Here is a 52,935-nt window from a genome sequence, read left to right as displayed (position 1 = left end):
AGTAGAAGTTCCCGATTTTGCTGACACGCCCTCCGGTGGCGGGTCTGGCCACAGAATTTCTTGACGACCATAGAGCATTGGAACCACCTGATCCCATCCCGAACTCAGCAGTGAAACGATGCATCGCCGATGGTAGTGTGGGGTTTCCCCATGTGAGAGTAGGTCATCGTCAAGATTGAATTCCGAAACCCCCGTCTGCTCACGCAGACGGGGGTTTTGTTTTGGGCGTGCAAAAAATCCTCCAGACATTTCCTGAAATGAGCTAAGTTTTCATCCCATGGTGCCGACAGTATGGTGAATGATGCGTGCACCAAAGTGGAGCAGTCATAGAACGCTGCCTGCGCCCCCCAACGAGTGTTGCACCCGCACGCATCCCCATTTTCGGCATAATAAGAAGTCCATGAAATGAATCTGAAATTCAGCCATAAAATCCTTTTGGCCGCCTCTGGTGTCGTGGTTCTCGCCTTTGCGCTGTTCACGTTCTACAACGACTATCTACAGCGCAGTACCATCCGGCAGAACCTCGAGTCCTCCGTCCAGCAAGCCGGTGACCTGACCGCCAGCAGCGTGCAGAACTGGTTGGGCGGTCGGATCCTGGTACTGGAGAACCTGGCGCAGAACCTGGCCCATCAGGGCAGCAAGGCCGATTACCCGGGCCTGGTCGATCAACCGGCATTGACCTCCAACTTCCAGTTCACCTATGTCGGTCAGACCGATGGCACCTTCACCCAGCGTCCTGACGCGAAGATGCCCGACGGCTACGATCCACGTCAGCGCCCCTGGTACAAATCCGCTGTCGTGGCGGACAAGACCATGCTCACTCCGCCCTATATGGCCTCGGTTGGCGGCCTGGTGGTGACCATCGCCCTGCCGGTGAAGAGCAACGGGCAACTGCTCGGTGTGGTGGGGGGGGACCTGAGCCTGGAGACCCTGGTGAAGATCATCAACTCGGTGGACTTCGGCGGTATTGGCCAGGCCTTCCTGGTCAGTGGCGACGGGCAGGTGATCGTCAGCCCGGACAAAGACCAGGTGATGAAGAACCTCAAGGACCTCTACCCGAACTCCGGGCTGCGGATTACCAAGGGCATCCAGGAAGTCACCCTGAACAACCAGGAACGGATTATCTCGTTCACACCGGTGGTGGGCCTGCCTTCGGCGGACTGGTATATCGGCCTGTCCATCGACCGGGACAAGGCCTACGCGCCACTGAGCAAGTTCCGGACTTCGGCGTTGATCGCGATGTTGATTGCCGTGGTGGCGATCGCAGTGCTGCTGACCCTGTTGATCCAGTTCCTGATGCGTCCGTTGACCACCATGGGTCGCGCGATGCAGGACATTGCCCAGGGCGAGGGCGACCTGACCCGCCGCCTGAGCATCGAGAACCGGGACGAGTTCGGCGAGCTCGCCGGTTCCTTCAACCAGTTCGTCGAGCGCATCCACGCCTCCATCAGTGAAGTGTCCTCGGCCACGCGCCAGGTGCACGACCTGTCCCAGCGGGTGATGAACTCCTCGAATGCCTCGATCATCGGTTCCGATGAGCAGAGCGCGCGGACCAACAGCGTGGCGGCGGCCATCAACGAGCTGGGGGCGGCCACCCAGGAGATCGCCCGCAACGCCGCCGATGCTTCGCAACACGCCAGTGGCGCCAGCGAGCAGGCGGACGACGGGCGTCAGGTGGTGGAAAAAACCATCCTGGCGATGACCGAGCTGTCGCAGAAGATCAGCCTGTCCTGCACCCAGATCGAAACGCTGAACGCCAGCACCGATAACATCGGGCACATTCTTGATGTGATCAAGGGCATCTCCCAGCAGACCAACCTGCTGGCCCTCAACGCGGCGATTGAAGCGGCGCGGGCGGGCGAAGCGGGACGCGGGTTTGCCGTGGTGGCCGATGAGGTGCGTAACCTGGCCCACCGGACCCAGGAATCGGCGGAGGAAATCCACAAGATGATCACCTCGCTGCAGGTCGGTTCGCGGGAAGCGGTGACGACCATGAACGCCAGCCAGGTGTCCAGCGAAGAGAGCGTTGAAGTCGCCAACCAGGCCGGTGCCCGTCTGGTCAGCGTGACCCAGCGGATTACCGAGATCGACGGGATGAACCAGTCGGTGGCGGCCGCGACCGAGGAGCAGACCGCGGTGGTGGAAACCCTCAACGTCGATATCAACCAGATCAATCTGCTGAACCAGCAGGGTGTGGCCAACCTGAATGAAACCTTGAAGGATTGCGATGCCTTGGCGCAGCAGGCCGGACGGTTGAAGCAGTTGGTGGACAGTTTCAGGATCTGATAGCCGGGCTTGTCTACGAGGCTTTTGGCGGTCTTGAGGCCGCCTTCGCGGGCAAGCCCTGCTCCTACAGGTTTATGTCGTACACGAAATCTGTGATTGACGCTGTACTGTAGGAGCAGGGCTTGTCCGCGAAGAGTCCCTCAAGGACACCTACGCGCTATCAGAACCTATCAGGCCAACAACGTCCGCACATTGTTCATCGCATCATCGGCAAACCCCTGAACAAAACTGCGGAACCCCGGCAGCGCCTCCTCGCCACCACTGGCCGGTTCGGCAATGATGGTCCAGGTTGCGCGGCTGCGGTCCGCATCCAGCGCCTCGACCGTCATCGACGCCCACAGCTGGCCAACCCCCAGGGTGTTGTAGATCGTCGTCCAGGTCATCCGCCGTGCCTGCTCGTCCCGCGAGTTGAGCTGCTCGACCACCAGGTTACCGTCCTTGAAGAACTTCTTGCGCAGCGAGCCGACGCCTTCGCCGGTGATCTCGATGCGCTCCAGCGCCGTGATAAACGCCGCAAAGCCACCGAAATCGCCGACCACGGCCCAGACCGTAGCGGCGTCGCGGGCCACTTCCACCGATGAAATCACCGGGCTGCCTTGTGGATTGCGGATCAGGCTATCGGGTTGCAGGTTATTCATGATGTAACTCCTTGTGGGTGGGGTGAATCAGATGAATTGAATCTGTTTGAGGTAGTCGCAGCCCTTGCGCAGCAGCGCCGGGGTCTTGGCCGGGTATTGCTCGCCCATCTCGCGCACGGCTGCGGCGGCATGGGCATGGCCGATGGCCGAGATATCGCCGATGTCCTCTTCGAAACCGTTGAGGTAGAAACCGAGGACTTCGAACAGCGCATTGTTGCTGTCGACCCGGTGTAACTGGCGCTGCCAGTCGGCGACACTGACCAGCTGGAAGTCATGGCCGGCTTCACGGAACGAGGCCATGTAGTCGGCCCAGCTCAGGGGTTGCGGGTTATGCAGGTTGAACACCCCGTGGGCGCTGGTACGTCGGCCGTGCACGGCGATGAAGCGGGCGAGGAAGTCCACCGGCATCAGGTCGAAATTGAGCTCCAGGGCGGGCACCTGGCCCAACTGCAGCGAGCCCTTGAGCATCAGCATCAATCGGTTCTTGTGGGGTTGGCTGACCCCGGTGCGGCTGTTGAAGCTGATATTGCCGGGCCGGTAGAGGTTGACCCAGGCGCCTTGCTCGCGGGCCCGTTGCAGGATCCGCTCGCCGACCCACTTGCTCAGGTTGTAGCCGTTGCGGATATAGATCGGCGGTGTCTGGGCCGCCGGTTGCTCGAGCACCCGACCCTCGGCATCGGTACTGCTGGAGGCCGACAGCGTCGAGATGAAGTTGAAGATCTTCTTGCTGCGCCCCTCGCACAGGCGCAGGCATTCGAACAGCGGATCGACGTTATCGGGTGCCAGCGACTCGTAGTCGAGTACGTGGTTGACGTTGGCCGCGTTGTGCACCAGGGCGCCGAACTCGCGATCGATCCGTTCATAGACCGCCGGGGCGAGTCCCAACAGAGGACGGGTCAGGTCGGCGGCATGGACCCGCACCCGGCTCAGATCCAGGTGCTCCAGGCGGTTTTCCCGCAGGGCCCGGGCAAAGCGCTCGGCCGCCGGTTCCGCGGCGCTGTCGCGGACCAGGCAGGCGACCTCGACGGCCCCGCCGGCCAGCAGCGCTTCGACCAGATGCACGCCGACAAAACTGTTGGCGCCGGTCACCACCACCTTGTTCACATCACCGGTGCGATCAGCGGGCAATACGTTGAGTCCCAGTTCCCGCTCGACATCGATCAGGATCTGCTCGCTCAGGGCCTGGCTGGTGGCGGCGCCACCGACCAGCATCGCCAGGCGGCACAGGGTCGGTTCCTCGATAAAGCGGTTGATGGAGATACCCCGGCCATACTGCTCGCGAATACCCAGCAGCATTTTCGACAACAGGATCGAGTGGCCGCCCAGGTTGAAGAAGCTCTCGTCGGTGGAGATATCTTCGACAGGCAGTTCCAGCAGCTCGGCCCAGAGTTCCAGCAGGCGACTTTCGTCCGCCGTGGCGGGTAACCGGCGGCGGCTGTTTTCGGGCGTCTCCACCGGCAGCTTGAGCAACGCCCCGCGGTCGATCTTGCCGTTGCTGGCCGAAGGCAGGCTGGCCAGCTCGGTGTAGACGGTCGGTTGCATATAGTCCGGCAAGTAGCGCTCGGCATGCTGCCTGAGGGCGTCCTGGCCGCCGGCAGACTGCGGCTGGCTCATAAAGGCCAGCACCCGCCGCCGAGGATCGATGACCACCGCGATCTGGCGGTACAGCCGGCTGTCGCGCAGGCACTGCTCGATCTCCTCCGGCTCGACCCGGAAGCCGCGAATCTTCACCTGGTTGTCCCGGCGCCCGCACAGCTCGATGCCTTCGCCGGTCCACTTGGCCATGTCGCCGGTGCGGTAGGCACGCAGGCTTTCGCCCTGGCCCAGCGCCAGCTGCAGGTAACTGTCCGCCGTCTTGTCGGGATTGTTCAGGTAACCGAGGCCGACCCCGGGGCCGGCGATATACAACTCGCCGACGGTCTGCTCGGCGACCGGCTGACGCTGTTCGTCGAGAATCAGCACCTGGCTGTTGGCGATGGCCTGGCCCAGGCTGCGATTGCCGGAGCCGGGCTGGAAGCGCCTGGCGGTGACCAGCACGGTGGTCTCGGTAGGGCCGTAGAGATTGTAGAAATGGCACTGGGTCGAGAGCTTCTCGATGACATCCGGTTCGCACACGTCACCGCCGGTCATCACATGGCTCAGGCCCAGGGGCGTGTCCAGCGGCAGGATACTCAGCAGTGCCGGCGGCAGGAAGGCATGGCTGAGCCGTTGCCCGCGAATCAGCGCCAGCAGTTGCAAGGGATCGCGACGCTGGTCTTCAGTCGGCACCACCAGCGCCGCGCCGCTGACCAGGGTCGGGAAGATGTCGATCAGCGACGAATCGAAACTCAAGGTGGAGAACTGCAGCACCCGACTGGTTTCGCTGAGCTGCACATAGTCGGCATACCAGGCGGTGAAGTGGCTGAGGTTGTGCTGGCTGAGCAGCACGCCCTTGGGCTGTCCGGTGGTGCCCGAGGTATAGAGCGCCAGGCAGGGTGCCTGGGGGGCGTGTGCCTGGCGCACCAGGGGCTGATCAGTCGGTTTTTGCGCCAGGCCACGGACATCCAGGGCCGGCAGCTGTTCGGCCAGGGAAGATTGTCCGTCATGCAGCAGCAGGCTGGCGCCGGCATCCTTGAGAACGAACAGTTGGCGTTGCAGCGGGTGGCCCGGGTCCAGCGGCAGATACACCGCGCCGGCCCCGAGAATCGCCAGGATGCTGGCATACAGCGCGGGGCTCTTGTGCTGGCAGAGCCCGATCACCGGCGGTTCGGTGAACGGTCCCAGGGCATCGAGCCGGGCCAGCAGACTTTGCTGGATCGTCCGGCTCAGGTCGTGCAGTTCCCGGTAGGTCAGCGACACCCCGTCCAGGGTCAGCGCGGGGCGTTCGGCGAAACGCAGCAGGCTGCTTTCGATATGCTCGATGACCGACACCTGGGCCAGGGCCAGCAACTCGGGGCGGGCGGTCTGGTTGAGACGGTGTTCGAAAGCCAGCGTCTCAAGCCTGCGCAGATCCTGTTCCGGGTGCTCCGACGCCGATGGCAACGTGGCGGCCTCGGCAAAGTAATCGGCGTCACGGGAATAGCGGCTGACCTGCAAGGCCACCCGCTCCACCAATGCCTGGACTGCGGCGAGGCGTAGCGCCTGGCCGTTTCCGGAGCCGTCCTGATCAACCCCCAGGCGCTGGATCAGGCGGCTCCCGTCCTCCTCGACCAGCCGGCAAAGCAGGCTGAGTGCGGGCAGGCCCTGGGGCGCCACGGGCCCTTGTTCCAGGCGCAGGGCCAGGTGAATGCAGGCGCCGAGGTCGCGCCGCCAACTGGTGGGCAGCACCAGGCTGCCATCTTCGATCAACAGATCCGCCGCGCCCGGCGGTTGTGCTTCGATGGCCTGTGCGTGACTCAGGCGTTGAATCGAATGACCGTGCTGTTCCAGCTCGCGGAGCAATTCATCCAGCGCCTGGCTGCTACCGACGAGCAAAAGGGTGAGACGTCTCATGATGATCTCCTTGGCTAGATCAGGTAGTCGCTCAAGGCGTCCTGGACACAGGGCGAATCGAGCAGCGAGCTGTTGCGCAGAAAGCGCACGATATTGATCACCAGCGGATGGTGGCGATTGATCGGATACGCCAGCCCCAATGCCTCGCGCCTGAGTTCCTGGCGAATCGCCTCGCTCACCGGCAGGTGCTCGATCACGCGGAAGTCGAAGGCTTTCTGGATGTCGTTGGTCAGGTAATGGACGATGAACACCGGCAGTATCTGCGCGATCAGGTCGCGGTCGTCCTCACTCGCGGTCTGCCAGTAGATCCGCACCAGGCGCGTCCAGAACCCGGCATGCCGGCCTTCGTCGAGCAGGTGGTCGGCCATCAGGCCCTTGATCGAGGGTTTGATCGTCTCGTCCTTGGCAAAGGCCGCGACATCGTTGGTCACGGTGTTTTCCGAGATCGCCACGCAGATCAGCTCCATGGCCGCTTGCAGGTGCTCGGGGGCCATCCCCATGGCCGCCGGGATCGCCCGGCTCAGTTCGATTTCCTCGGGCAGCTCAAGGGGTTCGATGCCGGTCATGGCCACGGTCTGCTGCATGAAGTCCATGGCCACCAGGGCGTGATAGTCCTCGTCCACCACCACGGTCATGGCGTCATAACGACAGGCGAACGGAAAGCGGATCGGGAAGCGCCCCTTGGCAATGCTGCGGGCGGTGCGGTCGACGATATCGGTCTCGAAAATCACCACGTCATTGATGAATTTGTAGAGGCTCTGCAGCAGCACGAAATCCCGCTGCTCCGGACACAGGGTGAGGAAACTCTCGCTGCTGACCAGGGGCTGGCGGCTCAGGGGATAGATCAGCCGATCGTCGTCCTCGAGCAGGCGCCGTGGGCGGGTGCGGATGCTGGCGCGGCTTTCCCAGGCATCGGCGAAGGAGGTGTAGTCGACGGCGTTCATGAGAGGGCCACCTCGACGGCGCGTTCGCTCAGGCTCAGTTGCAAGCCGTCCCACAGCGCCAGGCGGCTGTCCACGGCGGCCAGGGCGGCGCTGTAGATCTCCGCCTCGCGTTGCGGCTGACCGCCCACCAGGCGTTCGAGCAAGTGTTCGGCCGCCGGCCCGTGGTCCTCGGAGTCGACATCGATATGCCGTTGCAGGTAGTAGCGCAACGTCGGGGCCTGGGCGTGATCGATGCCCCACTCATCGAGAATCCGCTGGAACATCTGCGGGATGACACTTTCCCGGCCGTGCAGAAAGGCCGCGGCCACCTGATGCGCCGAGGCGTGGAGGGCGATATCGAGGGTGTTTCTGACAAAGCCGATCACCATCGGCGCGGCGTTCACCGTGCGCAGCGCGGTGTCGACCGTCACGCCTTCACGCAGCAGTTCGATGAAGTGCTCGATGGCGGCCGTGCTGGCGCCCACCTCGCGCATGGCTTCCAGATACAACTCGAAGTGGCTGCAATGGCCGGGGCCTTCGCGTTGGTCCGATTCCTCGCCAAGGACAATTTCATTGATCAGGCGTGCGGCCTGGGGGTCCCTGGGCGGCAGCCAGGGCAAAGTGGTACAGGTCAGTTCCTGTTGCAAGCGCTTGGTCAACGACATGAAGTCCCAGACCGCAAAGACATGGACTTCCATGAACCGTCGAAGGAGTGAAAGTGAATGAATCTCACTGAATACAGGGTGTTGGGTCAGTTGTTCTTTACGGGCGTCGAGAAGGTGCTTTAGTGCGCTCATTAATATTCACCACGTGTCTGCGAAGTTGAAAGGGCTGTGACAGGTTGCACGGTGTTTTCTATACGGTATGGCGGTGTCGCGGTGTTGCATTGGCTAACGGGCGGACGAACAGAGTCCTCAATAAGAAATTGAAAGTATCGAGAGGAATCACGGCGTATTTAACGTACGCCAAAGTGTCATCGTGCAAGCGTTTTGAGCGTATTTTGTTTGGTGTTGCCGGGCGCCTATGTCTAGGCTGGCTAAGGCCTTGGCGACAGGGGTTGCCCGAAAGCCATTAAAAATTAATACAAATAATCAGCGCGGATCAAGTTATTTTTAGAACAATTGTAAGTGGCACTTTTTAATAGATGAGTGTCCCCGATAACACTGGCGATGCCGTGTTTTTAGGGGTGAGAGTGCCCCTTCCGAATAATAACGATCAGAATTTAAATGAATGATGGAATGCCTCATTCAACTGGCTCTCAATGGGATGGATTAATAGTTTGATAGGCGTGGCCGAGACACGGCTGATCCGTACTTCCGGCGCGTGGAAGTCCTCCTTGGTTGAGTGATGTAATCCGAAAGTTGCATGCGCAGAGCCGTACGTCGCTCGTCAATTGATTATCGGTGAGCAAGCCTGTGCCCAAACGGACAGTTCTGCTATCGCCGGAAGAGGCGAAACCTGTCCGAAGCGGTGAATAGATAGGGTCATCCCGCGTGGCAGGGCGTGCGCCCACGACCTTTTTCACAAATCATGGAAAACAGCTGATGGCAGCTTGTCGGCGGTGTTGTTATCGCTCACCGACAACCCGTCTCATCAGCCTGTGGGCTGCCATGCACATCGATAGAACAGCAGACTCCGGGCCCAACAGGCGTATCGGCTCAGGGGGTCAAGACCGGGCCTGGGCCAGATAACGCAGAATCACTTCAATGCCGCGTTGCAGGTGGTGTCGCAGATTCTCCACGCACACCTCGATCTCGCCGGCCCGAGCAGCGCTGAGAAGGGCGCGATGGTCATCCTGGGAGAGTTTGCCCAGCCCCATGGCGGACAGGTTGAAACGCAGGAAGCGTTCTTCTTCCACCAGGCCCTGCTCGATCAGCTTCAACAGTTTGTGATTGGGGGCCTTGCTGTAGAGCCCCATGTGGAACAGGCGGTTGAGCCGTCCGACCTGGGTATAGTCCTGTTCGGTTTCCAGCAGATCGATATAGGCCTCGATCTGCTTGAAGTCGTTGTCATCGAGCAGGGGCACCGACAGGCGCAGGGCCTCGGTCTCCAGGAGGATCCGCAAGTCGTAGGCTTCGATGGAATTATCGACGATCAAAGGGGCAACCACGGCCCCCTTGTGATGCACCACATTCAGGAGTTCCTGGGCTTCGAGCTGGCGCAGGGCTTCACGCACGGGCATGCGGCTGACGCCGAACAGCGTCGCCAGTTCCTGTTGGCGCAAGGCCAGGCCACAGGGAAGACGTCCGTCCAGGATGGCGTTGCGCAAGGTCTCCTCAATCACCGCCCGGGCCAGATGGGCGGGTATGGGTCCATTGACGTGAACGCTGTTCAAGGGATTCGGTTTTTCCGCCACGCGACTACTCTGTTTTGAACAAGGTTGAAGGGTGATCCGATGGCACACTAGAAGCTGCCCGGGTGCTTGTCAAACCGTCCATTCTCTGCGCCTGAGGCACGCGATAACGGATGATTGCATGGTGCCATTCTCTTTCACCAGCCCTCACTGAAACTATCAATCGATTCCCAAGTGGCTGTAGGGACTCGCCCTCTTGGCGATGCGTATTGCTTCCCGCGGCTCCAGTGTTTTGCACAAGGTTCCAGAACCCGGGTTTTCAAGGTATCCGGATGTGTCGGAGAGGTCCTCGGGGCACGTGAAAAAATCATCGCCTCTCACCGGCTCGGCGCCGGGGCGCTTATGAAAAAGGCCCTATTGATATTCCTTAATAGTATTTAAGTTATCTCTCTTATATCTATATCGTCATATTTCTGCGTGCTCACCGACCCTTGGGTGGGCCGTATGAACTGAACCCACACGCGACCCGCGTGAGTGTCTGATCACCAAGTGCACCTCTGAGCGTGCCCTGCGCAGGAGTCCTTCCATGTCCCTGGCTTCTTCCGTTTCGACCACCGCTGATGCCCCGGCACAGCACTTCGACGTCCGCCCCTTTGATGGATCGGTGGGCGCTGAAATCGTCGGCCTCGACTTGAGCCAGGCGCTCAATGCCGAGGACTTTGCGCGCATTCACCGTGCGCACCTGGATCACCCTGTGGTGGTGTTCCGCGACCAGCGCATCAGTCCCGAACAGCAGATCGCCTTCAGCCGCCGGTTTGGCGTGTTGCAGATTCATGTGCTCAAGCAATTCCTGCTGGCGGGGCACCCGGAGATCCTGATCGTTTCCAACATCGTCGAAAACGGCCAGAACATCGGCCTGGGCGATGCGGGCAAGTTCTGGCATTCCGATCTCTCCTATAAGGAGTTGCCGAGCCTCGGTTCGATGCTGCACGCCCAGGAGCTGCCATCCGAAGGCGGCGACACCCTGTTTGCCGACCAGCACAAGGCCTGGGACAGCTTGCCCGAGGCCCTGCGCAAGGCGATCGAAGGCCGTTCGGCGGCGCACTCCTACACGGCGCGTTACAGCGAGACCAAATTCGAAGGCAACTGGCGGCCGACCCTGACCCCTGAACAACTGGCCCAGGTCGCCGAGGTGGTGCATCCCATCGTGCGTACCCACCCGGAAACCGGTCGCAAGGGGTTGTTCGTCAGCGAGGGTTTCACCACGCGGATTGTCGGCCTGCCGGAAGACGAAAGCCGCCAGCTGCTGAGCGAGCTGTATGCCCACAGCGTGTTGCCGGAAAACATCTACCGCCATCAGTGGCAGCCCCACGACCTGGTGTTCTGGGATAACCGTTCGCTGGTGCACCTGGCCGCCGGTTGCCCGAGTGACCTGCGGCGCAAGCTCTACCGCACCACCATCCAGGGCGATGCCCCGTTCTGATCCGATCGCTTCAAGGAGCATCCCCATGCCTGCACCCTTTGCGCTGTGGCCGAAACTCGGCCGTCTCACCACCTCCCTCGGCCTCGGCTTGAGCCTGTTGGCCGGCAGCCTGCTGGCGCCTGCCACGGCCCAGGCCGAGGGCGAGATCCGCGTCGCCGAACAGTTCGGCATTGTCTACCTGTTGCTCAACGTGGTCCGCGACCAGCACCTGATCGAGAAATACGGCAAGGCCGAAGGCATCGATATCAAGGTCGACTGGACCCAGCTGTCCGGCGGCGCGGCGATCAATGACGCGCTGCTTTCCGGCTCGGTGGATATCGCCGGTGCGGGTGTCGGGCCCTTGCTGACCATCTGGGATCGCACCTATGGCAAGCAGAACGTCAAGGCGGTCGCTTCCCTGGGCAACTTTCCCTACTACCTGGTGAGCAACAACCCGAAGGTCAAGACCATCGCCGACTTCACCGACCAGGACCGCATCGCCTTGCCGGCGGTTGGCGTTTCCGTGCAGTCGCGCTTCCTGCAATACGCCGCGGCCAAGCAGTGGGGCGACAAGGAATTCAATCGCCTGGACAAATACACCGTCGCCGTCCCGCATCCCGACGCCACGGCGGCGCTGATCGCCGGCGGCACCGAATTGACCGGGCACTTCTCCAACCCGCCGTTCCAGGAACAGGCGCTGGAAAACCCCAACGTGCATGTGGTGCTCAACAGCTACGACCTGCTCGGGCCGAACTCGCCGACGGTGTTGTTCGCCACGGAGAAATTCCGCAACGACAACCCGAAAACCTACAAGGCTTTCGTTGACGCTCTGGCCGAAGCGGCCGAGTTCGCGCAGAAGGACAAAGGCGCGGCGGCGGACACCTACCTGCGGGTGACCAAGGCCAAGATCGACCGTGCGGCGCTGCTGAAAATCATCGACAACCCGCAGTTCGAATTCAGCGTGACGCCGAAGAACACCTACCCGCTGGCCGAGTTCCTCTATCGTGTGGGCGCCATCAAGCACAAGCCGGAATCGTGGAAGGACTACTTCTTCGAGGACGCCAAACTGTTGCAGGGGAGCTGACCGACATGAATGCCCCCTTGCAAGGCCACACGGCCAGCAATCCGAGCGTCGCCACCCCGGCGTTGCTGGCGGTCGACCAGGTCAGCCTGGAATACCGCACCCCGGCGCGGGTGGTGCGGGCGACGCATCAGGTCAGTTTTGAAGTCGACCGCGAAGATCGTTTTGTGCTGCTCGGGCCTTCGGGCTGTGGCAAGTCGACCTTGCTCAAGGCGGTGGCCGGGTTTCTCCGGCCCTGTGAAGGCGAGATCCGCCTGCAAGGCCAGGCCGTCACCGAGCCGGGCCCGGACCGTATCGTGGTGTTCCAGGAATTCGACCAGTTGCCGCCCTGGAAAACCGTCAAGCAGAACGTGATGTTTCCGCTGCTGGCGTCCGGCACCCTCAAGCGTCGGGAGGCTGAGGAGCGGGCGCTGCATTATCTGGAGAAGGTCGGGTTGTCGGCCTTTGCCGATGCTTATCCGCACACCTTGTCCGGCGGTATGAAAGCCCGGGTGGCGATTGCCCGGGCCCTGGCGATGCAACCCAAAGTCCTGCTGATGGACGAGCCCTTCGCCGCCCTCGACGCCTTGACCCGGCGCAAGATGCAGGAGGAGTTGCTGCAGCTCTGGGAGGAGGTGCGCTTCACCCTGCTGTTCGTCACCCACTCGATTGAAGAGGCGCTGGTGGTGGGCAACCGCATTCTGCTGTTGTCACCCCATCCGGGTCGGGTACGGGCGGAGATCCACAGCCATCAGTACAACCTGCACAGCCTGGGCGGCGTCGAGTTCCAGGCATCGGCGCGACGGATCCACCGGCTGCTGTTCGACGAAACCCCGCAGGCTGAAACCGAACTGGATTTCGCCGATATCCGCATCGCCGATTGAGCGGCTGGAGGAATGCCCGATGAGTTTTTCATCCCCTGTGCGTGAAGAATATGAAGTGGTCCTGGAGCCGCTGCTCGAGGTCCCGCTGGAGCGTGAACTGCCCCTGGCGCAACGGTTGTGGCAACAGGGCTGGTTGCGCAAGAGTGTGATCCTGATCTTGCTGGCGATTCTCTGGGAAGCGGCGGCGCGGTATCAGAACAACGACCTGTTGCTGCCGAGCTTTCTGCAGACGGCGAGTGCGTTGTACGACGGTCTGATCAGTGGAGAATTGCTGGATAAAGTTGGGATTTCCCTGGTGGTGCTGCTCAAGGGCTATGTGCTGGGGATTGTCCTGGCGTTCGCCTTGACCACGTTGGCGGTGTCGACCCAGTTCGGGCGGGATCTGTTGAGTACCCTGACCTCGATGTTCAACCCGTTGCCGGCGATTGCGTTGCTGCCGCTGGCGTTGCTCTGGTTCGGGCTGGGGCAGAACAGTTTGATTTTCGTGCTGGTGCACTCGGTGCTCTGGGCGCTGGCGCTGAACACCTATGCCGGGTTTCTCGGGGTGTCGGAGACCTTGCGCATGGCGGGGCGTAATTATGGTTTGAAGGGTTTGCGTTTTGTGCTGTTCATCCTGATTCCGGCGGCGTTGCCGTCGATTCTCGCCGGGTTGAAGATCGGCTGGGCGTTTGCCTGGCGCACCCTGATCGCGGCCGAATTGGTGTTCGGCGCCACCAGCGGCAAGGGCGGGTTGGGCTGGTACATCTTCCAGAACCGCAACGAGCTCTACACCGACAAGGTATTCGCTGGCCTGGCGGTGGTGATCCTGATCGGCCTGCTGGTGGAGAACCTGGTGTTCGACACCCTGGAGCGAATCACGGTGAAGCGTTGGGGGATGCAGCGCTATAGCTAATGAGAATGCTTTTGAGAACGCCTACGTCGCGGGGTCGCGACGAAGATATTACATCTGTCCTTTGGGGTTCTTTGATGCGGGTCAATAGTCCGATGATCGGATGGAGGCATATTGATATTAGTGTTTACATGACGACCTTACTACTGTCGCGCATCGATAGGGAGGGCCATTCAACCCCCCTCCGATCTCTGCAAGAGTGGGGCGGCGATCAACAAAGTCCTGAAGCACCGGGAGGGAGCCCGACACTGTGTTTGTCTTCCTTCCCGTGAGTGGGCTACCGCCATGCCTGACATTCAGGATCTTTCCCAGGTTTTCATCCAGACCCTAGAGCAGAGCATCGACAGTGTTGTGGTCATTGATAGCCAGAACAGGGTCATCCTGTTCAACGCCGCCGCGGAAAAACTGTGGGGGTACGACCAGGAGGAGGTGATTGGGCAAAACGTCAGTCTTCTGGTGCCCCAACTGATTCGTGCGGATCACGACGGCTACATCGACGCCAATCGTCGCACGGAGGTCAACAAGATCGTCGGCACCAGCCGCGATGTGCTGATCGAGCGCAAGGACGGCAGCCGACGTTGGGGGGCGATGTCCATTTCCAAGGTCAAGACCAACGATCAGGTGATGTACACCGCCTTCATCAAGGACATTACCGTCCAGCATGAAGAGCGCGAGCGCCTTTCTCTGCTGTCACTGGTGGTCGACAGCACCGAAAATGCAATCATTGTCACGGATGCCCAATGGCAGATTCGCTACGTCAACGGTGGGTTCACCGAGATGTTCGGCTATGACGAAGCCGCCGTGGTGGGACGAACGCCCATCAGCCTGATTGCCCCCTATTTCGAGGTGGAAGATATTGCTGCCATCCGTGCTCAGTTGGGGCGCGGTGAGGCGTATCACTCACAGGAGTTCGGTTATCGCCATGATGGTCGTCGTGTCTGGTGCAATGTCACTACCTATCCGGTGCTCGATAGCCTCGGTCACCTGACCCATACCGTCAGCGTGCTGATTGACGTGACTCATTCGCGAATGCCGGAAGTCCTGCGGCACAAAGTGCTCGAAGCGATGGTGCGAGAGGAATCACTGGCGGCCTTGATGATGTTGGTCTGCCGTGAAGTCGAGCGGATTGCCCCTGACGTGATTGCTTCGATTCTGCGGGTGGACGAAGGGGGCACCTTGCACCCCCTGGCCGCCCCCAGCTTGCCTGAACATTACTCCAATGCGCTGGATGGCTTGCGCATCGGGCCGCAAGTGGGGTCTTGCGGTACGGCGGCGTTCAGCGGTGAGCCGGTGGTTGTGGCGGACATTGCTCATCACCCGTTCTGGGAAGGTTTTCGCGACAAGGTGATTCCGTTGGGGCTCAAGGCCTGTTGGTCGACGCCGATCAAATCCAGTTCTGGCCGGGTGCTCGGGACCTTCGCGTTCTACTACCGGGAGAGGCGCGAGCCGAGCCCGCTGGATCAACTGCTGGTGAATGCCACGATCCACCTCTGCGCGCTGGCCCTGGAGCGCGAAGAGTCCCGCGCGCATATTCGTCAGTTGGCGTTTTACGATGACCTGACCGGGCTGCCCAATCGCAATATGCTGCACGCCAAGGCCGACCAGGCGATTGCCGATTCGGTGCGGAGCAAGAGCAGCCTGGCCGTGGTCTTCATTGACCTGGACCGCTTCAAGCAGGTCAACGACTCCCTTGGGCATGCGGCGGGCGATGAGTTCCTGTGCATGATCGCCCGGCGTTTGCAGGAGCGGCGACGCAAGCAGGATATTGTCTGTCGGCTGTCCGGCGATGAGTTTGTGCTGGTATTGCCGCAATGCTCGCTGGAGCAAGTGACCGATCTTCTCGTCAGTCTCAAAAGCTGCCTGAGCGTCCCCTGCCAGATCGCCGGGGTGACCCTCAAGCCGTCCGCCAGCATTGGCGTCAGTATGTTCCCCGAGGATGGCCGGACCATGGAGGTCCTGCTGCAACGGGCCGACATTGCCATGTACCAGGCCAAGACCAGCGCACGGGGCAGCGTCAGTTTCTTCAGTCACGGGCTGGATCAGATGGCCAAGGGGCGGCTGAGCCTGGAAACCGCTCTGCGTGAGGCGATTGATCGCAAGCAGCTGCATCTGGTGTATCAGCCGCAGGTCGATCTCAACCATCAGGACCTGTGCGGCATCGAAGCCTTGGCGCGTTGGAGTCATCCGCAATTCGGCGAGGTATCACCCTGCACATTCATTCCCATGGCCGAGGAGTGCGGCCTGATCGGCGAGTTCGGCCAATGGTCGGTGCGTGAGGCTTGTCGGCAGCTGGCGAGCTGGCGTCGTCAGCACCTGAAGGTGCCGAGCATTTCGGTGAATCTTTCGCCGACCAATTTCCACAACCGTGATCTGCCACGTTTTATCAGTCGGGCCTTGTCGCAGAACGGACTGGTGGCGGCGGACCTGACGGTGGAGATCACCGAGAGTGTGTTGATGGACAACAACCCGGATACCTTGTGCACGATCGATGAGATTCATGCCCTTGGGGTCCGTCTGGCCATGGATGACTTCGGCACGGGCTATTCGAGTTTGAGCTACCTGCGGCGCTTGCCGATCCAGGAGCTCAAGCTCGATCGCAGTTTTGTCCACGACCTGGAAACCGACGAGACCAGCCAGGCCCTGAGCGAGGCTGTGATTCGTATCGGCGAGAGCCTGGAGTTGCGGGTGGTGGCCGAGGGGGTGGAAACCCTGGCCCAGCAAAGGATTCTCCAGGCCCAGGGCTATGAGGTGGCGCAGGGGTTTCTGATTTCAAAGCCGATGCGGGCGGCCGAGCTGGGTGCCTGGCTGGAGAGTTTTCGGCTGAATGCCTGAGGTCCTGTCGTCGACATCACTCGGCAGGTGATGAACATCCGTTGATTTTGTGGCGCCTGTCCCGCCGTCTTCGCGGGCAAGCCCTGCTCCTACAGTTTCGCGTCGGTCACAGATTTTGCGTACGACACAAACCTGTAGGAGCAGGGCTTGCCCGCGAAGGCGGCGGAACAGGCGCCACAGACTTTGGATCAGCCCGCAGTCCCCATTGCCGACGTCTCATCAATCACCGAGTCCACCCACGACTGCGCCAACTCGATCAGATGCACCGTCCCCATCGCCAACTTGCGCTTCGCCCCGTCGAGTTGATCGGCGGACTCGTAAGCCGTGGCCGCCGCCGATTGCAGGATCGACAGCGCGTTGACCAACTTGTCTTCCACGCTGAGTGACGAGGGGATACGAGTGGGCGAGGGCGAGAAGGTTGGGTGAGGTCTGAGTGGGTCGTCGCTCAGCGGCAGCCCGTAGTGCGCAAAAGCGCGTTCGGCAGCGGCGTCGAAGTGATGTTTTTCAGTTTCTACACGACGTGACGCCGGGAAAATGATCGGCGGATCCGGTGTAAGTCTTTTATCCATGGTCCAGCTCCTACGTGATAAGTGGGAGCCCTCTTTCTGCCGTTTCCACACGGCGAAAAGGTGGCAGCTGTACACAGGGTGGAAAACCGGACCAGTAGGCAACCCGGCCAGACCGAAGTCTGCCTGCGCACAGCCGCCATAGAACACATTGCAGAGCAAAAAAAGCGCCGACAATGAGCTTGGTGGCGCTGACGCGCCTACTGGTAGGTTCAGGTTTCCACACCTGGATCGCTGATTTTGCAGCGATAGGACGAAGACTAGTGACCGCTTCCAGCAGGCGCAAGGCGAAAGGATTTTCTAGGAAACTTCAGGCAAGGGAAAGGGAATTGTCCGGTCGCTAAGGATTCTGGAGAAACACCACATACCCCCGAAACCACTCATTCCCCTTCAAATACCCCGGTGCCTGCCACTCGCCGCCCTGGATCAAACCGATCTTGAACGGCACGCCCAGCCGGTTCATCCGTGGCAGATACGCGGCGTAATCGGGAATGCTGTGCCGCCCCTGATACGTCTGCACCACCACCTCATCCACCACGCCCTTGAGTTGGGCGATGGCCGCCGGGTCGGCATTGCTGCTCCAGTCCATCAGCCCGGTGATGCTCAGGCGCAACTCCGCCGGCAGTCGCTGGCGCAGGTCGCGCAGAAAAGCGGCATATTCGTCGAGATAGCGGGTGCGGGCATCGAAGTCGATCTGGATGCCGACCACCGGATTGCCCGCCTGTTGCCAGCGTTTCACCTGGCCGAGCAACTGCTGATAGACCGACTCCGGCCAACGCAGGGTGTGGGCGCGATAGACTACCCAGACCTCGCCCCGGGTCAGGCGTGGAATGGCAATGCCCTGGGCGATAAAGTTGACCGTCCGCTGCGGCGAGCGCCGTGACTCGCTGACCTGGCCTTGCAGGATATACAGGCTCTTGGCCTGGCTCAGCACCGGCTGCGGGGCGACGCCGCTCCACAGCCAGAAACTGTCGTAGTCCCGCGCATCGACCGCCGCCCGGGCATCGGCCAACGCCAGCAGCCCGGCCAGCAACAGCCAGCGCCAGCGACCCACGGCCACTTACCAGTAGTACTGCAGCGACTTGCCCCACTGGGTGCTGGCATAGCTGGTTTTAAGCTGTTTGAACCAGGCCTTGCGCTGCGCCGGTGTCACTTCTTTCCCGCCGCAACTGTTGTAGCCCGAGGGCGCATAGCAGTTGATCGCCCGGAACAGTGCGTAGGCCTTATCCGTGGCCGACGCCTTGGTATCGCCGATCACGCTCTGGTAACCGTCGAGCCGCGAGAAGGTGCTGCCCTTGAACAAGGACGCGGTCCCGCCCAGCTCATCCGAGCCGCGCTGTCTGTCCAGGGGCATGCCGTCCAGGCTGTTGCGCAGGATAAATTCGCCCAGGCAGTTCAATGCCTGGGGCTGCTTCGCATCGGCTTGCAAGGTCGCCGCCGTCTCGCCAATGGTCGGGCAGGTATAACCGGACTCGGCCTTGGCGCCGCTCCAGCGGAACAGCTTGAGCGGCTGGCCGTCGCCGTAGGTGTAACCCAACGAGGTGCTCAACTTGGTATCCGATGGCTCGGCGGGCAACTGCTTGAGATCGGTGGCGAAGTCCGCGTAATGGCCCAGGCGCAGGTCCTTGTAGAGCAGCACGAACAGGGCTGTATCCCGCTCGGTGGAGGCTTCGCCTTGGGCGACCTGACGCAACAGCCCGGCATCGGCGATATGCCGCAACAGGATGGCGCGCACTTGCGCGGTCTTGATCGGCGAGTCGGCGGCAAACACCTTGGCCACCTGCTGGTTGCGCTCGTAGTGATTGGCCAGGGCCAGTTCGACCTGCTCGCGTTGCAGTGGTTGGTGGACCTGCGGCAGCAGTTGCAGCCAGAGGGCTTCGGCACCGTTCACGTCCTGTTTTGCGTCCAGGGCCAGGCCGCGCAGCATCTGCTGGCTGAAGGCGAGGTAGTCGAGTTTCGCCGGGATCTCGGTCGGCAGGCTCTTGAGCGCCAGCTCCGGGTTTTTCGCGACATACAGTTGGAACGCCGCCTGCAAATAGTCATACAGCGCCGGTTGCGCGGCGAAGATCGGTTTCTGCGCCTGGAGGATTTCCAGGGTCAGCTTGGGCGTGGCGTTCTCGCCGTATCCGGGGCGCATGCCCATCAGGTCGTCGAGGGCCTGGAACAAGGGTTGCTCGACCTTGCCGCCGCCGAGCAGCATCTTGTTGTCGATCTCTTGCACCAGCTCGTCAGGCGTCACGTTGCGCTGTTCGGCCTTGGCCTGGCCCAGTTGCCAGAGGTATTCGGTCGCCTGTTTTTCGGCATTCCCCGCCAACCAGTAGACCCGGCGCAACAGGCCACGGGCGGAGGTCGCATAGAGGCCCTCGGGCCAGGTGACGAGGTAATGCTGGAAACCTTCTTCGGCCAGTTTCAGCTGGGCCGCGTCGGCCTCTTCCTTGGTCGGCATGCCGTCGCTGTCGAAGGTGTTCTGTTGCGCCAGGTTGAGGGCGGTGCGCGCCTGCATGTACTGCGCGGTTTCCTTCAGCCAGGGTTGCGGGCTTTCGCCCAGGCTGGCGAAGGCCTGGGCGGCGTCGGCGAAGCGCCCGCTATAGAAGCTGATGGCACCGTTCAGGTAGCTGGCAAATGCCTGGCCCTGGGCCGATTGCACGGCGGGCACCAGGCTTGCTTGCTGCGCCGGCTCCCAGGCGCAGGTGCCGAGCATCTGCACGCGAGCGCGGGCCAGGGCCTGGCGCTCGGGGTCGGGCAGTTCGCTGCTGCCCAGCAACTGGTTGATAAAGGTCGTGGCGCTGTCGGCGTCGTTGCTGCGGCAGCGGCCACCCTCGCCGGAAAGCAGCGAACTGACGGCGGTGTCGGCGTTTTCGCGGGTGATACCGAGTTTTCCCAGGGCCTCATCCAGCGGGGCGGCGACGGGCTTGCCTGGTTCGGCACCGACGACCGGCTCAGGGGCGGCGTCGAGGCGGGTCGTGGCGAACGGTACCGGGCCGAAGCCCGCGCCCAGGTCGTCGTTGCTCAACGGGTTGGGCGCCAGGGGCAAAGCGCCCTGGTCGGCGAGCAACAGGCGCAGGTTGACCCGGCTGTCGTTGCCCGGGTTGAGGAAGGCGAGGTTACTGCAGCCGTCGAGGCTGTACTTGAGCATTGACCAACGCGGGTAGCAGGTGTCGTCGGAACTGGCCAAGACCTGTGAGCAGAAGCCGGCGCTCACCGCCAGGGCCAGAGATGTCAGAAGACCGATACGCATGAATTGTCCCTAATTCGTTAAACGAGCGGCAGCGAGGCCGGGAATGGCGCGAATAATACCGAAGCCGGGCCACAACACCTATGCTTGTACCCAGCACGGCGTTGCAGCCTGTGATCTGCCGCACATCGGCGACCGCCCGGTCGTTCGATAAACATAGTGGCAATTGGCTTGACGCTTGATACGGCTGCCGTAGACTCGCGATTGTCCGACAAGGAGTCCCTTAATATGTGGTGTTTGCGGTTGGGTGTGTTTGGGTTGTCCTGCATGGCGTGCCTGGCTCAGGCGCAGACGCCGGCCGAGACTGACCCGCTGTTGGATAACAATAATAATGCTGCAGCGACCCATGCCGTCGCCGCGAGCGAGGCCCGTGGCGTGTTGCGCGCCCGTGACCAGGCGATGCTCGCCAGCGAGCTGTCGGGGCGTATCGTCGAGTTACCGTTCAGTGAAGGTGAAACCTTCAAGCAGGGCGACACCCTGGCGCGGTTCGACTGCTCGGCCTATCAGGCCCAGCTCAATGCCGCCCAGGCCGCCAGCCGCGGTGCCAGTGAAGAGCTGGCCCACAATAAACAGTTGGCTTCGTTGAACTCCGTCGGCCGCTTCGAAGTGGCCCGCGCCGAGGCCAAGCTCGCCGAAACCCAGGCCCAGTCCCAGGTCTACCAGGTGCAGGTCAGGCGTTGCAGCGTGATTGCGCCCTATGACGGCCAGGTCGTGCAGCGCAAGGTCCAGCGCTATGAAAGCGTCTCGGCCGGGTCGCCGATGCTGGAGATCGTCGACAACCGTACCCTGGAAATCCACCTGCTGGTACCGTCGCGCTGGATGGGCAAGCTCAAGGCCGGCCAGACTTTCAGTTTTGTCCCGGATGAAACCGGGCAGCCACTGACTGCCACCATCAAACGCCTGGGCGCGCGGATCGATGAAGGCAGCCAGACCCTGTTGCTGGTGGCCAGCCTGCCCAAGGCCGACGGCCTGTTGGCGGGCATGAGCGGCACCGCGCGCTTCGAGGCGCTGAAATGAACGCACCGGTAGCGGGTGCCGTGGAGCGGGTGTTCGCCCAGTTCCTCGACCTTGAACGCGTGACCCGCGCTGCCCGCACCACCGAACAGCTGGCTTATAGCCTGGTCAACGACGGCCAGGCGCTGTTTGGCTTTCGCCACGCTGCCCTGCTGATCGCCGGTAAGGTGCGGGCGGTCACCGGGGTCAGCTCGGTGGAACCGAATGCGCCGTTTGTCGCCTTCGTCGAACACGCCGTGGCGCAGATTTTCAAGCTGGAACGGGCCAAGCCGGCGACCGTGGTGCCGATGGACGCCTTCACCGCTTCGGTGCGCGAGGACTGGCAGAGCCTGTCGGCGCCCCAGGTGTTCTGGCTGCCGCTGCTCGATCACAAGGGCGAGGTCTTCGGCGGCCTCTGGCTGGCCCGCGACAATCCCTGGAGCCCTTCCGAACAGGTGCTGCTGGCGCAATTGGGCGACACCTACAGCCATGCCTGGCTCGCCCTTCAGCCCCGCCGGCCGTGGCGCTTGCGTTTTACCCGCAAGCGCCAGGCGTTGTTGGTGGTGCTGGCGCTGCTGAGTTTGCTGATTCCGGTGCGCCAGTCGGTGCTGGCGCCGGCGGAAGTCGTGCCGCTGGCCGGCCGGGTGGTGGCAGCCCCGCTGGACGGGGTGATTGCCGAGTTCCTGGTCAAGCCGAACCAGACAGTGAAAACCGGCGACCTGCTGGTACGTTTCGAAAGCACCACCCTCAAGGCCCAGGCCGATGTGGCCCAACGTGCCCTGGGCGTGGCCGAAGCCGAATTGAAGGCCAATGCCCAGCGCGCCTTTGCCGATGCAGAGTCGAGTTCGAAGATCGATTTACTGGCGGCGCGGGTCGAGCAGAAGCGCGCCGAACGCGATTACGCCGCCGAATTGCTCAAACGCAGCGAAGTGCGCGCCGAGCGTGACGGTATCGCGGTGTTCGCCGACGCCGAACGCTGGACCGGCAAGCCGGTGCAGACCGGTGAGCGGCTGATGGAAATCGCCGACCCGAGCCAGGCCGAACTGCGCATTGAACTGGCGGTCGGCGACGCCATTGCCCTGACGTCCGACGCCGAAGTCGCCTTGTTCCTCGACAGCGACCCCTTGCAGCGTTACTCGGCCAAGCTGGAGCGGGTGGCCTACGAGGCGCAATCGACCCCGGCCGGGCAGTTGGCCTATCGCCTGGATGCCAGCTTCACCGATACCCCGGTACCGCGTATCGGCTTGCGCGGCACGGCGAAACTCTTCGGCCAGCGCGCACCGCTGGCCTTGTACCTGCTGCGCCGGCCCTTGGCCGGGCTGCGCCAGAGCGTCGGGCTGTAATGAACCTGCCCAGCCTGCGCGCGGATCTGCAGCTCACCGCGGCCGCCCCGGCGTTGGATGGCTCGCCGCGCTGGACCCTGGCCGACCCGGTGCGCGGGCGTTATTTCAAGCTCGGTGTCCAGGCCATGCGTTTGCTGCGGCATTGGTCGCTGGGTGATCCGACGCAGGTGCTGCAAGCGGCGAACCGCGAACCGGGCCTGCCCCTGGGCGACCCGGAGCTGGAGCAGTTGCTGGGCTTTTTGCGTTCCCATGACCTGATCGCCTCGCTGGACCCGCAACAGCGTGCCAGCTACGCCTGGAAAGCCGCCGCGTCGCGCCAGAGCCTGTGGCAGATGGCGCTGCATCAATATCTGTTTTTCCGCATTCCCCTGTGGCGCCCGGATGCCTTCCTCAATCGCGCCTGGCCCTGGCTGCAACGCTTCGGCCCGCGCCTGCTGCGCTACGGTTTGCCGGCCACCCTGGGGCTCGGGGTATTCCTGGTTTCGCGGGACTGGGAGCGTTTTCTCTCGACCTTCCCGCACCTGTTCAGCCTCGGCGGGGCCATGGCCTTTGGCATCGCGCTGTTCTTCGCCAAGCTCTGCCACGAGTTCGGCCATGCCTTCATGGCCAAGCGCGCGGGGTGTCGGGTGCAGAGCATGGGCGTGGCCTTCATGGTCATGCTGCCGCTGTTCTACACCGACGTCAGCGACGCCTGGCGGATCAACGACCGCAAGGCGCGATTATTGATCGGGGCCGGCGGGGTCATGGCCGAGATGCTGTTGGCCTGTATCGCCCTGCTGGCCTGGTCGCTGTTACCGGATGGGCCGGCGCGCACGGCGGCGTTCATGCTCGCCAGCGCCACCTGGCTGACCACCCTGGCGGTCAACCTCAACCCGTTCATGCGTTTCGATGGTTATTTTCTGCTCAGCGACTTCTGGGAAATCGACAACCTTCAGGGCCGGGCCTTTGCCCTGTGCCGCTGGCGCTTGCGCGAGGCCTTGTTCGGCTACGACGAGCCGGCCCCGGAACCCTGGCCTCCGGCCATGCGCCGACGCCTGCTGTGGTGGGGCTTCCTCTCCTGGTTGTGGCGCGCGGCGCTGTTTTTCGGGATCGCCCTGGCGGTCTATCACCTCTTCTTCAAATTGCTGGGCATCTTCCTGATGATGGTGGAACTGGGTTGGTTCATCTTCCTGCCGATTTTCAAGGAAACCCGCGAATGGTGGTCGCGACGTGAGCAGGCGCATACCCCACGGGTGTTGCTCAGCGGCCTGGGTCTGCTGGCGCTGCTGTTGCTGGTGGCGGTGCCCTGGCGCAGCAGCGTGGAAATACCGGTGATGCTGGAAGCCGGGCGGGTCACGGCTCTGCACGCGCCGGTTGCCGCGCGGGTCAAGCAGGTCAATGTGCATGATGGGCAGATGATCGAGGCGGGCACGGTGCTGGTGGAGCTGGAGTCGCCGGACGTCGACTCGCGCTTGATCATCGTGCGCCGTGAAATCGATATCCTCCAATTGCAGATGCGCCGTCAGGCCGGACGCAGCGAGACCGCGGCGGATGTCGGTATTCTCGAACAACGGCTGGCGGAGGCCGTGGCCGAATACCGGGGGTTGCAGGCCCGTCGTGAGCGTTTGTTGCTCAAGGCACCCCAGGCCGGCCAGGTGCGCGACCTGATGCCGCAATTGGCGGTCGGGCGCTGGGTTTCGACCAAGGAGCCGCTGGCGCGGGTGGTCGAGGGTGGCACCCGTATGCGTGGTTATCTGGCCGAAGAGGACTTGTGGCGAGTTGCGCCGGGGGCGAAAGGGCGTTTTGTCGCGGATGACCCGATGCGCCCGGCCTGGCCGGTGGAGTTGCTGGACGTCGACGCCAACGGTGTGGCGGCTATCGACCAGGAGGCGCTGACCTCCGATCACCATGGCCCGATTGCCGTGCGCCGCGACGAAAACCGTCGTCCGGAGCCGGTGCAGGCGCAGTACGGCGCCCGCTTGCGGTTGCTCGAGGACATGCCGACGCCCAGCCATCCACTGCGTGGTGTAGCGGTGTTGCAGGGACGCAGTGAGTCACTGTTGGGCACGGCCTGGCGGCGCATGGCCGCCCTGGGCGTGCGGGAGAGTGGTTTCTAGTCAGTACAACGGTTCAGGGAGTACAACCGATGTTGAACAATGCGTCTGCCGCCGGTTTGTCCATGCGGCCCTCACGGCCTACCGACGGGCCTTTTCTGCAGAGTCTCTATAAGTCGGCCCGGCCCGAGTTGCAGTGGATCGACGCCGATCCCGAGGTGGTCGAACAAGTGGTCGCCCAGCAATTCCAGGTGCAGGAGCATGGGATCGGCGAGCACTTCCCCGATGCGATGCACTACGTGGTGGAAAAGCTCGACATCCCCATCGGCGTGCTCAGCGCCGACTTCGGCCCCAACGAAATCCGCGTGCTGTACCTGGCGTTTATCCCGGCGGCCCGTGGCAAGGGGTTTGGTCGCAGTGTTCTGCAAGGGGTGCAGAAGGCCGCCGAGCAGGTGCGCTGCCCGGTGGCGACGGTGGTCTGGGCGAGTAATCCCCAGGCGCGCCAGCATTACCTGGCGCTGGGGTTTCGGGTCGAAGAGAGCTCGCCAGGGGCTGAACGCTTGATCTGGTACCCGGGTTTCAGTTGAAAACGATATTGAAGTAACCCAGCGCCGGATCACGGCCCAGGGGCGGCTCGCGGGACACGAAGACGGCGTCCACGCGACCCAGTTGCGGTAACTCCAGGGCGCACAGGCCGTCGACGAACTCCGTCGGTCCCAGGCTGCGCAACACCACGTTGAAGGGAATCCGGCTGCTTTCCGGCAGGCGCGATTGCGGGCGCAGCACGATCGACTCGATCTGGATCGGCAGCAGGCTGCCGTCGGGCAGGTGCAGCGGGCAGTGCTGTTTCATCAGCAACTGGAAGTGTTCACTTGAAACTTGTTGCAGCATCGATATTCTCCGTCATGCACGGCAAGAATCAGGGCATTTGGCTCAATACCGCTCAGTCAAGGCCAAACACGGTCCCTGTAGGAGTAGAGCTTGCTCGCGAAGAGGCCCGTGAGAGCACCAAAAGCTTCGCGGCGTACGGCGACCTGACAAGCCCGGCTCCTACAGGTTTTGTGGCGCCTTCAGCGCGCGTTCCTGATCAGTTACGGGAAGGGAACAGCCCTTGCAGGGCGATGCTGAAGTTCACCACCAGATACGGATTCATCGTTCCCACGGGCACGCCGCTGCCGGGTATGGCCAGGGTTCCGCCGATGGTGGTGGTGGCGCCTTTCAGGGCGACCGGCGAGGCGCCTTGCGCGTCTGAGTAGATCGCGGCCGAGGGCGGCCCGCCAGGGACGGATGCACCGATATAGGCATTGGTGGTGGTCGGTGCGGTGACCGGATTGCTGGCGACGCTCGCCAGGTTGATGGTGGTGCTGACGGTCAGGCCGGTGGTGGGGATCGCTTGCGGCGGCAGGTTGCTGCCCAGGATGGAGACGTGTTCGGTGCCGCTGGCTTCACCCATCACCCGGGTCGTCAGGCCCGGTCCGGTGCCCTGGGCAATGGGCAGGCGGCTTTGCAGGTTGGGCAGGCCGAAGGTCTGCACGCCATTGCCACCGTAGGTCGTGCCGAGCAAGGTGAACAAAGCCTGGTACTGCTGGATATTGAGCAACTGGCCGTTGCAGAGCGCCCAACCGTTAGGGGCGAAGTTGAAGCCGAACATCTGGATACTGCCGAGAAATACGTCCATAGATCCTTATCCTTCAGCTGTGTTAAGTGAAGTGCCTTGCCCGTTGGACGGGCTGCGTAGGCCGCCGATCCGGGTCTGCTGTGCACCGTCCTGAAGCGTAGACGCTGTCCTGGCCCGCGCCGGGTTTTTTGCATGCTCAAGGTCGTGATGGGAACAGTCAGGCAAGGCGGTATCGTTCTAGCCTACAATCACCGCGTCATACCCCCCCAGGCGGGTGCAGTTGTCGATTTCTAGAGGATGGTGATGGGCGTTCCGAGCAATGATGAAGTAGCAAAACGACTTTACGGTCAGCCTGTCACGCATCCGCAATCCCTTGTCCAGTTGCTTCGCGAACCCTGGCTGATAGCCCTCCTGCTATTGGCCGTGGCGTTACGTCTTTATGAACTGACGGCCTCGGCGATCTGGGGCGACGAAGGCTCCAGCCTGCTGCTGGCCCAGTTCCCGCTGGCCGGCATCTGGTCCCATGCGTCCCACGATGTCCATCCGCCGCTGTATTTCATGCTGCTGCATGTCTGGATCGGCCTGTTCGGCGACTCGATCCTGTCGATCCGCATGATGAGTGCGGTGCCCGGGGTGATTACGGTGCTGCTCGGTACCTGGCTGGCGCACCTGGTCGCCAACCGGCGGGTCACGATGCTGACCTGCCTGCTGCTGACCCTGCTGCCCACGGCCGTACGCTACAGCCAGGAAATACGCATGTATTCGCTGATGGGCGTGTGGCTGCTGGGGGCCACCATTGCCCTGGTGTATTGGGTTCGTGAGCCCGCGCGCCAGCGTTATCTGGTGATCTATGCGCTGCTGATGGCGGCCGCCTTCTATACCCACTACTTTTCGGCGTTGTGCGTGTTGTCGCACTGGCTCTATCTGCTGGTGATCCGCCCGCAGCCCGGCAGTGCACACCGTCACATCGCGCGCCGCGAGTGGTGGTTGGCCAATGTGGCGATCGTGCTGTTGTTCCTGCCCTGGCTGCCGGGGCTGATCGACCTGGTGCGGCATATGGAGGAGTTGAAGGTCGGTGGCGATGTCGGCTGGGAACCGCCGGTCACCTTGCGCTCGCTGCCGTCGATGCTCTGGCAACTGATGGCCCAGGACGACGGCGAAGGCATGCCGCTGTGGCTGTTCGTCACCTTGCCGGGCGTGATGGCGGCCGTGATGACATTCCTCGTCTGGAGTGATCGCAGCCGCTACCGCTTCGACACGCTGCTGGTGATCTACAGCGCCCTGCCATTGCTGCTGGTGTTCGCCATTTCGTTTGCCTCGCCGGTGTTTATCGAGCGTTACCTGACCGTGCCGGCGCTCGGCCTGCCGATTATCCTGGCCCTGGCCGTCGACCGCCTGGCGCGGCGCTTCAAGGTCCTGGCCGTGTTGCTGCTGCTGGCGGTCCTGGCGGTGGAGGGCGTGGGCCTGAAGAACAACTACACCGTCGACGCCGGCGATCAGTTCAACAATATGGTCGAGTACATGAACCAGCACACCGTCGCCGGCGACCAGGTGGTGCTGGGCGATATGTTCTGGCTGCTCACCTGGGGCTACTACGACAAGAGCGCCACCGCGCCACGGCTGTACACGCCGCCCACTGCCAAGGGCGTGTCGACCCGACCCAACAACTATGGTTTCGGTACGCTCGTCGATGAAAACGCTGGCGTCTACCTTGATCGCCTGGACGACCTGCCCCAGGGCAATGGCCGGGTCTGGCTGGTGATGAGCCGCGTGGCACCGGATGAATTCCCGTCGATTCCGGACAATTGGCGAAAAATTGACCAGCATGCCGGTGGCGACACCCAGGCGGTTTTATATGAGGTCTGTCACCCTTCGTGTAGTGATGACTCACCGCAATAGGCTCGATTTAGAGCCATAAAGTCATATTTTATGCCCATAAACATCTCTGTTTGTGTGTTTTTAGACTTAAAACGCAGATGGTTGATATCAAAATACTACTAGTGTGAAATATTACCTTTAGGCTACGCTTTGTCCTACAAATGGACTTCCGTCTAGGGTGAAGGGATTGCGTAGTTTTCACTTTGTCTCCGGTTTGCCGCGCTCAGGGTCAACCCTGCTGTCCGCCATTCTTCTCCAGAATCCCCGCTTTCATGCCGGCATGAGCAGCCCGGTCGGTACCCTGTTCAACAGCGTGCTGGAACAATGCAGTGCCGGCAGTGAGTTCGGCGCGGTGATCGACACCGATATGCGCCGCCGTCTGTTGCGCGGCCTGTTCGAGTCCTATTACGCCGACAAGACCGAGCAATCGGTGGTCTTCGATACCAATCGCCAGTGGTCGGCGCGCCTGCCCGCGCTGATGGACCTGTTCCCCCAGTCCAAGGTCATCGCCTGCGTGCGCAATGTCGCCTGGGTCATGGACAGTCTTGAGCGGCTGTATCGTGCCAACCCCTTTGAGAACACCAAGCTGTTTAACGACGAAGTCGAGCGCAACACCGTCTACAGCCGTTGCGAAACCCTGGCCCAGCGCAATCGCCTGGTGGGGTTCGCCTGGACCGCGCTCAAGGAAGCCTATTACGGCGAACACGCCGACTCCGTGTTGCTGGTCGACTACGACCTGCTGTCCCAGGCCCCGGAGCGGGTGTTGCGGCTGGTCTACGACTTTATTGGCGAGCCCTGGTTCGAGCACGATTTCGACCATCTGGTGTATGACGCTCCGGCATTCGACCAGGCCCTCGGGGTCGCTGGCCTGCACAAGGTCAAGCCCAAGGTGGCCATGGAGCCACGGCGCACGATCCTGCCGCCGGACCTGTTCGAAAAATATGCGCAGTTGTCGTTCTGGAACGATGGTTCAGCCAGCGCCGCCAATGTTATTCGCATGAAAACCAATACCGCGGTCAGTTGATCGCGGCTTTTTATCCCGATAAAAATCCTTTGGGCGCGCAGGCGCTCGAGTGCAGGTGAAGCATGTGGTGGAGCAAACAGAAATCGCGGGCTGAAGGTGTGAGAACCCTGGTTTCACCCATGATCATTCCGCTCGAGCCGCGCATGCTGTTCGACGGTGCCGTGGCCGCCACCGTGGCCGAGGCCGCACAGCCGGCCAATCACGCGACCGCCGATGCGGCGAAGGCGCCGGCCACCGATCATGCGACCGCGCCCGCCGATGCCCACCCGCAATCCGATGCCACGCCGACCCCGGCGCCGGCCGCCGTACCCGGCCAGTCGGTGGTCTTCGTCGACTCCCGGGTCCAGGATTTCAGTGCCCTGCTCAAGGGCGTCGCGCCCGGCACCCAGGTGGTGGTGTTGCAGGCCGGCAAGGACGGCCTGCAACAGATTGCTGATTACCTGGACACCCATCAGGGCGTGAGCACCGTGGAAATCATCGCCCACGGCAACTCGGGCGACCTGTGGCTGGGCAGCACCTACCTTTCGTCGACCAACGTCGCGGCGCGGGCCGACATATTGGCGCGTATCGGCAATGACATGAATGTCGGCGGCGATATCCTGATCTACGCCTGTAATACCGCCGAGGGTGCCACCGGCCTGGGCTTTGTCGACTCTCTGGCGCAATACACCGGGCGCGATATCGCGGCATCGACCAACCGCACTGGCCTGGGGGGCGATTGGACCCTGGAAATCGCCACCGGTACCATCGAAAGCCACAACGTACTGTCGGCCGACGCCATGGCGGCCTACCAGTACGGCCTGTCGACCATTACCGTGACCAGCAACGCTGACAGTGGCGTCGGGTCACTGCGTTCGGCCCTGAGCAGCGCGGTGGCGGGCGATATCGTTACCTTCAACGCCAGCATGACGGTCAATCTGAATTCGCAACTGATCGTGAGCAAGAACCTCACCATCGAAGGCGACCTGGATCACAACGGCACGCCCGATGTGACCCTCAGCGGGCAGTACAAGACCCAGGTGATCCAGATCAACTCCGGGATCACCGCGACCCTGGACGGGCTGGTCATTACCCAGGGGTTGGCGGTGGGCAATGGCGCGGCGGCCGGGGTCGACGGCACCGCGGCGATGGGCGGCGGTATTGTCAACGCCGGTAACCTGACCCTGAACAATGTCACGGTGACCAGCAACGCGGCCTCGGGCGGCGGCGGCGGCGGCGGGGTCACGGCGCCCTACGTCGGCGGCGCGGTTGGTGGTGGCGGCGGCGGCGGTGGTGCTCTTGGCGGACAGAATGGTGGTCATGGTGGTAGCTCGGGCTTCGGTACGGGGGTCTATGGCGGTACCTCCGGCACCGCTAACCATGGCGGTACCGGCGGCGGCTACAACCCCAACTACATGGGTGGCAAGGGGGGGAGCAGCACCGGCGGCGCGGGCGGTATAGGCGCCGCCAACTACAGTAACGGTGGGGCCGGCGGCACGGCGAACAACGGCACTATCTCGATTGGCGGTGGTGGCGGCGGTTCCGGCTGGGACAAAGCCGGCCGGGCCGGTGCCTCGGCCAGCGGCGGTATCTACAACGCCAGTACCGGTACCCTGACCATCGTCGGCACTTCGGTGATTTCCGGCAACATCGCGGCTGGCGGCGGTGGTGGTGGCGGCGGTGGCCTGGGCGGCTCCGCCGACTCCGGTGGCGCGGCCGGCAAAGGCGTCGGCGCGATCTGGAACAAAGGCACGTTGTTGATGACCGCCGCCAACTTCGCGGCGATGACCGGCAACGTCGGTGGCAGCGGCTCCGGTGGTCCGGCGCTGGGCGGCGGCAGTACCGGCGCCAGCGTGGCGGCGGTGAACAATATCTTCAACGACGGCGGTACGCTCAACACCGCCTATGCGCCGGCGCCGACCGCGACCATCGTGGTGACCAACACCGCGCAGCATATCGGCAGCACCTCGCTGGTGACCATTACCTTCAACCAGGCAGTGACCGGCTTTACCAGCGCCGACCTGACGATTAGCAACGGTACCCTGGGCACCCTGAATACCAGCGACAACATCACCTACACCGCGACCTTTACACCGAACTCGAGCGTGACCAGCGCCACCAACCATATTGTCCTCGACAATACCGGCGTCACCTCCACGTCGACGGGTACACCGGGAACCGGCACCACCTCGTCCAACAACTATGCCATCGATACCGTGCGTCCGACCGCGACCGTCTCGGTGGTCGCGCCTACGCTGAGCACCACGGTCAACTCGACGGTGAACATTACCTTCAGCGAAGCGGTGAGCAGTTTCAGCCTGGCCGACATGACGGCGTCCAATGGCACCCTGAGCAACCTGACCACCAGCGACAATATCCACTGGACCGCGACCCTGACGCCGAGCGCGAGCAACAACAGCAGCGGCAACGTCATCACCCTGGACAACACCCTCTATACCGATACCGCGACCAACGCCGGTACCGGCACGACCACCTCCAACACCTACGTCGTCGACACCGTGCGACCAACCGCGACCATCGTGGTGTCCGATACAGCGCTGAACATCGGCGGTAACACGTCCCTGGTGACCATTACCTTCAGCGAGGCGGTCACTGGGCTCACGGCCGGCGCTTTCACGGTCGCCGACGGTGCCCTGAGCAACTTGAGCAGCAGTGACGGTGGCACCACCTGGACCGCAACCCTGACGGCAACCCCCGGGGTCACCCATACCGGCGATGTCATTGCCCTGAACAACACCGCGGTCAGTGATGGCGCGGGCAACGCCGGCAGTGGTACCACCAACTCCAACACCTATGCCGTCGATACCCAGCGGCCGAACGCCACCGTCGTGTTCGCCAACACCAACCTGGGCATCGGCCAGACTTCGCTGGTGACCATCACCTTCAGCGAAGCCGTGACCGGTTTCACCAACGCCGACCTGGCGGTGTCCAATGGCACCCTGAGCGCGGTGCAGACCAGTGACGGCGGCGTCACCTGGACCGCGACCTTCACCCCGACGGCGGCGATTGTCAGCGCGAGCAACCACATCACCCTGGACAACACCGGGGTCCAGGACATGGCGGGCAACGCCGGCAGCGGCAGCACCACGTCGAACAACGTGGCCATCGACGGCGTACGCCCCACCGCGACCATCGTGGTGGCGGACAACGCCCTGAAGATCGGCGATACCTCGTTGGTGACCATCACCTTCAGCGAAGCCGTGGTCGGTTTCACCAACGCCGACCTGACCATCGCCAACGGCACCCTGAGCGCGGTGCAGACCAGTGACGGCGGCGTCACCTGGACCGCGACCTTCACCCCGTCGGCGAGCACCACCGCCGCCACCAACCTCATTACCCTGGACAATACCGGCTACACCGACACCAGCGGCAACGCCGGGACCGGTAGCACCAACTCCAACAACTACGCCATCGACACCCAGCGGCCGACCGCGACCATCGTGGTGTCCGACACGGCGCTGAACATCGCCGGTAACACGTCCCTGGTGACCATTACCTTCAGCGAGGCGGTCACCGGGCTCACCGCCGGCGCCTTCACGGTCGCCGACGGTGCCCTGAGCGGCTTGAGCAGCAGCGACGGCGGTATCACCTGGACCGCGACCCTGACCGCGACCGGCGGGGTCTCCCATACCGGCGATATGATCACCCTGAACAACACGGCTTTCAGTGACGTTGCGGGCAACGCCGGCAGCGGCACCACCAACTCCAACGCCTATGCTGTTGACACCCTGCGGCCGACCGCCAGCATCGTGTTCGCCAACACCAACCTGGGGATCGGCCAGACCTCGCTGGTGACCATCACCTTCAGCGAAGCCGTGACCGGGTTCACCAACGCCGACCTGACAGTGTCCAATGGCACCCTGAGTGCGGTGAGCACTAGCGACGGTGGCACCACCTGGACCGCGACCTTCACCCCAGCGGCGGGTATCGCCAGCCCGAGCAACCACATCACTCTGGACAACACCGGGGTCCAGGATACGGCGGGTAACGCCGGCAGCGGCATCAGCACGTCCAACGACATGGCCATCGACACCCAGCGCCCGACCGCCACTGTCGTCGTGTCGAACGATCACCTGGGTATCGGTGGCACCTCCACGGTGACCATTACCTTCAGCGAGGCGGTGAGCGGTATGACCCTGGCCGACCTGACGACCGACAACGGCACCCTCAGCGGCTTGAGTACCAGCGACAACATCACCTATACCGCGACCCTGACGCCAGTGGCGGGCATCACTCAGAACAACAATCACATCGTCCTGGACAACAGCACGGTGATCGACGGTGCCGGCAACAGCGGTAGCGGGACCACCAGCTCGAACGCCTACGACATCGACAGCGTGCGCCCGACGGCAACCATCGTGGTTGCCAGCCCGACCCTGGCGGCCGGGCAGACCTCATTGGTGACCATCACCTTCAGCGAGGCGGTGATCGGTTTCGACAACAGCGACCTGAGCGTGCCCAACGGTACCCTGAGCGCGGTGAGCAGCAGTGACGGCGGCGTGACCTGGACCGCGACTTTCACCCCGACCACCGGCGTTCACGACACCACCAACCTGATCAGCCTGAACAACGCGGGCTATACGGACCTGGCCAATAACGCCGGCACCGGCATCACCAACTCGGGCAACTTCACCATCGACACCGTGCGCCCGACCGCGACCATCGTGGTGGCGGATAACGCCCTGAAGATCGGCGAAACCTCGCTGGTGACCATCACCTTCAGCGAAGCCGTGACCGGCTTCAGCAACGCCGACCTGACGATCAGCAACGGCACATTGACGGGCGTGGTCAGCAACGACGGCGGCATCACCTGGACGGCGACCTTCACCCCGACCAGCAATATCGCCGACAGCAGCAACGTGATCGAGCTGGACAACACGGGCGTGGCGAACGCCTCGGGCAACGCCGGCAGCGGTGTCACCGACTCCAACAATTACAGCATCGACACCCAGCGGCCGACCGCGAGCATCGTGGTGGCGAACAACGCCCTGAATATCGGCGGCACCTCCCTGGTGACCATTACCTTCAGTGAGGCCGTGACCGGCTTCACCAATGCCGACCTGACGGTCGCCGACGGCACGCTGAGCGCGGTCAGTACCAGCGACGGCGGCATCACCTGGACCGCGACCCTGACGCCGAATGCGGCCACCACCCATACCGGCGATGTTATTTCCCTGAATAACACCGGGGTCAGCGATCTCGCCGGCAACGCTGGCGCGGGCACCACTCTGTCCAATACCTATGGTGTCGATACCGTGGCGCCGACGGCTTCGGTGGTGATCGACCACTCGGCCCTGAATATCGGTCAGACCGCCGGGGTGACCGTCACCTTCAGCGAGGCGGTGACCGGTTTCAGCAATGCCGACCTGACCGTCGCCAACGGCACACTGAGCACGATGAGCAGCAGCGATGGTGGTATCACCTGGACCGGGACTTTTACCCCGACCAGCAATATCACCCATGCCAGCAACGTGATCAGCCTCAACAACACGACTTATGTGGACCTTGCCGGCAACGCCGGAACGGGCACCACCGACTCCAACAACTACGCCATCGATACCCAGCGTCCGACGGCGAGCATTGTGGTCGCCAACAGTGCACTGAACCTCGGCCAGACCTCCCTGGTGACCATTACCTTCAACGAGGCGGTCAGCGGGCTCACAACCGCCGCGTTCAGCGTCGCCGACGGCACCCTGAGCGGTTTGAGCAGCAGTGACGGCGGGATCACCTGGACCGCAACCCTGACCGCGACCGCCGGGGTGACTCATACCGGCGATATCATTACCCTGAACAATGCGGCCGTCAGTGACGGCGCGGGCAATGCCGGCAGCGGCAGCACCAACTCCAACACCTACAGCGTCGACACCCAGCGTCCGACCGCGACCATCTCCGTGGCGAACAACAACCTGGGTATCGGCCAGACCACCACGGTGACCATCGCCTTCAGCGAAGTGGTGACCGGCTTCAACCTGTCCGAGCTCAGTGTCCCCAACGGCACCCTGTCCAACCTGGCCAGCGCCGATGGCGGCAAGACCTGGACCGCGACCCTGACCCCGACGGCCGCCGTCACCGATGCCACCAACCTGATCGTGCTGGACACCAGCCTGGTCAACGATACCGCGGGCAATGCCGGGTCCGGCATCGCAATTTCCAACAACTACGCCGTCGATGCCACCCGGCCGACCGCGACCATCAGCGTCGCCAACCCGAACCTGACCGCCGGCCAGACCACCGTGGTGACCTTCACCTTCAGCGAGAAAGTCAGCAACTTCGACCTTTCGGAGTTGAGCGTGGCCAACGGCGTGCTGTCCAACCTAGCCAGCGCCGACGGTGGCAAGACCTGGACCGCGACCCTGACCCCGACGGCGAACGTCACCGACCCGAGCAACTTCATCACCCTGGATAACAGCCTGGTCACGGACCTGGCCGGCAACGCCGGGACCGGCTTCGCCAACTCCAACAACTTTGCGGTCAACACGGTCGCGTTGGGCGGCGATCCGCAGTTCCGCGTGGACACGCCCGTGGCGCGGCCGGATGCGCCGAACCAACCGCTGCAGCCACAGATCAGCGTCGCCCCGACCGGCAACCTCGGCTCGCCGCTGGGCTTCCCGCCGTTGTTCGAACAGCGCAGCTCGGGAGATGGCCTGCCACCGCTGGGCAATATCTTTATCAATCCGAACGTACTGGCGCCGAGCTTTATCGCCCAGGTGTTCAGCAGCGACAGCGGTGCCACGGGCAGTACCAGTGGTTTCCTCGGTTTCGGCGGCGGCGATGGCGGGGTGTTCGGCAGCAGCACCATGTCGAGCATCTTCAATCGCGAGTCGGGCAACAGCGACACCTCGGCCAACCAGGTCTTCGACCGTAATGGCAAGGGCCTGGGCGAGCCGGCACAGGGCGCGCGCGGTATTTTCGGCGCGCCGACCCTGGGGCAGCAATTGCAGAAAATCAAAGACGGAGAGCAGAAACAGCTGCATGAACTAGCCTGGGCATTGGAACAAGTCGGCATCAGCGAAATGTCGGCCTGAGCACTATTGGGAAGCTGCGCCGACGCTGGTCGGCGCCTATAAAAAAGAATGCAGTAGTCAGGGGCGGTGCAAGGGATGAGAAGAAGTCATAAGTTGTTCAGCGTCAGCTTGCTGGCGCTGGTAGTCAGTGGTTGTGCCGTCACCAGCCAGCCGATCGATCGTAGTGTCAGTGAACAACGTGCCAAGAGCGATATGCAGACCATGTTCAAGGATCAGGAGCCGCTGAATGGCCCGCTGACCTTGCACCAGGCCATGGCCCGAGCGGTGAAGTACAACCTCGAAGGCCGGCTCAAGATCATGGAGGAGGCCCTGGCCAAGCGTCAGCTCGACCTCGCCAGCTTCGACATGCTGCCACGCATGGCATTGTCCGCCGGCTATGCCGGGCGCAACAACGTCAGCGCTTCCAGTAGCCAGAACGTCCAGACCGGCGAGCAGTCCCTGGTCCCTTCGACCTCCCAGGACCGTGACCGCCGTGTCGGTGACCTGACCATGGTCTGGAACGTGCTCGACTTCGGCGTGAGCTATATCAACGCCAAGCAGCAGGGCGACCAACGCCTGATCGTCCAGGAACGCCGGCGCAAGGTGGTCAACACCATCGTCCAGGACGTGCGTTCGGCCTACTGGCGTGCCGTGGCCGCCGAGCGCCTGCTCAAGCAGATCGACAGCCTGATGGCGCGGGTCGAGCAGGCCCAGGGCAACAGCGAGAAAATGAGCGACCAGCGTATCGGTGACCCGGTCCAGGCCCTGGGTTACCAGCGCGCTTTGATCGTCGCCACGCGCCAGTTGGAAGAACAACGCAAGGCGCTGACCCTGGCCAAGACCGAGCTGGCGACCCTGATCAACCTGCCCATGGGCACCGAGCTGACCCTGGCGACCCCGGAAAACTACGAGATCCCGGAACTCAAGGTCGACATGGGCAAGCTGGAGCAGGAAGCCCTGGCCAACCGTCCGGAACTGCGCGAGCAGGACTACCAGACCCGCATCAGCGCCAACGAAACCCGCAAGGCCATGCTGCGCCTGCTGCCGGGCCTGGAATTCTCCGCCGGCGGCCATTACGACAGTAACTCCTTCCTGGTCAACGACAAGTGGGCCGACTACGGCGTCAAGGTCACCTGGAACCTGTTCAACGTGATCTCCGCCCCGGCGGCCATCGACGTCGCCAAGGCCGGTGAAGAGGTCGCCACGGCACGCCGCCAGGCCATGTCCATCGCGGTGCTGGCCCAGCTCTACGTGGCCAATGCCAACTTCAACGAAGCCGTGCGTCAGTTCAAGACCAGCCAGCAACTGTCGAATATTGACGGGCAGATCGCCGGTCAGTTGCGCAACCGCTACAAGGCTGCGGGGCTCGGTGAACTGGACCTGATCCAGGGCGAGCTCAACACCTTGCAGGCCGACCTGCGTCGCGACCTGGCCTATGCCGACCTGCGCAACGCCTATGGGCAGATCTTTGCCAGTGCCGGGCTTGATCCGCTGCCGCCGGAAGTCTCTTCGACCAAGATCCAGTCGATTGCCGGGGCCTTGGCCAGCCGTGAATCCGACTGGGCCGCGGGCAAGATCGATGAACCTGTGAGGCCTGCTCAAGCGAAATGACCGACCTGACCACGGGGTCCATCAGCGCCAGCCGGCGCGAGGCCTGTGTCGAACACTTGCTCGACAGGCTGGGCGCGGGCGGAGTGATTCCTTGAGCCGGCCGGCGTTTTCCCGCCTGCCGGTCGCCGTGGACCTGCCACTGCTGCGCCAGGCCTTGGCGCAGTTGGGCGACAGCGCCTGGGTAGCGCATTTCAATCGCGATTATTTCACCGGCGAGTGGAGCGGGGTAGCGTTGGTGTCCGCCAACGATGCCCCGGGCGAACTGGCGCCGGGCAAGGGCGAGGCGGTTGCGCGCAAGCCTTGGCTGGAGGACTCGCGCTGGTCCTATGGTTTGCAGGGCCTGCCGTTGGAAATCCGCTCGGCGCGCCTGTTGCGGCTGGGGCCGGGTGGGCGAATTCATGAACACCGTGATTACGACCTCAGTCCTCCGGACGCCGACCGGCGCCTGCATATTCCCCTGCTCAGCCCGCCCGACGTGGAGTTCATGCTCGACGGGCAGTGCATTCCCATGAGGGCCGGCGAGTGCTGGTTTCTCGATCTGGCGCGGCCCCACAGCGTCGACAACTGGGGTGATAGCGAGCGGGTTCATCTGGTGCTCGACTGTCGCCCAAGTGCCTGGCTGGAACAGCAGATCGCCGCGGGCCTGCCGAGTACTCCGGCGCCCGGCCTGGGGCGGGCGGCCATGGGGCTCGAACAATTTCGCCAATGGCTGGAGCGTGACCCGCAGCTGTGCCGTGAGCTGCAAGCGCAAACCGACAGCGAGGCTTTTATCGCCCGGACCCTGGAGCGGGCCGCCGCCCATGGCTTGCACTTCGCCCATGAGGACCTGCGCGCGGCCATGACCCGGGGCCGGCGTTGGAATCCACCATGGACGGCCTGAAGGACTGGTTGCCGATTCGCGTCTGGCGCGAAGACGCCTATTGGCGTGTCGATTGGTGCTGGTTCGGCGAGCGTCGTCTGGATCTGCCGTTCTTTGGCGATTCGGTGGACGTGGCCCTGCAACTGCCGTTCAACCAGGTCTTTCGGCGTGAGACACCGCTGGCGGTGCTCAGCGAGTGGCAATTGCCGGCGGTGGCGCCGAGCGCCTTTATCTATCACGCCTCGCGCTGTGGTTCGACGCTGATCGGTCAGATGCTGGCGCAGTTGGGCAGCCATATCGTGATCAGCGAGCCGCCGCCCCTCGACCGCCTGTTGCGTGATGATCTCGATCCACAGGCGCGGCGTGCGGCCCTGCAGGGTTTGTTGGCGGCCTATGGTCAGCGACGCAGTGGCGGCGAGCAGGCCCTGGTGATCAAGCTGGATGCCTGGAATATCGGCGAGTTACCGTTGTTGCGCGAGTGTTTTCCCGAGACGCCCTGGTTGTTCCTGTATCGCGATCCGCTGGAAATCGCCGTGTCCCATGTGCGTCGAGCCGGACTGCATATGGTGCCGGGGATGATCGGCCATAGCGTGTTGGACACCCCGGGGCAGGATGATTCGCGGGAGGATTATATCGCTGCGCGCATCGGGCGGATCCTTCAGAAGGGTTGGGAGCACTGCGTGGCTTTTGGCGGTTTGCCGGTCAACTACAGCGAGTTGCCGGGGGCGCTGGAAGGGCATCTGGGGGCGTTCTTCGGACTCGACGCGGAGCAACGCGACCAGGTGTTTTCCGTGGCCCGACAACACGCCAAGCAGCCAGATCAGGTGTTTGTGCCGGATAGCCAGGACAAGCACCGGGAGGCATCGGAGCGGCTCAAGGAGCGGGTGGCGTTCTGGGCCGAGGGGCCTTATCAGGCATTGGAAACCTTGCGGGCCGAACGCAATCCTCCAGGAACATCCGGCCGTCTCTTGATCGCGCGCAATGGACGTCAACGCTAACGCGCGTCAGGTCTTATCTTTCTGTGACAGATCCGCCATCCCCTTCAACAACTCGATCGGCAGCGGAAACACGATGGTCGAACTCTTGTCCCCGGCAATCGACGACAAGGTCTGCATATACCGCAACTGCATGGCCCCCGGCTGGCGCCCGAGCATTTCGGCGGCCTGCATCAATTTTTCGGAGGCCTGCAATTCCCCTTCGGCGTGAATCACCTTGGCCCGCCGTTCCCGCTCGGCCTCGGCCTGCTTGGCGATGGCGCGGATCATCGACTCGTTGAGGTCCACATGCTTGATCTCGACATTGGCCACCTTGATCCCCCAGGCATCGGTCTGGGCATCGAGCACCTGCTGGACATCGGAATTGAGCTTTTCCCGCTCGGCCAGCAGCTCATCCAGTTCGTGTTTGCCCAGCACCGCGCGCAACGTGGTCTGCGCCAGCTGGCTGGTGGCGGCGAGAAAATTCTCCACCTGAATAATTGCCTTCTGCGGGTCGAGCACGCGGAAATACAGCACCGCATTGACCTTGACCGAGACGTTGTCGCGGGTGATCACGTCTTGCGGCGGGACATCGTGGACCACCGTGCGCAGGTCGACCCGGACCATCTGCTGCACCAGCGGAATCAAGATGATCAGCCCGGGTCCCTTGACCTGCCAGAAGCGTCCGAGCTGGAACACCACGCCGCGTTCGTATTCGCGCAGGATGCGAAAGGTCGATGCCAGCAGCATCAGCAGCAGAAGCGCGAGCAGCGCGCCGGAGCCCAATTGCAGGACCATGATCAATCTCCTCGCCTTGGCGGGTCGTCAACGGCTTTCACTTCCAGGAGCAGGCCCTTGCGTGCGATGACCCGGACCTGTTGGCCGGGATGCAGCGGCGTGGGGCTGAGGACCTGCCAGTTTTCGCCTTGCAGTTGCACCCAACCGGCATAGGCATCGCCGGCTTTCAGGGCGGTCACCGGGGTCAGGCTGCCTTCCAGCCCGGCATCGCCACTGACCACCTGGCGCTGGCGGGCCTTGAGGGCCGCGACGATCAAGCCGACCAGCAAGAGCAGCCCGATCAGCATCAGGGTGAGTTTCAACGGCCGTGCGGTGTTGTCGTCGAACAGCTGTGGGTCGAACAGGACCAATGTGCCCGCCACGACGGCGACCAGGCCACCGAAGCCGATCATGCCGAAGCTGGGCAGGAGCGTCTCGGCGATGATCAGGGCGATACCCAGCAGGATCAGCCCGGAACCGGAGTCGTCGAGGGGCAGCACCAGCAGGGTCACGACGGAGTCGGCACCTTCGGCAAGCTGGTGCCCGACGGGCCAGACGATCAGCCACCCGATCAACAACCAACGCCACCAGCAACGACCGCTCACTTGCATTCTCCGCGAGTTCGTTACCCCCATTAAGAAGCTTAGTCGAGCTCTGGCGACCCACCGGATAAACGCAGGCTTGGAGCCCCACGGAACCTGTAGGAGCAGGGCTTGCCCGCGAAGCTTTTAGCGATCTCAAGGACCCTTTCGCGGGCAAGCCCTGCTCCTACAGGTTCCTTGTTAGCTCAAGATTCCGTGTATGGCCGAATATGTGGACTCGAAGCTTTAGACCCGACTCGACTATCGAGGACCTGTGATAGCGAGAACGGTTACTGACGTTAAGCCGACGCTCCACGGCGAACTGCCTAGACTCTTACTCAAGGAATGCAGCAAACCCATCGCCCTGGGGCATTCGACAGGGCTCGGAGGTGCATCATGCGCATGGCAAAAACCGTGCAGCGCAGCCTGGAACAGGCGCACTGCGAATTCGACCTCGTCGCTCATCCGCATTCGTCCAGCAGCCTGGAAACCGCCCGCCTGGCGGGGATCCCGGCCGAACGCATGGCCAAATCGGTGGTCCTCGACGACCAGCACGGCCACTACCTGATGGCGGTCTTGCCCGCCAGCCAGCACCTGGACCTGAGCAAGGTCCGTGGCGCCAGTACCTGGCAGATCACCCGGGAAAGCACCCTGGCCTATCTGTTCCAGGATTGCGAACGCGGGGCGGTGCCGGCGCTGGGCGAATCCTATGGCTTGAAAATGGTGGTCGATCCGCAACTGACCCGCCAGCACGACATCTACCTGGAGGCCGGCAATCACCACAATCTGGTGCATATGCAGATGGACCAGTACCTGAAGCTGGTGCCCCATGCCGAGGTGTGCGAGGTCTGTCACTGAACCCGGGCGCTGTCCGTTCTCCACTCACGCGGTGCTTCACAGCGGGAACGTGCTTGCTCGCGAAGCTGTCTGACCAGCACCGCCCTTTTCCTTGTACCGGAGACCCCTATGGAATCACCCGATCACAGCCTGCCGTCCCTGTTCAAGCAACTGGGCCTGCCCGATGACCCGGTCAGTATCGACCGCTTTATCGCCACCCACTCGCCGCTCAAGCCGGAGCTGCACCTGGCGGACGCGTTTTTCTGGAGCAAGAGCCAGGCGGATTTTCTGCGTACCGAGATCCTGGACGATGCCGACTGGGCGGAAGTGGTGGATCAGTTGGATGTGTTGTTGAGGAAGGGGAGAGGGGTGTAAAAAAAATGTGGAAAATGCCCTAAATGTAAAAAAATCTGGGGAAGAGTAAAAAAATCTGGGCTTTAATCGCGTTAGTCAGTTTTTTCTGTGGATGCCCAGAATGCAATTTGTCGGTTATGCCTATCTGCGTGATGCGCTGAGGTTAAAGGCTTTTACCTTGAAGCGTTCAGCGATGATCAAGCCTGTGACGCGTATTACGCTGGTAGGCGATTGTCTTGCCGTTCCTCATGGGGTTTCACCAGGCGACGGAAGGTATCTCGACCATCTGCTTTTTGCGCTGAAACACGAAGGTATCAACCTTTGCCTGCTGGCACAGGTGCTGGAAGCCATTCCCGCCGAACAGTTATTGCAGGAGTTGGCGAAGGCTCCCAACGGGGTCTTTATCCGAAAAGCCTGTTTCCTTTGGGAGGGGTTGAGCGGGCGTCGACTCGACTATGAGGCACCGGTGAGAGGCAGCGTTGTTCCGCTCTTCGACCCGAAACACTATTTAACGGGCCCTAGCGTGCGTAATGCCCGGTGGCGAGTTGATTTTAACGGCCTGGGCTCTCTGCACTATTGCGCTACGGTAGAGCGTACTCCCGAGCTGGAAGACTTGCTGAGTCTCGATATCCTGGGACGCGCCAAAGCTTTTTTGGTCAGCTTACCCCCGGAGATGATGGATCGCGCCATCAACTGGGCTTACCTCCACGAAACCCGTGACTCCTTCGCCATCGAGAAAGAAGAGCCCAGCGAAGAGAAGTCCCGACGTTTCGTTCAACTGCTGCGCCAGGCCCATGAAGGCCGGCTTTTAAGCGAAGAGTACTTGGTGGAGCTGCAAAACAGTACCGTCTCCAGCCCGTTCGATAAGGCGGCCTTGTTCCGTCATGAGCAAAACCATCTGCACAACGGATTGCGCGGCGCGGCGGGGGTAAGCTATGTGCCGCCTACCCCCGAGTTGTGTCGCGAGCTCATGCAGGAGCTGATGGTGTTTGCAAACGAAGCCCCCCGACAGATCGATCCTTTGGTGGCGGCGGCTGTGACGGCGTTTGGCTTTGTGTTTATCCATCCATTCATGGACGGCAACGGTCGCCTGTCGCGTTTTCTCATTCATCAGGTGTTGTGTCGTTCCGGCGCGTTGGAGCACGGTTTGCTGTTGCCTGTTTCCGTGGCGATGAAGCACGAGGAGCAGAACTACCTGGAGGCGCTCAAGGACTTTTCCCAGCCGACGCGTGATTTCTGGAATGTCACGTGGCTGGACGGGGATCAGATGGCTTTCGAGTTCATCGGTCACCCTTCGATTTACCGCTTTTGGGATGCGACCCGCTGTGTCGAGTTCACCCTGCGTATGGCCCGCCGTGCGCTTGAGGTCGAACTGCGGGAGGAGACGGAGTTTCTGGATCGCTACGACCGCGTGGTCAAAGCCGTGAACCAGCGCTACGACGTGCGCGGTAGCGATTTGTCCCGGTTGGTGATGATGTGTCTGGACAATGGTGGCAAGGTCTCGAAGCACCGGCGCAAGCAGTTTCAATACAGTGTGCCGGAGGCGGTTTTTGATTTTATTGAAGAGCAGGCGGCGCAGGTTTTACCTGAGCAGTAACAACTGTGTTCTACAGCTTTCGTCGTTCCCGGGTTCGGCGACATGCCTGGTAATGTATTGCCTGAGCTTGGGCGTTTTGCCTCCGTTGCACGCATTTGAAAATGCGGGTAATAGCGTTATGGCGGCTGTGCGCGGGAGACCTTCTGGTCTGCCGGGTTCCATAGTTACCGGTTCGCCAACCTGCGTACAGCTGCCACCCTTTGTTTGGCGACGGTGGATGGCAGCTTCAGGTCTATGACTTTGGAGCTTTAGTCATGACGATATATCACCCGTTAACCACTAACCCCGCCGGCACCCCAGTCCTGCTGATCGACACCCAAGCCCCGCTACGCCTGCTCCACGAAACCGCCTGCGCCCGCATCCGTGCGGGTACCGCGCAACTGGAAACCCTCACCTCGGTCACTATCAGGAACATCGATGACGCCGATCTGTACCGGCTGACCAACGGGGCTTACCTGCTGCTGCAGGATGGCCTGGATATTCTCGACCGGATCCAGTTCCGTCTCCCCCTGGAAACCCCATTGCAAGCGTGACGCGTGGCTTTCGTCCAATCGCTGCTCGTCCCCATTGTGGCGGGCAGCGCCGTCCACAGGCACGGAGCAACGGTGCAAGAACGCTGAAGTTTCCCAAGCCAAAACAGCAGAGTTTTTACATCACGCTACGATTCAAGCCCGACGATTCCCCAGGCACCTCATCACCCGTGAACTAGGCTTGAGTTCAGCCGGGCCACCCTGTTCCCAGCCGTTACCCGGTCGAATGAAGTAATTGTTTCAAAACTTGACGAGCCCCCAACTGATGCGAGATATTGATAGTTAGCAAACTAACAATGCGAATCTCCCCGTGTCCAAGCACCTCGAACAGCTGCACAAGCACATCAGTGCCGGCCTCGTCGTCGCCTCGCGCCATTGGCGGCGGGTGTGCCAGACCACGCTGGTCAACTATGGGATCTCCGAAGCCTGCGCCATGCCGTTGCTGCTGGTCGGGCGCATGGGGCCGGGCGTGCGCCAGGTCACCGTGGCCCACGAAGCCGGAATGGAAAGCCCGTCGCTGGTGCGCCTGCTCGACCAGTTGTGCAATGCCGGCTATGTGCTGCGCAGCGAAGACCCGAGTGACCGCCGGGCCAAATGCCTGAGCCTGACCGAGGCCGGCGAGCACTTGATGCAGGACATCGAAATCCAGTTGATCCGCCTGCGTAGTGAAGTGCTCGACGGCATTGCTCCCGCTGATCTGGAAGCGGCGCTGCGAGTCATCCGCGCCTTCGAAGCGGCCGGGCAGAACCTGGGAGTGGCGAATCCGTGAACGGTTTCTGGACCGGCATGCCCCCCGCCCGCGACTGGTTCTACGGTGTACGGACCTTCGCCGCCTCGATGATCGCGCTGTATATCGCCTTGCTGATGGAAATGCCGCGCCCGTATTGGGCCATGGCCACCGTCTACATTGTCTCCAGCCCCTTTGTCGGTCCCACCAGCTCCAAGGCCCTGTACCGCGCGGTCGGTACTTTTCTTGGCGCCTCGGCGGCGGTGCTGTTCGTCCCGCTGTTCGTGCAGACACCCTATCTGCTGGTGGTGGCGATCGCGCTCTGGACCGGCATCCTGCTATTTCTCTCGCTGCATCTGCGCACCGCCAACAGCTACGCGCTGATGCTCGCCGGCTACACCATGCCGATGATCGCCCTGCCGGTGGTCGACAACCCGCTGGGGGTGTTCGATGTGGCGGTGTCGCGGACCGAGGAGATCTTTCTCGGCATCGCCGTGGCGGCGGTGGTCGGCAGCATGTTCTGGCCCCGGCGCCTGGCCCCGGTGTTTATCGACGCGGCGGGCAAATGGTTCGGCGATGCCTCGACCTACAGCCTGCGTTTCCTTTCGCGCAACGTGCAGGCCGATGAAGTCAGCGCGCTGCGCTCGGCGATGGTGGCGACCTTCAACAGCCTCGAATTGATGATCGGCCAGTTGCCCCACGAAGGTGCCCGGCCGCAGACCGTGCGCAACACCAAGGAGTTGCGCGGGCGGATGATTCACCTGTTGCCGGTGGTCGATGCCCTGGACGATGCTCTTTACGCGATGGAGCGACGCACGCCGGAGCTGGTGGCGCGTTTCGAACCCTTGCTCGTGGCCACCCGCGAATGGCTGGAAAGCACCACAAAAGGAGCGCCGGTTGAACGCTGGCAAAGCCTGCGGGCCGAGATCGAGAGCCTGCAACCGAGCCCGCTCGAGCTGGATGACCGACGCCAGTTGCTGTTCTCCAACGCCCTCTACCGCCTCGGCGAATGGATTGACCTGTGGCAGGACCTGCGCAGCCTGCAATATGCCATCCAGTGCGAAAGCCAGGACAGCTGGCGCGCGGTCTACCGCCACTGGCGCCTGGGCCGCCTGACGCCGTTTCTCGACCGTGGCCTGATGCTCTATTCGGCGGGCTCGACGGTGCTGGCGATCATCGTCGCTTCGGTGCTGTGGATCCTGCTCGGCTGGACCGACGGGGCCAGCGCGGTGATCCTCGCGGCGGTGGCCTGCAGCTTTTTCGCGGCGATGGACGACCCGGCGCCACAGATCTACCGGTTCTTTTTCTGGACCGCGATGTCGGTGATTTTCGCCAGCCTCTACCTGTTCGTGGTGCTACCCAACCTGCACGATTTCCCGATGCTGGTGCTGGCCTTCGCCGTGCCCTTTATCTGCGTCGGCACCCTCACCGTGCAGCCGCGTTTCTACCTGGGCACCTTGCTGACCATCGTCAACACCTCGTCCTTTATCAGCATTTCAGGGGCCTATGACGCGGACTTCCTGAACTTTTCCAACGCCAACCTGGCCGGTCCCGTGGGCCTGCTGTTCGCTTTTGTCTGGACCCTGGTGGCGCGGCCTTTCGGCGCCGAGCTGGCGGCCAAGCGCCTGACCCGTTTCAGTTGGCACGACATCGTCGGGCTGACCGAACCGGCGACCCTGGCCGAACACCGGCACCTGGGTGCGCAGATGCTCGACCGGCTGATGCAGCACCTGCCGCGTCTGGCCATGACCGGCCAGGACACCGGCGCGGCGCTGCGCGAATTGCGGGTCGCGCTCAACCTGCTCGACCTGCTGGCCTACACCCCGCGGGTGCTGGGGGTGGCGAATGTGCTGCTCAAACAGGTGGTGGAAGAGGTCGGCGAGTACTTCCGCGCCTGCCTCGAGGCCCGCGAGCGCCTGCCGGCTCCAGCGCCGTTGCTGATGACGATGGACCGCACGCGCCGGGCCTTGAGTTCCCAGGGCCTGGACGATGGCGAAACCCGCCTGCACCTGTTGCACGCCTTGAGTGGCCTGCGCCTGGCATTGTTGCCCGGCGTCGAATTTGTCGATAGCGGCGATCAGCCGGAGAGCGTTCCGTATGGGATCAATGGAGTGCCGTTATGATCGGTGAGCTGGATATCAGCGGGGTGTTCCTGCCCACGCTGCTGGTGCTGATGGGCATTACGTATGCGCTGTACCTGGTGGTGCACGGGCTGTTGACGCGCGTCCACTTCTACCGCCTGGTCTGGCACCGGGCCTTGTTCAACGTCGGTCTCTACGCTTTGTTGCTGGGCGTTGTGGATTCGTTCAGTCGATACCTGATGACATGAAAAAACCTCTTTTGACCATTGGCCGTGTAGTCCTGACTTTGCTGGTGGTGATCTTCGCCTGCCTGGTGGTCTGGCGCATGGTGATGTACTACATGTTCGCGCCCTGGACCCGGGACGGGCATATCCGTGCCGATATCGTGCAGATCGCCCCGGACGTGTCCGGCCTGATCCAGCAGGTGCAGGTGCGCGACAACCAGCCGGTGAGCCGCGGCCAGGTGCTGTTCAGCATCGACCAGGATCGCTTCAAGCTGGCGCTGCGCCAGGCCAGGGCCGCCGTGGCCGACCGCCAGGAAACCCTGGCCCAGGCCCAGCGCGAGAACAAACGCAACCGGGGTCTGGGTAACCTGGTGGCCGGCGAGCAACTGGAAGAAAGCCAGTCGCGGGTCGCCCGTGCCGAGCTGGCCCTGGCCGAAGCCCAGGTGGCGGTGGACGCCGCGCAGTTGAACCTCGATCGTTCGGTGATTCGCAGTCCGGTGGACGGCTACATCAACGACCGCGCGCCCCGTGAGCGGGAGTTTGTCACGGCCGGGCGGCCGGTGCTGGCGGTGGTGGACAGCGGCTCCTTCCATATCGATGGTTATTTCGAGGAAACCAAGCTCGACGGCATTCATGTCGGCCAGGCCGTGGACATTAGGGTGATCGGTGACAACGCGCGGTTGCGCGGGCATGTCGAAAGCATCGTCGCCGGGATCGAGGACCGTGACCGCACCAGCGGTACGAACCTGCTGCCCAACGTCAACCCGGCGTTCAGTTGGGTGCGCCTGGCCCAGCGGATTCCGGTGCGCATCGCCTTCGACGACGTGCCGGCGGACTTCCGCATGATCGCCGGACGCACGGCCACGGTGTCGATCATCGATGACGCCAAGGCCGCGCCGAAGAAAGAGGCCGCGCAATGAAACCGCTGGCGCAAGTCGCGACCCTGGGCCTTGGCCTGATGCTGTCGGCGTGCTCTATGGTTGGTCCGGATTATCACCTGCCGGCCGATTCGGCGATGCAACGCAAGGACCTGCAAGGGAATATCGCCGGTGAAGGCGACAATGTGGTGTCGGCGCCGGTGCCGACCGATTGGTGGCGGCTGTACCAGGACCCGCGCCTGGATGAGCTGGTCCGCCAGGCCCTGGCGTCCAACACCGATTTGCGCGTGGCGGCGGCTAGCCTGTCACGGGCCCGGGCCCAGGTGGAAGAGGCCGAGGCAGCCGGAGGTTTCAGTGCCGGGGTGAAAGCCGGGGCCCAGCGCTTGCAGGAGTCCGGCCAGGCCTTCCTGCTGCCGGAAAAGGTCCCGGTGGCCAATATCGGTGAAATCGCGCTTTCTGCGTCCTATCAGTTCGACCTGTGGGGCACCTTGCAGCGCGGCATCGAGGCGGCCAAAGCCAATGCCGACGCTACCCAGGCGGCGGGCGATGTGGCCCGTATCACCCTGGTGGCGGATGTGGTGCGCTCCTACACCCAGATCTGCGCGGCCAACGAAGAGCGCGGGATTGCCGAGGAGTCCCTCGCGCTGCAATCCCAGAGCACCGAGCTGACCAAGCGTCTGCGCGATGCCGGGCGTGGCGACGAAACCCAGGTCACCCGGTCCCAGACCCAATTCAAATCCCTGCGCGCCGAACTGCCGCGCTACCAGGCCGCGCGCCAGGCCGGTTTGTATCGCCTGTCGATGCTGTTGGCCAAACCCCTGGACCAACTGCCGGCGGGCGTCGCCGATTGCGCCGCGCTGCCGCATATCACTCAATTGTTGCCGGTGGGCGACGGTGCCGAGTTGCTCAAGCGCCGTCCGGATATCCGCCAGGCCGAACGCCGGCTCGCGGCGGCAACGGCCAGCATCGGCGTGGCCACGGGCGAGCTGTACCCGAACATCAGCATCGGTGCCACGGTGGGGACGGTCGGTATTCTCAAGGATCTGGGCGATCCGTCGACCAACCGTTGGGGCTTCGGCCCGGCGATCAGTTGGACCGTGCCGACCAACGGCGCCCGTGCCCGCATCCGCGAAGCCGAGGCCGGTACCCAGGGTGCCCTGGCGCACTTCGACGGTGTGGTGCTCAATGCCATCCGCGAAACCCAGACCAGCCTGGCCCAGTACACCGCGCAGCTTGATCGCCGCGATGCCCTGGCCGATGCGGGGAACTCGGCCAAGCTTGCCGCGGACCAGACGCACCGCTTCTTCAAGGCCGGTCGCGCCTCGTTCCTCGCCGACCTGCAGGCGACCCGCACCTACACCGATGTGCGCGCCCAACTGGCCTCGGCCAATACCCAGGTCGCGATGAGCCAGATCGATTTGTTCCTGGCCCTGGGCGGCGGTTGGGAAAGCGGACGAACGCCACCTGCCGAACACGCGAAACCCTGAGTCCGTTGCTATGCTTTGAACTATCGGCTGGTCGCCGCTGGTGGGGAGCACTGGGTGAATCCTAACCATCGTGGTCAGCGTGGCCCGATGGGGATTCTAATAATGAAAAACCCTTATGCTCCTGGTTTCTGGTGTGCGGTGGTGGCGCTGGTCCTGCTTTCGGCGACCTACTTCTATGGCGTCATGCTGGCGCACCAGATCGACAAGGCCCTGGCCTTTCTCGACAGCGCCACGGCGTTGATCGCGGTGATGTCCATCGCCGTGGTGGCCTGGGCCAGTTACCAGGCGCAGCAGGTGAAGAAACGCCAGCTCTCCCAGAGCAAGACCCTGGTGCTGGTCTGGGACACCAAAGTCGCCCTGCGCCGGGTCGAAACGGTCTTCGATCGGTATTTCTGGGGCAGTTACTGGCAACCCGGTCGGACCTTCCAGGAAGTCATGGGCGAACTCACCGGTACGCCGCTGGAAAAAAGCCTTGAGATGCTCAAGATCCAATGCCTGAAACTCGACCGCGAAGTGGCCCATGACGAACGCCACTGGTTGACCAATGCCCGCGAATTGTCCGATGTGGCCACGGCCATGGCCCGCGAGCGGCATCAACTGGACGTCTGCGACCCGCGCAATGACTCGGCGGACGGCGTGGTGATCAACCGCGACTTCGAGGTGCTGGTATACACCTGGACCGCGCGTTTGAAGACCTTCGACCATCAACTGGATGAGATGGAAGTCCAGTATTCCTGAGTCATTGCTGTTCCTGCCCGGCGGTCGCTGATCCGCCGCAAACGTGCGCGGGACGCCAATAGGTGCCGCCGAACGCACGATTCCCGTACTGCGCTGTCAGTCATTTCGCTTTTGTTCGTAGGATGAGGTGGTGGCCAATGGCCTTGCGGGCAAAGCCTTGGGGCCTGCTCCGGCAAATGCTACCCTGCGTCCCTTCGGGCATTGTCGAGCCGGCTCCGGTCAGGGGTCAGGAAGACCAGCATTTCTCCATTTAACGGACATCGATCGGGTCAATTCATGAATAAATCAGCGGGCTTGCTTTTAGGTTTTGTCGTGGTGGTCGGTGCGGTGAGCACCGTCGGCGCGTGGTACACCGGCAATCAGTTGGAAGGGGTGCTGAACACTTCGATCCAGGACGCCAACCAACAGTTGAAGACCGCCCTGGCCAGTGCCGGCGGCAGCGCGCAGATCGAGCTGGTATCGCTGGATCGCCATCTGTTCACCAGCACCGCGCATTACCGCGTCAAGTTCCAGAACCTGCAGGCCGGCGCGCAGCAAAAAGACCTCGAGCTGCTGTTCGTCGACCATATCGAGCACGGGCCGTTGCCGTGGTCGCGTCTCAAGGCGTTCAAGCTGGTGCCGGTGATGGTCAACAGCAACTACGAGCTGGAAAAGAACGACGCCACCGCCAAGTGGTTCGATGCCGCCAAGGGCGCCGCGCCGCTCAAGGGCCAGGTTGCCCTGGGCTACAACCGTTCGGTGGACGGCAATGTCGAACTGGTGCCGCTGGACTTCGCGCCGAACGCCACCAGCAGCCTGAAATTCTCCGGGCTGAACCTTGCGGTGACCGCCAGCGACCAGGCGGCCAAGATCAAGCTCAACGGCTATATGGATAACCTCAAGGTCTCCACGGTCACCCCTGAGCAGGGGCCGGTGCAGGTCGAATTGAGCGGCCTGACCCTGGTCAGCGACCTGACCAAGAGCGACCTGGGTTTCTACCTGGGGCAGAACACCCTCGAGTTGAGCGAAACCAAGCTGGGCTTCGGGGTCAAGCCGGCGGTGGTCACCATCAAGGGCTTCGAGCAGAAAGACTCGACGCAAGCGCAGGGCAATGTGCTCGCCGGACGCCTGGCCTATAACATCGCCTCGATCGACTACAACGACAAGCCGGTGGGCAGTGCCCAGATGAGCTGGACGGCGAAGAACCTGGATTTCCCGGCGATGCAATCGCTGATCAAGTTGTATCAGGTCCAGTTGGAAGCCTTGCAAAAGGCCCAGGCGGCCGGGGCTGAAGACCCAGAGGCGGCGGTTCCGGAACTGACCCCGGCCCAGCAGGCCCAGGCCGAAGCGGACATCAAGCAAGTGTTGACCGGCAAGCCGCAGATCGCCCTGGAAAACTTCTCGATCAAGACCGCCAACGGTGAGAGCCGCGCCAGCCTGGTGGTGGACCTGACCAACCCGTCTTCCACCGATCTGCCACCGGTGGAACTGGGCAAGCAACTGGTTTCGCAACTGGATGCCAAGGTGTCGTTGTCCAAGCCGATGATCGCCGACCTGGCGGGCCTGCAAGCGCAGATCCAGGGTCAGACCGACCCCAAGGCGATCACCCAGCAAGCCTCGATGGCCAGTGAAATGGCCGGCACCATGGCCTTGTCCACGGAGATGGCGACGGTGCAAGGCAGCGATATCATCTCGACGCTGCACTACGCCAATGGCCAGGTGGACTTCAACGGGCAGAAAATGCCGGTGGAAGATTTCATCACCTTGCTGCTGACCAAGTTCGGTGGTGCGAGCGGCGGCGAGCAGCCTTAAGCGGCGTTCAGCCAGAGGTGACGCTTTCCAGTCGATACCCATAGCCGTAGATCGTCAGCAATTGCCAGCCGTGTTCGGCGGTCAGGCCCAGCTTGTTGCGCAGGCGATAGATATGGGTATCGAGGGGCCGCGAGGAGAGTATTTCCTCATGGGGCCAGAAGCGCTCATAGAGGTACTCGCGCGACAGCGGCCGCCCGAGGTTGCTGAACAGGCAGCGGGCCAGGCGATACTCACGCTCGGTCAGGTTGACCGGGCGGCCTGAGCGGGTCACGGTCAGTTCGGCATCGTCGAAACTCAAATCATTGAAGATGGCGATTTCGCTGGTATTGCCGCGCTGTCCGGCATGCCGGCGCAGTACCGCATTGACCCGCGCCTTGAGTTCATTGGCGCGGAACGGTTTGCTCACGTAATCGTCGGCGCCACTGCCCAGGGCCAGGACGATATCGCTCTCGGCATC

The 52,935-nt window shown here is 62.6% G+C and carries 40 protein-coding genes and 1 rRNA gene (1 of these 41 cut by a window edge); 28 read left to right on the top strand and 13 right to left on the bottom strand.

What is annotated here, in order from left to right; all coding sequences use genetic code 11:
- The first annotated feature begins 59 nt into the window (after positions 1 to 59).
- Together rrf and M5C71_RS30320 are read left to right on the top strand one after the other, a co-directional pair.
- Positions 60 to 175: ribosomal RNA gene (gene rrf, locus M5C71_RS30325) — 5S ribosomal RNA — on the top strand.
- Between the two features lie 230 nt (positions 176 to 405).
- The gene (locus M5C71_RS30320; protein ID WP_103499820.1) at positions 406 to 2,286 is read left to right on the top strand and encodes a methyl-accepting chemotaxis protein; all 1,881 of its coding nucleotides are present in this window, start codon (positions 406 to 408) and stop codon (positions 2,284 to 2,286) included.
- A 170-nt stretch (positions 2,287 to 2,456) separates the two neighbouring features.
- Here M5C71_RS30320 and M5C71_RS30315 read toward each other — a convergent pair whose 3' ends face one another.
- From M5C71_RS30315 to M5C71_RS30295, 5 genes are all read right to left on the bottom strand, one after another.
- Positions 2,457 to 2,924, bottom strand: coding sequence for an SRPBCC family protein (locus tag M5C71_RS30315; protein ID WP_103499530.1), 468 nt, complete (start codon positions 2,922 to 2,924; stop codon positions 2,457 to 2,459).
- 27 nt (positions 2,925 to 2,951) lie between these two features.
- Positions 2,952 to 6,395 carry an amino acid adenylation domain-containing protein gene (locus tag M5C71_RS30310; protein ID WP_248769458.1) on the bottom strand — a complete coding sequence of 1,148 codons (3,444 nt, stop codon included), beginning with the start codon at positions 6,393 to 6,395 and terminating at the stop codon, positions 2,952 to 2,954.
- A gap of 14 nt (positions 6,396 to 6,409) precedes the next feature.
- Entirely contained in the window at positions 6,410 to 7,339 is a 930-nt protein-coding gene (locus M5C71_RS30305; protein WP_248769457.1) for a diiron oxygenase, read from the bottom strand.
- Positions 7,336 to 8,115, bottom strand: coding sequence for a DUF3050 domain-containing protein (locus tag M5C71_RS30300; RefSeq protein WP_103499533.1), 780 nt, complete (start codon positions 8,113 to 8,115; stop codon positions 7,336 to 7,338). The genes M5C71_RS30305 and M5C71_RS30300 overlap by 4 nt, the downstream gene beginning before the upstream one ends.
- Before the next feature lie 869 nt (positions 8,116 to 8,984).
- Positions 8,985 to 9,674: a GntR family transcriptional regulator gene (locus M5C71_RS30295; RefSeq protein ID WP_103499534.1), complete on the bottom strand. Its 690-nt coding sequence runs from the start codon at positions 9,672 to 9,674 to the stop codon at positions 8,985 to 8,987.
- 523 nt (positions 9,675 to 10,197) lie between these two features.
- Here M5C71_RS30295 and M5C71_RS30290 point away from each other — a divergent pair.
- From M5C71_RS30290 to M5C71_RS30270, 5 genes are all read left to right on the top strand, one after another.
- Positions 10,198 to 11,094 carry a TauD/TfdA family dioxygenase gene (locus M5C71_RS30290; protein ID WP_248769456.1) on the top strand — a complete coding sequence of 299 codons (897 nt, stop codon included), beginning with the start codon at positions 10,198 to 10,200 and terminating at the stop codon, positions 11,092 to 11,094.
- A gap of 25 nt (positions 11,095 to 11,119) precedes the next feature.
- Positions 11,120 to 12,157, top strand: coding sequence for an ABC transporter substrate-binding protein (locus tag M5C71_RS30285; protein WP_103499536.1), 1,038 nt, complete (start codon positions 11,120 to 11,122; stop codon positions 12,155 to 12,157).
- A 5-nt stretch (positions 12,158 to 12,162) separates the two neighbouring features.
- Complete coding sequence (locus tag M5C71_RS30280; RefSeq protein ID WP_248769455.1) at positions 12,163 to 13,017, top strand: ABC transporter ATP-binding protein; 855 nt, start codon at positions 12,163 to 12,165, stop codon at positions 13,015 to 13,017.
- A gap of 19 nt (positions 13,018 to 13,036) precedes the next feature.
- Positions 13,037 to 13,909, top strand: a complete 873-nt coding sequence (locus M5C71_RS30275; protein WP_248769454.1) for an ABC transporter permease — start codon at positions 13,037 to 13,039, stop codon at positions 13,907 to 13,909.
- 282 nt (positions 13,910 to 14,191) lie between these two features.
- Positions 14,192 to 16,738, top strand: a complete 2,547-nt coding sequence (locus M5C71_RS30270) for an EAL domain-containing protein (RefSeq protein WP_248769453.1) — start codon at positions 14,192 to 14,194, stop codon at positions 16,736 to 16,738.
- Between the two features lie 188 nt (positions 16,739 to 16,926).
- Here the strand turns inward: M5C71_RS30270 and M5C71_RS30265 are convergent, their stop codons facing one another.
- From M5C71_RS30265 to M5C71_RS30255, 3 genes are all read right to left on the bottom strand, one after another.
- Positions 16,927 to 17,307, bottom strand: coding sequence for a hypothetical protein (locus tag M5C71_RS30265; RefSeq protein WP_103498481.1), 381 nt, complete (start codon positions 17,305 to 17,307; stop codon positions 16,927 to 16,929).
- 337 nt (positions 17,308 to 17,644) lie between these two features.
- Positions 17,645 to 18,358, bottom strand: coding sequence for a DUF3142 domain-containing protein (locus tag M5C71_RS30260; RefSeq protein WP_248769452.1), 714 nt, complete (start codon positions 18,356 to 18,358; stop codon positions 17,645 to 17,647).
- Positions 18,359 to 18,364: 6 nt separating this feature from the next.
- On the bottom strand, positions 18,365 to 20,542 hold the full coding sequence (locus M5C71_RS30255) for an outer membrane assembly lipoprotein YfiO (protein ID WP_248769451.1): 2,178 nt from the start codon (positions 20,540 to 20,542) through the stop codon (positions 18,365 to 18,367).
- 225 nt (positions 20,543 to 20,767) lie between these two features.
- On the opposite strand from M5C71_RS30255, the gene M5C71_RS30250 reads away from it, so the two are divergent.
- From M5C71_RS30250 to M5C71_RS30235, 4 genes are read left to right on the top strand one after another with little or no spacing between them, the layout of a single operon-like run.
- The gene (locus tag M5C71_RS30250; RefSeq protein ID WP_103498484.1) at positions 20,768 to 21,556 is read left to right on the top strand and encodes an efflux RND transporter periplasmic adaptor subunit; all 789 of its coding nucleotides are present in this window, start codon (positions 20,768 to 20,770) and stop codon (positions 21,554 to 21,556) included.
- Positions 21,553 to 22,875, top strand: coding sequence for an HlyD family efflux transporter periplasmic adaptor subunit (locus M5C71_RS30245; protein WP_103498485.1), 1,323 nt, complete (start codon positions 21,553 to 21,555; stop codon positions 22,873 to 22,875). The genes M5C71_RS30250 and M5C71_RS30245 overlap by 4 nt, the downstream gene beginning before the upstream one ends.
- A complete protein-coding gene (locus tag M5C71_RS30240; RefSeq protein ID WP_248769450.1) occupies positions 22,875 to 24,971 on the top strand; it encodes a biotin/lipoyl-binding protein in 2,097 nt (698 codons plus the stop codon). The genes M5C71_RS30245 and M5C71_RS30240 overlap by 1 nt, the downstream gene beginning before the upstream one ends.
- Positions 24,972 to 25,000: 29 nt before the next feature.
- Complete coding sequence (locus tag M5C71_RS30235) at positions 25,001 to 25,495, top strand: GNAT family N-acetyltransferase (RefSeq protein ID WP_152741826.1); 495 nt, start codon at positions 25,001 to 25,003, stop codon at positions 25,493 to 25,495.
- Here M5C71_RS30235 and M5C71_RS30230 read toward each other — a convergent pair.
- Positions 25,488 to 25,799 (bottom strand): hypothetical protein, encoded by a 312-nt coding sequence (locus M5C71_RS30230; RefSeq protein ID WP_248769449.1) that lies wholly within the window; start codon positions 25,797 to 25,799, stop codon positions 25,488 to 25,490. The genes M5C71_RS30235 and M5C71_RS30230 overlap by 8 nt on opposite strands.
- A 196-nt stretch (positions 25,800 to 25,995) precedes the next feature.
- Positions 25,996 to 26,586, bottom strand: a complete 591-nt coding sequence (locus M5C71_RS30225) for a tail fiber protein (RefSeq protein WP_248745498.1) — start codon at positions 26,584 to 26,586, stop codon at positions 25,996 to 25,998.
- Positions 26,587 to 26,829: 243 nt separating this feature from the next.
- Here M5C71_RS30225 and M5C71_RS30220 point away from each other — a divergent pair, with 243 nt between their 5' ends.
- The 6 genes from M5C71_RS30220 (at position 26,830) to M5C71_RS30195 (ending at position 39,900) form a co-directional block, all read left to right on the top strand.
- Positions 26,830 to 28,425 carry a glycosyltransferase family 39 protein gene (locus tag M5C71_RS30220; RefSeq protein WP_248769448.1) on the top strand — a complete coding sequence of 532 codons (1,596 nt, stop codon included), beginning with the start codon at positions 26,830 to 26,832 and terminating at the stop codon, positions 28,423 to 28,425.
- A gap of 157 nt (positions 28,426 to 28,582) precedes the next feature.
- Positions 28,583 to 29,428, top strand: a complete 846-nt coding sequence (locus M5C71_RS30215) for a sulfotransferase (protein ID WP_103498491.1) — start codon at positions 28,583 to 28,585, stop codon at positions 29,426 to 29,428.
- Between the two features lie 119 nt (positions 29,429 to 29,547).
- Entirely contained in the window at positions 29,548 to 36,453 is a 6,906-nt protein-coding gene (locus M5C71_RS30210; protein ID WP_248769447.1) for an Ig-like domain-containing protein, read from the top strand.
- Between the two features lie 93 nt (positions 36,454 to 36,546).
- Positions 36,547 to 38,043, top strand: a complete 1,497-nt coding sequence (locus M5C71_RS30205) for a TolC family protein (protein WP_248769459.1) — start codon at positions 36,547 to 36,549, stop codon at positions 38,041 to 38,043.
- Between the two features lie 91 nt (positions 38,044 to 38,134).
- Positions 38,135 to 38,923, top strand: coding sequence for an aspartyl/asparaginyl beta-hydroxylase domain-containing protein (locus M5C71_RS30200; protein WP_248769446.1), 789 nt, complete (start codon positions 38,135 to 38,137; stop codon positions 38,921 to 38,923).
- Positions 38,911 to 39,900: a sulfotransferase family protein gene (locus M5C71_RS30195; protein WP_248769445.1), complete on the top strand. Its 990-nt coding sequence runs from the start codon at positions 38,911 to 38,913 to the stop codon at positions 39,898 to 39,900. Before M5C71_RS30200 ends, M5C71_RS30195 begins: the two co-directional genes overlap by 13 nt.
- 6 nt (positions 39,901 to 39,906) lie before the next feature.
- On the opposite strand, the gene M5C71_RS30190 is transcribed toward M5C71_RS30195, so the two are convergent.
- Both M5C71_RS30190 and M5C71_RS30185 read right to left on the bottom strand, forming a co-directional pair.
- Positions 39,907 to 40,674, bottom strand: a complete 768-nt coding sequence (locus tag M5C71_RS30190) for a slipin family protein (protein ID WP_103496037.1) — start codon at positions 40,672 to 40,674, stop codon at positions 39,907 to 39,909.
- Between the two features lie 2 nt (positions 40,675 to 40,676).
- On the bottom strand, positions 40,677 to 41,258 hold the full coding sequence (locus tag M5C71_RS30185) for an NfeD family protein (protein WP_248769444.1): 582 nt from the start codon (positions 41,256 to 41,258) through the stop codon (positions 40,677 to 40,679).
- Between the two features lie 372 nt (positions 41,259 to 41,630).
- On the opposite strand from M5C71_RS30185, the gene M5C71_RS30180 reads away from it, so the two are divergent.
- The 11 genes from M5C71_RS30180 (at position 41,631) to M5C71_RS30130 (ending at position 52,478) form a co-directional block, all read left to right on the top strand.
- Complete coding sequence (locus M5C71_RS30180; protein WP_152741817.1) at positions 41,631 to 42,092, top strand: YbaK/EbsC family protein; 462 nt, start codon at positions 41,631 to 41,633, stop codon at positions 42,090 to 42,092.
- 108 nt (positions 42,093 to 42,200) lie between these two features.
- Positions 42,201 to 42,446, top strand: coding sequence for a DUF2789 domain-containing protein (locus M5C71_RS30175; RefSeq protein WP_248769443.1), 246 nt, complete (start codon positions 42,201 to 42,203; stop codon positions 42,444 to 42,446).
- A 100-nt stretch (positions 42,447 to 42,546) separates the two neighbouring features.
- Positions 42,547 to 44,022: a Fic family protein gene (locus M5C71_RS30170; RefSeq protein WP_248769442.1), complete on the top strand. Its 1,476-nt coding sequence runs from the start codon at positions 42,547 to 42,549 to the stop codon at positions 44,020 to 44,022.
- Between the two features lie 254 nt (positions 44,023 to 44,276).
- Complete coding sequence (locus M5C71_RS30165) at positions 44,277 to 44,555, top strand: hypothetical protein (protein WP_248769441.1); 279 nt, start codon at positions 44,277 to 44,279, stop codon at positions 44,553 to 44,555.
- Positions 44,556 to 44,862: 307 nt separating this feature from the next.
- The gene (locus tag M5C71_RS30160; RefSeq protein WP_103496033.1) at positions 44,863 to 45,321 is read left to right on the top strand and encodes a MarR family transcriptional regulator; all 459 of its coding nucleotides are present in this window, start codon (positions 44,863 to 44,865) and stop codon (positions 45,319 to 45,321) included.
- Positions 45,318 to 47,402: an FUSC family protein gene (locus tag M5C71_RS30155; protein ID WP_103496032.1), complete on the top strand. Its 2,085-nt coding sequence runs from the start codon at positions 45,318 to 45,320 to the stop codon at positions 47,400 to 47,402. Before M5C71_RS30160 ends, M5C71_RS30155 begins: the two co-directional genes overlap by 4 nt.
- Positions 47,399 to 47,608, top strand: coding sequence for a DUF1656 domain-containing protein (locus M5C71_RS30150; protein WP_103496031.1), 210 nt, complete (start codon positions 47,399 to 47,401; stop codon positions 47,606 to 47,608). Before M5C71_RS30155 ends, M5C71_RS30150 begins: the two co-directional genes overlap by 4 nt.
- Positions 47,605 to 48,504: an HlyD family secretion protein gene (locus M5C71_RS30145; RefSeq protein ID WP_248769440.1), complete on the top strand. Its 900-nt coding sequence runs from the start codon at positions 47,605 to 47,607 to the stop codon at positions 48,502 to 48,504. Before M5C71_RS30150 ends, M5C71_RS30145 begins: the two co-directional genes overlap by 4 nt.
- The gene (locus M5C71_RS30140; RefSeq protein ID WP_248769439.1) at positions 48,501 to 49,949 is read left to right on the top strand and encodes an efflux transporter outer membrane subunit; all 1,449 of its coding nucleotides are present in this window, start codon (positions 48,501 to 48,503) and stop codon (positions 49,947 to 49,949) included. The genes M5C71_RS30145 and M5C71_RS30140 overlap by 4 nt, the downstream gene beginning before the upstream one ends.
- Before the next feature lie 102 nt (positions 49,950 to 50,051).
- On the top strand, positions 50,052 to 50,687 hold the full coding sequence (locus M5C71_RS30135; RefSeq protein WP_103496028.1) for an NADH:ubiquinone oxidoreductase subunit N: 636 nt from the start codon (positions 50,052 to 50,054) through the stop codon (positions 50,685 to 50,687).
- A gap of 276 nt (positions 50,688 to 50,963) precedes the next feature.
- Complete coding sequence (locus tag M5C71_RS30130; protein ID WP_248769438.1) at positions 50,964 to 52,478, top strand: YdgA family protein; 1,515 nt, start codon at positions 50,964 to 50,966, stop codon at positions 52,476 to 52,478.
- Between the two features lie 7 nt (positions 52,479 to 52,485).
- On the opposite strand, the gene M5C71_RS30125 is transcribed toward M5C71_RS30130, so the two are convergent.
- A protein-coding gene (locus tag M5C71_RS30125) for a response regulator transcription factor (protein ID WP_103496026.1) crosses the window boundary here: on the bottom strand, positions 52,486 to 52,935 show its 3' portion. The gene runs 264 nt beyond the window's last position; the window shows 450 of its 714 coding nt (coding positions 265-714); its start codon lies beyond the right edge, outside the window; the stop codon is at positions 52,486 to 52,488.

It is taken from the genome of Pseudomonas sp. MWU12-2345 (genome assembly GCF_023242385.1).
Lineage (GTDB): Bacteria > Pseudomonadota > Gammaproteobacteria > Pseudomonadales > Pseudomonadaceae > Aquipseudomonas > Aquipseudomonas gingeri_D.
Note: the sequence above shows the minus strand (reverse complement) of the source record. Positions and strands in the feature narration are given on the sequence as shown.

Coding starts and splice junctions, on each gene's coding strand:
- M5C71_RS30235 (WP_152741826.1), top strand. CDS start 25,001: ATGTTGAACAATGCGTCTGCCGCCGGTTTGTCCATGCGGCCCTCACGG.
- M5C71_RS30165 (WP_248769441.1), top strand. CDS start 44,277: ATGACGATATATCACCCGTTAACCACTAACCCCGCCGGCACCCCAGTC.
- M5C71_RS30240 (WP_248769450.1), top strand. CDS start 22,875: ATGAACCTGCCCAGCCTGCGCGCGGATCTGCAGCTCACCGCGGCCGCC.
- M5C71_RS30230 (WP_248769449.1), bottom strand. CDS start 25,799: ATGCTGCAACAAGTTTCAAGTGAACACTTCCAGTTGCTGATGAAACAG.
- M5C71_RS30180 (WP_152741817.1), top strand. CDS start 41,631: ATGCGCATGGCAAAAACCGTGCAGCGCAGCCTGGAACAGGCGCACTGC.
- M5C71_RS30290 (WP_248769456.1), top strand. CDS start 10,198: ATGTCCCTGGCTTCTTCCGTTTCGACCACCGCTGATGCCCCGGCACAG.
- M5C71_RS30195 (WP_248769445.1), top strand. CDS start 38,911: ATGGACGGCCTGAAGGACTGGTTGCCGATTCGCGTCTGGCGCGAAGAC.
- M5C71_RS30265 (WP_103498481.1), bottom strand. CDS start 17,307: ATGGATAAAAGACTTACACCGGATCCGCCGATCATTTTCCCGGCGTCA.
- M5C71_RS30255 (WP_248769451.1), bottom strand. CDS start 20,542: ATGCGTATCGGTCTTCTGACATCTCTGGCCCTGGCGGTGAGCGCCGGC.
- M5C71_RS30250 (WP_103498484.1), top strand. CDS start 20,768: ATGTGGTGTTTGCGGTTGGGTGTGTTTGGGTTGTCCTGCATGGCGTGC.
- M5C71_RS30285 (WP_103499536.1), top strand. CDS start 11,120: ATGCCTGCACCCTTTGCGCTGTGGCCGAAACTCGGCCGTCTCACCACC.
- M5C71_RS30270 (WP_248769453.1), top strand. CDS start 14,192: ATGCCTGACATTCAGGATCTTTCCCAGGTTTTCATCCAGACCCTAGAG.
- M5C71_RS30305 (WP_248769457.1), bottom strand. CDS start 7,339: ATGAACGCCGTCGACTACACCTCCTTCGCCGATGCCTGGGAAAGCCGC.
- M5C71_RS30225 (WP_248745498.1), bottom strand. CDS start 26,586: ATGGACGTATTTCTCGGCAGTATCCAGATGTTCGGCTTCAACTTCGCC.
- M5C71_RS30300 (WP_103499533.1), bottom strand. CDS start 8,115: ATGAGCGCACTAAAGCACCTTCTCGACGCCCGTAAAGAACAACTGACC.
- M5C71_RS30140 (WP_248769439.1), top strand. CDS start 48,501: ATGAAACCGCTGGCGCAAGTCGCGACCCTGGGCCTTGGCCTGATGCTG.
- M5C71_RS30135 (WP_103496028.1), top strand. CDS start 50,052: ATGAAAAACCCTTATGCTCCTGGTTTCTGGTGTGCGGTGGTGGCGCTG.
- M5C71_RS30210 (WP_248769447.1), top strand. CDS start 29,548: ATGATCATTCCGCTCGAGCCGCGCATGCTGTTCGACGGTGCCGTGGCC.
- M5C71_RS30150 (WP_103496031.1), top strand. CDS start 47,399: ATGATCGGTGAGCTGGATATCAGCGGGGTGTTCCTGCCCACGCTGCTG.
- M5C71_RS30175 (WP_248769443.1), top strand. CDS start 42,201: ATGGAATCACCCGATCACAGCCTGCCGTCCCTGTTCAAGCAACTGGGC.
- M5C71_RS30220 (WP_248769448.1), top strand. CDS start 26,830: ATGGGCGTTCCGAGCAATGATGAAGTAGCAAAACGACTTTACGGTCAG.
- M5C71_RS30310 (WP_248769458.1), bottom strand. CDS start 6,395: ATGAGACGTCTCACCCTTTTGCTCGTCGGTAGCAGCCAGGCGCTGGAT.
- M5C71_RS30280 (WP_248769455.1), top strand. CDS start 12,163: ATGAATGCCCCCTTGCAAGGCCACACGGCCAGCAATCCGAGCGTCGCC.
- M5C71_RS30190 (WP_103496037.1), bottom strand. CDS start 40,674: ATGGTCCTGCAATTGGGCTCCGGCGCGCTGCTCGCGCTTCTGCTGCTG.
- M5C71_RS30145 (WP_248769440.1), top strand. CDS start 47,605: ATGAAAAAACCTCTTTTGACCATTGGCCGTGTAGTCCTGACTTTGCTG.
- M5C71_RS30245 (WP_103498485.1), top strand. CDS start 21,553: ATGAACGCACCGGTAGCGGGTGCCGTGGAGCGGGTGTTCGCCCAGTTC.
- M5C71_RS30315 (WP_103499530.1), bottom strand. CDS start 2,924: ATGAATAACCTGCAACCCGATAGCCTGATCCGCAATCCACAAGGCAGC.
- M5C71_RS30320 (WP_103499820.1), top strand. CDS start 406: ATGAATCTGAAATTCAGCCATAAAATCCTTTTGGCCGCCTCTGGTGTC.
- M5C71_RS30130 (WP_248769438.1), top strand. CDS start 50,964: ATGAATAAATCAGCGGGCTTGCTTTTAGGTTTTGTCGTGGTGGTCGGT.
- M5C71_RS30275 (WP_248769454.1), top strand. CDS start 13,037: ATGAGTTTTTCATCCCCTGTGCGTGAAGAATATGAAGTGGTCCTGGAG.
- M5C71_RS30170 (WP_248769442.1), top strand. CDS start 42,547: ATGCAATTTGTCGGTTATGCCTATCTGCGTGATGCGCTGAGGTTAAAG.